The organism is Mycobacterium sp. NTMscope_Eco_3 (genome assembly GCF_976985685.1).
The window spans coordinates 57,672-114,463 of record NZ_CDRJYZ010000002.1 but is presented as its reverse complement, the minus strand read 5'-3'; the positions used below and the strand labels follow the sequence as shown (position 1 = coordinate 114,463).

57 protein-coding genes and 2 pseudogenes (2 of these 59 cut by a window edge) are annotated in these 56,792 nt (G+C 65.4%); 19 read left to right on the top strand and 40 right to left on the bottom strand.

The features are described from left to right. The 3 genes from AC0KTM_RS28970 to AC0KTM_RS28960 all read right to left on the bottom strand — a co-directional run. Positions 1–819, bottom strand: the 5' portion of a protein-coding gene (locus tag AC0KTM_RS28970; protein ID WP_139315451.1) for a C40 family peptidase. Its footprint begins 87 nt before the window's first position; only the first 819 of its 906 coding nucleotides appear in the window; the start codon lies at positions 817–819; its stop codon lies beyond the left edge, outside the window. Positions 820–1,027: 208 nt separating this feature from the next. Next, the gene (locus tag AC0KTM_RS28965; protein ID WP_232524644.1) at positions 1,028–2,023 is read right to left on the bottom strand and encodes a transglycosylase SLT domain-containing protein; all 996 of its coding nucleotides are present in this window, start codon (positions 2,021–2,023) and stop codon (positions 1,028–1,030) included. Positions 2,024–2,247: 224 nt separating this feature from the next. Then, positions 2,248–3,225 carry a hypothetical protein gene (locus AC0KTM_RS28960; RefSeq protein ID WP_232512938.1) on the bottom strand — a complete coding sequence of 326 codons (978 nt, stop codon included), beginning with the start codon at positions 3,223–3,225 and terminating at the stop codon, positions 2,248–2,250. A 103-nt stretch (positions 3,226–3,328) separates the two neighbouring features. Between AC0KTM_RS28960 and AC0KTM_RS28955 the strand changes: the two genes are divergently transcribed. Together AC0KTM_RS28955 and AC0KTM_RS28950 are read left to right on the top strand one after the other, a co-directional pair. Beyond that, positions 3,329–3,592: a type II toxin-antitoxin system VapB family antitoxin gene (locus AC0KTM_RS28955; protein ID WP_047324157.1), complete on the top strand. Its 264-nt coding sequence runs from the start codon at positions 3,329–3,331 to the stop codon at positions 3,590–3,592. Positions 3,593–3,597: 5 nt separating this feature from the next. After that, positions 3,598–4,014, top strand: a complete 417-nt coding sequence (locus AC0KTM_RS28950; RefSeq protein WP_047324166.1) for a type II toxin-antitoxin system VapC family toxin — start codon at positions 3,598–3,600, stop codon at positions 4,012–4,014. A 519-nt stretch (positions 4,015–4,533) separates the two neighbouring features. Here AC0KTM_RS28950 and AC0KTM_RS28945 read toward each other — a convergent pair. The 5 genes from AC0KTM_RS28945 to AC0KTM_RS28925 all read right to left on the bottom strand — a co-directional run bounded on the left by AC0KTM_RS28945 (position 4,534) and on the right by AC0KTM_RS28925 (position 9,446). After that, the gene (locus AC0KTM_RS28945) at positions 4,534–6,864 is read right to left on the bottom strand and encodes a WXG100 family type VII secretion target (protein WP_139315450.1); all 2,331 of its coding nucleotides are present in this window, start codon (positions 6,862–6,864) and stop codon (positions 4,534–4,536) included. A gap of 669 nt (positions 6,865–7,533) precedes the next feature. Beyond that, positions 7,534–7,806: a hypothetical protein gene (locus AC0KTM_RS28940; protein WP_142274731.1), complete on the bottom strand. Its 273-nt coding sequence runs from the start codon at positions 7,804–7,806 to the stop codon at positions 7,534–7,536. 85 nt (positions 7,807–7,891) lie between these two features. Beyond that, complete coding sequence (locus AC0KTM_RS28935) at positions 7,892–8,035, bottom strand: hypothetical protein (RefSeq protein ID WP_167384289.1); 144 nt, start codon at positions 8,033–8,035, stop codon at positions 7,892–7,894. Positions 8,036–8,040: 5 nt separating this feature from the next. After that, positions 8,041–8,730 carry a DUF6338 family protein gene (locus AC0KTM_RS28930; protein ID WP_047324298.1) on the bottom strand — a complete coding sequence of 230 codons (690 nt, stop codon included), beginning with the start codon at positions 8,728–8,730 and terminating at the stop codon, positions 8,041–8,043. A 14-nt stretch (positions 8,731–8,744) separates the two neighbouring features. Beyond that, on the bottom strand, positions 8,745–9,446 hold the full coding sequence (locus AC0KTM_RS28925; RefSeq protein WP_136246450.1) for a hypothetical protein: 702 nt from the start codon (positions 9,444–9,446) through the stop codon (positions 8,745–8,747). Positions 9,447–9,688: 242 nt separating this feature from the next. Between AC0KTM_RS28925 and AC0KTM_RS28920 the strand changes: the two genes are divergently transcribed. Then, the gene (locus tag AC0KTM_RS28920) at positions 9,689–10,888 is read left to right on the top strand and encodes an IS110 family RNA-guided transposase (protein WP_174900762.1); all 1,200 of its coding nucleotides are present in this window, start codon (positions 9,689–9,691) and stop codon (positions 10,886–10,888) included. Positions 10,889–10,912: 24 nt separating this feature from the next. Here AC0KTM_RS28920 and AC0KTM_RS28915 read toward each other — a convergent pair whose 3' ends face one another. From AC0KTM_RS28915 to AC0KTM_RS28905, 3 genes are all read right to left on the bottom strand, one after another. Then, on the bottom strand, positions 10,913–11,980 hold the full coding sequence (locus AC0KTM_RS28915; RefSeq protein ID WP_192579514.1) for an IS110 family RNA-guided transposase: 1,068 nt from the start codon (positions 11,978–11,980) through the stop codon (positions 10,913–10,915). A 248-nt stretch (positions 11,981–12,228) separates the two neighbouring features. Then, entirely contained in the window at positions 12,229–13,248 is a 1,020-nt protein-coding gene (locus AC0KTM_RS28910) for a hypothetical protein (RefSeq protein WP_074021336.1), read from the bottom strand. A 38-nt stretch (positions 13,249–13,286) separates the two neighbouring features. After that, a complete protein-coding gene (locus AC0KTM_RS28905; RefSeq protein WP_052955343.1) occupies positions 13,287–13,802 on the bottom strand; it encodes a helix-turn-helix domain-containing protein in 516 nt (171 codons plus the stop codon). 297 nt (positions 13,803–14,099) lie between these two features. On the opposite strand from AC0KTM_RS28905, the gene AC0KTM_RS28900 reads away from it, so the two are divergent. Together AC0KTM_RS28900 and AC0KTM_RS28895 are read left to right on the top strand one after the other, a co-directional pair. Further along, entirely contained in the window at positions 14,100–14,537 is a 438-nt protein-coding gene (locus AC0KTM_RS28900; protein WP_052955344.1) for a WhiB family transcriptional regulator, read from the top strand. Positions 14,538–14,547: 10 nt separating this feature from the next. After that, complete coding sequence (locus tag AC0KTM_RS28895) at positions 14,548–14,832, top strand: hypothetical protein (protein WP_047323878.1); 285 nt, start codon at positions 14,548–14,550, stop codon at positions 14,830–14,832. Positions 14,833–15,160: 328 nt separating this feature from the next. Here AC0KTM_RS28895 and AC0KTM_RS28890 read toward each other — a convergent pair whose 3' ends face one another. The 6 genes from AC0KTM_RS28890 to AC0KTM_RS28865 form a co-directional block, all read right to left on the bottom strand. Then, complete coding sequence (locus AC0KTM_RS28890; protein WP_047323879.1) at positions 15,161–15,502, bottom strand: hypothetical protein; 342 nt, start codon at positions 15,500–15,502, stop codon at positions 15,161–15,163. Further along, the gene (locus tag AC0KTM_RS28885; protein WP_047323880.1) at positions 15,499–17,205 is read right to left on the bottom strand and encodes a PE family protein; all 1,707 of its coding nucleotides are present in this window, start codon (positions 17,203–17,205) and stop codon (positions 15,499–15,501) included. Before AC0KTM_RS28885 ends, AC0KTM_RS28890 begins: the two co-directional genes overlap by 4 nt. 15 nt (positions 17,206–17,220) lie before the next feature. Continuing rightward, positions 17,221–17,526: a type VII secretion target gene (locus AC0KTM_RS28880; RefSeq protein ID WP_047323881.1), complete on the bottom strand. Its 306-nt coding sequence runs from the start codon at positions 17,524–17,526 to the stop codon at positions 17,221–17,223. A 73-nt stretch (positions 17,527–17,599) separates the two neighbouring features. Continuing rightward, positions 17,600–17,905 (bottom strand): hypothetical protein, encoded by a 306-nt coding sequence (locus AC0KTM_RS28875; RefSeq protein ID WP_133058051.1) that lies wholly within the window; start codon positions 17,903–17,905, stop codon positions 17,600–17,602. A gap of 27 nt (positions 17,906–17,932) precedes the next feature. Next, the gene (locus tag AC0KTM_RS28870) at positions 17,933–19,510 is read right to left on the bottom strand and encodes a DUF4226 domain-containing protein (RefSeq protein WP_052955345.1); all 1,578 of its coding nucleotides are present in this window, start codon (positions 19,508–19,510) and stop codon (positions 17,933–17,935) included. Positions 19,511–19,646: 136 nt separating this feature from the next. Next, complete coding sequence (locus tag AC0KTM_RS28865) at positions 19,647–20,549, bottom strand: DUF2637 domain-containing protein (RefSeq protein ID WP_052955346.1); 903 nt, start codon at positions 20,547–20,549, stop codon at positions 19,647–19,649. 540 nt (positions 20,550–21,089) lie between these two features. Here AC0KTM_RS28865 and AC0KTM_RS28860 point away from each other — a divergent pair. Further along, positions 21,090–21,803: a WhiB family transcriptional regulator gene (locus AC0KTM_RS28860; RefSeq protein ID WP_047323883.1), complete on the top strand. Its 714-nt coding sequence runs from the start codon at positions 21,090–21,092 to the stop codon at positions 21,801–21,803. A 4-nt stretch (positions 21,804–21,807) separates the two neighbouring features. Then, positions 21,808–23,706, top strand: coding sequence for a hypothetical protein (locus tag AC0KTM_RS28855; RefSeq protein ID WP_047323884.1), 1,899 nt, complete (start codon positions 21,808–21,810; stop codon positions 23,704–23,706). A 7-nt stretch (positions 23,707–23,713) separates the two neighbouring features. Here the strand turns inward: AC0KTM_RS28855 and AC0KTM_RS28850 are convergent, their stop codons facing one another. Together AC0KTM_RS28850 and AC0KTM_RS28845 are read right to left on the bottom strand one after the other, a co-directional pair. Then, the gene (locus AC0KTM_RS28850; protein WP_047323911.1) at positions 23,714–24,331 is read right to left on the bottom strand and encodes a hypothetical protein; all 618 of its coding nucleotides are present in this window, start codon (positions 24,329–24,331) and stop codon (positions 23,714–23,716) included. Next, positions 24,328–25,296: a ParA family protein gene (locus tag AC0KTM_RS28845; protein WP_047323885.1), complete on the bottom strand. Its 969-nt coding sequence runs from the start codon at positions 25,294–25,296 to the stop codon at positions 24,328–24,330. The genes AC0KTM_RS28850 and AC0KTM_RS28845 overlap by 4 nt, the downstream gene beginning before the upstream one ends. Before the next feature lie 1,301 nt (positions 25,297–26,597). Between AC0KTM_RS28845 and AC0KTM_RS28840 the strand changes: the two are divergent. After that, positions 26,598–26,759, top strand: a pseudogene (locus AC0KTM_RS28840) (YnfA family protein); the annotation flags it as partial. On the opposite strand, the gene AC0KTM_RS28835 reads toward AC0KTM_RS28840, so the two are convergent. The 5 genes from AC0KTM_RS28835 to AC0KTM_RS28815 all read right to left on the bottom strand — a co-directional run bounded on the left by AC0KTM_RS28835 (position 26,756) and on the right by AC0KTM_RS28815 (position 31,556). Then, a complete protein-coding gene (locus tag AC0KTM_RS28835; protein ID WP_007172605.1) occupies positions 26,756–27,019 on the bottom strand; it encodes a hypothetical protein in 264 nt (87 codons plus the stop codon). The pseudogene AC0KTM_RS28840 and the gene AC0KTM_RS28835 overlap by 4 nt on opposite strands. Positions 27,020–27,076: 57 nt before the next feature. Beyond that, positions 27,077–28,153 (bottom strand): IS110 family RNA-guided transposase, encoded by a 1,077-nt coding sequence (locus AC0KTM_RS28830; RefSeq protein WP_238955752.1) that lies wholly within the window; start codon positions 28,151–28,153, stop codon positions 27,077–27,079. A gap of 331 nt (positions 28,154–28,484) precedes the next feature. Then, positions 28,485–28,823 (bottom strand): transposase, encoded by a 339-nt coding sequence (locus tag AC0KTM_RS28825; RefSeq protein WP_033718757.1) that lies wholly within the window; start codon positions 28,821–28,823, stop codon positions 28,485–28,487. An 11-nt stretch (positions 28,824–28,834) separates the two neighbouring features. Continuing rightward, the gene (locus AC0KTM_RS28820) at positions 28,835–31,204 is read right to left on the bottom strand and encodes a copper-translocating P-type ATPase (RefSeq protein ID WP_089150873.1); all 2,370 of its coding nucleotides are present in this window, start codon (positions 31,202–31,204) and stop codon (positions 28,835–28,837) included. A 55-nt stretch (positions 31,205–31,259) separates the two neighbouring features. Further along, positions 31,260–31,556 (bottom strand): DUF1490 family protein, encoded by a 297-nt coding sequence (locus AC0KTM_RS28815; RefSeq protein ID WP_033718771.1) that lies wholly within the window; start codon positions 31,554–31,556, stop codon positions 31,260–31,262. A gap of 121 nt (positions 31,557–31,677) precedes the next feature. On the opposite strand from AC0KTM_RS28815, the gene AC0KTM_RS28810 reads away from it, so the two are divergent. The 3 genes from AC0KTM_RS28810 to AC0KTM_RS28800 all read left to right on the top strand — a co-directional run bounded on the left by AC0KTM_RS28810 (position 31,678) and on the right by AC0KTM_RS28800 (position 33,656). Continuing rightward, positions 31,678–32,109, top strand: a complete 432-nt coding sequence (locus AC0KTM_RS28810; protein ID WP_007170246.1) for a heavy metal-responsive transcriptional regulator — start codon at positions 31,678–31,680, stop codon at positions 32,107–32,109. 3 nt (positions 32,110–32,112) lie between these two features. Further along, a complete protein-coding gene (locus AC0KTM_RS28805) occupies positions 32,113–32,883 on the top strand; it encodes a DUF2182 domain-containing protein (RefSeq protein ID WP_007170247.1) in 771 nt (256 codons plus the stop codon). 440 nt (positions 32,884–33,323) lie between these two features. Continuing rightward, entirely contained in the window at positions 33,324–33,656 is a 333-nt protein-coding gene (locus AC0KTM_RS28800; protein WP_007170248.1) for a YnfA family protein, read from the top strand. A 242-nt stretch (positions 33,657–33,898) separates the two neighbouring features. Here the strand turns inward: AC0KTM_RS28800 and arsB are convergent. Together arsB and arsM are read right to left on the bottom strand one after the other, a co-directional pair. Continuing rightward, positions 33,899–35,406, bottom strand: a pseudogene (gene arsB, locus AC0KTM_RS28795) (ACR3 family arsenite efflux transporter). A gap of 101 nt (positions 35,407–35,507) precedes the next feature. Further along, positions 35,508–36,308: an arsenite methyltransferase gene (gene arsM / locus AC0KTM_RS28790; RefSeq protein ID WP_007170251.1), complete on the bottom strand. Its 801-nt coding sequence runs from the start codon at positions 36,306–36,308 to the stop codon at positions 35,508–35,510. Positions 36,309–36,396: 88 nt separating this feature from the next. On the opposite strand from arsM, the gene AC0KTM_RS28785 reads away from it, so the two are divergent. Further along, positions 36,397–36,783: an ArsR/SmtB family transcription factor gene (locus AC0KTM_RS28785; RefSeq protein ID WP_007170252.1), complete on the top strand. Its 387-nt coding sequence runs from the start codon at positions 36,397–36,399 to the stop codon at positions 36,781–36,783. A 53-nt stretch (positions 36,784–36,836) separates the two neighbouring features. On the opposite strand, the gene AC0KTM_RS28780 is transcribed toward AC0KTM_RS28785, so the two are convergent. The 8 genes from AC0KTM_RS28780 to AC0KTM_RS28745 all read right to left on the bottom strand — a co-directional run bounded on the left by AC0KTM_RS28780 (position 36,837) and on the right by AC0KTM_RS28745 (position 45,518). Further along, complete coding sequence (locus tag AC0KTM_RS28780) at positions 36,837–39,125, bottom strand: heavy metal translocating P-type ATPase (protein ID WP_033718775.1); 2,289 nt, start codon at positions 39,123–39,125, stop codon at positions 36,837–36,839. Between the two features lie 64 nt (positions 39,126–39,189). Continuing rightward, positions 39,190–39,486 (bottom strand): DUF1490 family protein, encoded by a 297-nt coding sequence (locus tag AC0KTM_RS28775; RefSeq protein WP_033718759.1) that lies wholly within the window; start codon positions 39,484–39,486, stop codon positions 39,190–39,192. Positions 39,487–39,567: 81 nt separating this feature from the next. Next, complete coding sequence (gene cmtR, locus AC0KTM_RS28770; protein WP_007170255.1) at positions 39,568–39,924, bottom strand: Cd(II)/Pb(II)-sensing metalloregulatory transcriptional regulator CmtR; 357 nt, start codon at positions 39,922–39,924, stop codon at positions 39,568–39,570. A gap of 71 nt (positions 39,925–39,995) precedes the next feature. Then, positions 39,996–40,817, bottom strand: a complete 822-nt coding sequence (locus AC0KTM_RS28765) for a hypothetical protein (protein WP_065018912.1) — start codon at positions 40,815–40,817, stop codon at positions 39,996–39,998. Between the two features lie 79 nt (positions 40,818–40,896). Further along, positions 40,897–41,922 (bottom strand): TniB family NTP-binding protein, encoded by a 1,026-nt coding sequence (locus AC0KTM_RS28760; protein WP_007172501.1) that lies wholly within the window; start codon positions 41,920–41,922, stop codon positions 40,897–40,899. Further along, positions 41,910–43,985 carry a Mu transposase C-terminal domain-containing protein gene (locus tag AC0KTM_RS28755; protein WP_224860251.1) on the bottom strand — a complete coding sequence of 692 codons (2,076 nt, stop codon included), beginning with the start codon at positions 43,983–43,985 and terminating at the stop codon, positions 41,910–41,912. Before AC0KTM_RS28755 ends, AC0KTM_RS28760 begins: the two co-directional genes overlap by 13 nt. Positions 43,986–43,990: 5 nt before the next feature. Beyond that, entirely contained in the window at positions 43,991–44,731 is a 741-nt protein-coding gene (locus tag AC0KTM_RS28750; protein WP_099459185.1) for a TnsA-like heteromeric transposase endonuclease subunit, read from the bottom strand. Positions 44,732–44,927: 196 nt separating this feature from the next. Then, the gene (locus AC0KTM_RS28745; protein ID WP_047323886.1) at positions 44,928–45,518 is read right to left on the bottom strand and encodes a helix-turn-helix domain-containing protein; all 591 of its coding nucleotides are present in this window, start codon (positions 45,516–45,518) and stop codon (positions 44,928–44,930) included. Positions 45,519–45,838: 320 nt separating this feature from the next. Between AC0KTM_RS28745 and AC0KTM_RS28740 the strand changes: the two genes are divergently transcribed. Continuing rightward, complete coding sequence (locus tag AC0KTM_RS28740) at positions 45,839–45,961, top strand: hypothetical protein (protein ID WP_257790680.1); 123 nt, start codon at positions 45,839–45,841, stop codon at positions 45,959–45,961. Between the two features lie 66 nt (positions 45,962–46,027). Here AC0KTM_RS28740 and AC0KTM_RS28735 read toward each other — a convergent pair whose 3' ends face one another. Further along, positions 46,028–47,224, bottom strand: coding sequence for a hypothetical protein (locus AC0KTM_RS28735; RefSeq protein ID WP_192579515.1), 1,197 nt, complete (start codon positions 47,222–47,224; stop codon positions 46,028–46,030). Between the two features lie 516 nt (positions 47,225–47,740). On the opposite strand from AC0KTM_RS28735, the gene AC0KTM_RS28730 reads away from it, so the two are divergent. The 4 genes from AC0KTM_RS28730 to AC0KTM_RS28715 all read left to right on the top strand — a co-directional run bounded on the left by AC0KTM_RS28730 (position 47,741) and on the right by AC0KTM_RS28715 (position 51,266). Continuing rightward, positions 47,741–49,351 (top strand): transposase, encoded by a 1,611-nt coding sequence (locus AC0KTM_RS28730; RefSeq protein ID WP_145958897.1) that lies wholly within the window; start codon positions 47,741–47,743, stop codon positions 49,349–49,351. A 467-nt stretch (positions 49,352–49,818) separates the two neighbouring features. Further along, the gene (locus AC0KTM_RS28725; RefSeq protein WP_052955347.1) at positions 49,819–50,061 is read left to right on the top strand and encodes a hypothetical protein; all 243 of its coding nucleotides are present in this window, start codon (positions 49,819–49,821) and stop codon (positions 50,059–50,061) included. A 190-nt stretch (positions 50,062–50,251) separates the two neighbouring features. Beyond that, positions 50,252–50,914 (top strand): hypothetical protein, encoded by a 663-nt coding sequence (locus tag AC0KTM_RS28720; RefSeq protein WP_136246053.1) that lies wholly within the window; start codon positions 50,252–50,254, stop codon positions 50,912–50,914. Between the two features lie 13 nt (positions 50,915–50,927). Continuing rightward, positions 50,928–51,266, top strand: a complete 339-nt coding sequence (locus AC0KTM_RS28715; RefSeq protein WP_047323890.1) for a hypothetical protein — start codon at positions 50,928–50,930, stop codon at positions 51,264–51,266. Between the two features lie 613 nt (positions 51,267–51,879). On the opposite strand, the gene AC0KTM_RS28710 is transcribed toward AC0KTM_RS28715, so the two are convergent. Continuing rightward, complete coding sequence (locus tag AC0KTM_RS28710) at positions 51,880–52,908, bottom strand: hypothetical protein (protein ID WP_047323891.1); 1,029 nt, start codon at positions 52,906–52,908, stop codon at positions 51,880–51,882. Between the two features lie 123 nt (positions 52,909–53,031). On the opposite strand from AC0KTM_RS28710, the gene AC0KTM_RS28705 reads away from it, so the two are divergent. Continuing rightward, the gene (locus AC0KTM_RS28705) at positions 53,032–53,661 is read left to right on the top strand and encodes a uracil-DNA glycosylase (RefSeq protein WP_047323892.1); all 630 of its coding nucleotides are present in this window, start codon (positions 53,032–53,034) and stop codon (positions 53,659–53,661) included. Positions 53,662–53,716: 55 nt separating this feature from the next. Here the strand turns inward: AC0KTM_RS28705 and AC0KTM_RS28700 are convergent, their stop codons facing one another. From AC0KTM_RS28700 to AC0KTM_RS28690, 3 genes are all read right to left on the bottom strand, one after another. Continuing rightward, positions 53,717–54,538 carry a hypothetical protein gene (locus AC0KTM_RS28700; RefSeq protein ID WP_047323893.1) on the bottom strand — a complete coding sequence of 274 codons (822 nt, stop codon included), beginning with the start codon at positions 54,536–54,538 and terminating at the stop codon, positions 53,717–53,719. A gap of 322 nt (positions 54,539–54,860) precedes the next feature. Continuing rightward, positions 54,861–55,307 carry a hypothetical protein gene (locus AC0KTM_RS28695; protein WP_047323894.1) on the bottom strand — a complete coding sequence of 149 codons (447 nt, stop codon included), beginning with the start codon at positions 55,305–55,307 and terminating at the stop codon, positions 54,861–54,863. 212 nt (positions 55,308–55,519) lie between these two features. Further along, positions 55,520–55,657, bottom strand: coding sequence for a hypothetical protein (locus AC0KTM_RS28690; protein ID WP_167380249.1), 138 nt, complete (start codon positions 55,655–55,657; stop codon positions 55,520–55,522). 198 nt (positions 55,658–55,855) lie between these two features. Between AC0KTM_RS28690 and AC0KTM_RS28685 the strand changes: the two genes are divergently transcribed. Then, positions 55,856–56,392, top strand: a complete 537-nt coding sequence (locus tag AC0KTM_RS28685; RefSeq protein WP_047323913.1) for a hypothetical protein — start codon at positions 55,856–55,858, stop codon at positions 56,390–56,392. Between the two features lie 197 nt (positions 56,393–56,589). Here the strand turns inward: AC0KTM_RS28685 and AC0KTM_RS28680 are convergent, their stop codons facing one another. Then, positions 56,590–56,792, bottom strand: the 3' portion of a protein-coding gene (locus AC0KTM_RS28680) for an SseB family protein (protein WP_047323895.1). The gene runs 577 nt beyond the window's last position; the window shows 203 of its 780 coding nt (coding positions 578–780); the start codon falls outside the window, past its right edge — the gene reads right to left on this strand; it ends in the stop codon at positions 56,590–56,592.

Here is a 56,792-nt window from a genome sequence, read left to right as displayed (position 1 = left end):
TTTCGTCGAGGACACGGCGAGCTGCACATGCTCAGGCCCCCTGCTCGAGAAGTTGGAAAACACCAAGTCACCGGCGCGCACATCAGCGCGATCTACCAGCGTGCCGTGGTGAATCATGTCGTAAGTCATGCGCGGCAAGTGCACCCCGGCGTGAGCGTAGGAGTCCATGACCAGGCCCGAGCAGTCATAGGTGCGGGGCCCGACCGCACCCCACACGTAGGGGTCCCCCAATTTCGTCTCGGCGTACTGCACCGCGCGCAGCGCCGTCCCGCTACCGCGACCGTCACCGGCCAGCACGGATTCGCGCTCACTGCCGCCCTGCTGACCCCCGGCGCCGCCGCGGGTCAGGCTGCTCATCAACGTCGCAGGTATCCCCGAGGCAACCCCACCGAGCCCGCTCAAGCCGCTCAGCCCGCCCCCGCCGCCGCCGGCGCCGCCCATCAAGCCACCCAGCCCCGAAAGCGGCATGCCGCCCACGCCCGGTGAACCCATCCCGCGATAGCCCGCGGCCAGCTGCCGCAGCCGCAGCGCCAACAACCGGTTTTGCGCCGTGGTCTGATCCAACTGGCGCTGCATCGCCTCCAAATGCTGATCCATCGTGGCCATGATCAGCCGCGCACCCGCCGGAGAACCACCCAACCCTGCCGTGGCCGCCCCCACCGCGCGGGCCTGATCGCGAATCACCCCCGAGGCGGCCCGCCCCTGCACACCGACCGCACCCCCTGCATCGACGGTCTCCCCCGAGTTCGTATCAAACCCGGCCGCGGTCACGTGCGCGCGCTGGTAGGTGCCCCCGGCCGCTGTCGCGCCACCAGTCAAGCTGCTATCTCCGCCAGCCGGAGCGGCCGGCACCGGACCCCGGTCACCACCGGCGGCGAACACCTGGCCCCCCGCAGCGCCATGCCCGGCAGGAAACAACCCGTGACCACGAGTCAGCAGCCGGTCCACCCCAGCCACAAACGCCGCAACACTCACCCACCAAAATTAACCCGGCCAAATCCCCCCGGCCACAGCCAAGCGCGCCCAGTTAGTAGCCGTGGTGGATATTCCAGTTGGCCTGCCCCACTTTGGCCTTCTGGTTATGCCCGTCATGGGCGACCCCATAGCGAGCCATCTGATAGTTCATCGACGCGCACGCATTGGCCACCGGATCCCAAATGTGGTTCGAGGTACCCCGCTGGTGGTACCGGGCGAACGTATCCGGCATCACCTGCCACGGACCCCGTGTCGCATGCAAAGGACCCCCGTCGACCTGGCGGGCCCCATGCGCGTTGGTATCAGACAAATTGATCGCGTTGGCCCGATAACTGGATTCATGGTCGGCGATGGTGGTCATACCTTCCATCCAGTTCGCCCGAGCCCGCGGGTCAGTGATCCCCATGCGATCCAGCGCTTCTTCCAAGTAGCGGCGCATCGCGCCGCGCCCACTAGCCCACACGCCTTTGCCTTCAAAAGAGACCTCCGACAACGGGATAGCGCCGCGATCCACGCCGGCAGCGCCCAGCGCTTCACGTCCGCTGGGTTCAGCCGCGCTCCATTGCGCCGACCGGCGCCCACCCATCCCGTGCCCCACCAGCGAGGCCGGAAGTGACGCCAGCCCGCTCAAGCCGCTCAGCCCGCCCCCGCCGCCGCCGGCGCCGCCCATCAAGCCACCCAGCCCCGAAAGCGGCATGCCGCCCACGCCCGGTGAACCCATCCCGCGATAGCCCGCGGCCAGCTGCCGCAGCCGCAGCGCCAACAACCGGTTTTGCGCCGTGGTCTGATCCAACTGGCGCTGCATCGCCTCCAAATGCTGATCCATCGTGGCCATGATCAGCCGCGCACCCGCCGGAGAACCACCCAACCCTGCCGTGGCCGCCCCCACCGCGCGGGCCTGATCGCGAATCACCCCCGAGGCGGCCCGCCCCTGCACACCGACCGCACCCCCTGCATCGACGGTCTCCCCCGAGTTCGTATCAAACCCGGCCGCGGTCACGTGCGCGCGCTGGTAGGTGCCCCCGGCCGCTGTCGCGCCACCAGTCAAGCTGCTATCTCCGCCAGCCGGAGCGGTCGGCACCGGACCCCGGTCACCACCGGCGGCGAACACCTGGCCCCCCGCAGCGCCATGCCCGGCAGGAAACAACCCGTGACCACGAGTCAGCAGCCGGTCCACCCCAGCCACAAACGCCGCAACACTCACCCACCAAAATTAACCCGGCCAAATCCCCCCGGCCACAGCCAAACACACCCAGTTCAGGGCATGCGCTGTCAGCGACCGCCCTGCGGATACGTCGGCGGCCCCAACGGCCCATAAGGCTTATACGGTTCAGGAATCAAATCGCCGTGCCACAGGAAAATCCCCGAGCCCGGCACATACTCATTCCACCCATACGGCGGCAGCTCACCACTGCCCGGCGGGTAAATCTTCGCGCCGGGGAACGCCGACTGCGGCACCCACACACCGGAATTGGGACTCAACTCGATATAACGATCTGGATTGCCGTGCGAGTCCGACAACGTTGGTGGCCCCAACGCCCCCGGCGGAAGCGTCTTATAACCCGGGATCTCATCGGACCTGACGAAATAATGCGGAACCTGAGCCGGATCTTTCGTCCTGTCATAAACATCCACCCACGGCGGCGAATCTGGATAGTTCGGCGGACCCAGCCCGCCCACCCCGGCACCATAGGGCATATGCCGCTGATCCCCAGGCTTCCACCTATCCGAGGAATCCAACGGCACCGCCGGCGGCGAATCCTTCGCCCCATCAGAAAGCGTCTGATACCCCGCGGCTGTTTGCCGCAACGTCGCCGACACGCCCTGGTACTGGGTCTTCGTCGCCTGCAACTGGCCCTGCATCGCCGAAAGCTGCTGATCCATCGCGGCCATAATCAGATGCGCCCCCGCCGGCGTCCGACCCAACGTCGCACTCGACGCCCCGATCGCACGGGCCTGATCACGAATCACCCCCGAGGCCAGCCGGCCCTGCTGACCAATCGCCGTGCCCTGTTCGGCCGACTCCTGCAACTCCTGATCAAGGCCCGCCGCACCGGCGCGCGACTGCTGATAAGAGCCAGCGGCCCGAAACACCCCGGCACGCAACCCACTCCCGCCATCAGGCGACGCCGGCACCGCACCGCCCTCACCAGCGGCCGGTAACTCCCCGCCCCCACCGCCAGCCGGATACAAGTCATGCGCACGCGTCAAAATGCGGTCGACACCCGCTACAAACGCCGCAATACTCACCCAACAAAATTAACCCGACGCCATCGGCCCAGGCCACATCCAGCGCAGGCGAAACCATCACAAAGCGAAGTACTACATACCTCGCGTTCGGTACCATATACCTATGGCTTTCAATGTGAAAGACGAAGAGGTGATCCAATTCGCCGACGAGCTCGCCGCCCGCCTGCACCTCCCCAGCCGCATCGACGCAATCCGCTACGCACTGCGCGCCCAGATCGAGATCACCCAATCCCGCACGGGAAACCGCGCCGACGAACTGCTCGACGTCCTCAGAACCGAGATCTGGCCACTGCTGCACGACCGATCCCCTATCAGCAAGACCGAACGCGAACAAGCGCTCGGATACAACGACGCCACGGGCGTGTGAGCGCCGTGATCATCGACTCGTCAGCCCTTATTGCCTTGATCCAAGGCGAAGCCCCCTACACCGAACAGATCGCGGCCGCCCTCGCCGGCGACCGTAGCCCGGTCATGTCCACGGCGAACGCCGCCGAATGCCTCATCGTGCTCACCAGCCGCCACGGCGCCACAGCCCGCACCGTCTTCGACCGCCTCCGGTCCGAAATCAACCTCGAATTCCAACCATTCACACTCGAGCACGCGTGGATCGCACATCGGGCCTACCTCCAGTACGGAAAGGGTCGCCACCCCGCCGCCCTCAACTACGGAGACACCATGGCATACGCCACCGCCAAACTCGCGCAGGAACCACTCATTGCGATCGGCAATGACTTCGCCCAAACAGACCTTGAATTCGACGGCGTCATCGGCTACTGGCCGACACACTAATTTCGTTGCACCACAAGGCAATATGCATCAGTTAGCGACATCGCAGCAGTGTGCTCGTGTAACCCCAAGACCCGCAGCGTCTCGGCGTTGATCTGTTCACTCTGGCCACAGCGCTAGCTTGACTTTCCGCAGCCCCGCGCTCTCCACAACCACGTACGATTGTTCCAACGGCCTTGGTCACGACACCAAGCGCAGAACACACGGCCGCCATGCGCTGCACGCGAGCAAAACCACTGAGGCGCAACGATTCCACTTCGTCGCGCAGTACTTCCCGGCCCGCAGCGTTTACCACACCCGAACTTAAGAGAACGTCTAACTCTCTCAAACGAGCTTGTCGCTGCTCCCAATCATTAACAGCCTCAACATAATTTATCTCTGCCACCAAGTCCCTTGCCGCCCGGAACACCGTTATCGCGAGGCCGATTGGCCCACGAGTGGCGGTTTCCTTTTGCACCCCCCGCACGGGTCGTGGCGGCGGCTCTGCGAGCAGCTGAGCCACCTTGGCGGTCAGATCGTCGATCAACGCAGAACTAGGTCCTTCAAGGGCGCCCGAATCCCGGCGACCCAAGCCGCATACACGACGTTGAGCAGATCCCCGCCGTGCTGCTCCCAGCACAGCAAGGCCTCCAGCTGCCGGCAACGGACGAACTCCCTTGTGTAGCTGACCGTTTGGTCAGGGCTTTCCACCCCGTTCAACCCCGGCCGCTGGCAAGCCATCTGCACCAGCGCGTCCTCATGTTCCTCGCCGAGTAACGCCCACTCCTGGGCCGTCGGCCACCGTTCGGCCACCAACGCGTTCGCCACCGACTGAGCAAGTGGCGACAAATCCTCGCCCGGAATACCAAACGCCAACTGGCGAATCAGAGTTCGGCAGTAGTGCCGGACCGTCGACTCATCAGCCGCAACCAGATCGGTGTACAGCGCCGCATCCACCGTCTGCAGACGGTGCGCCCGCGACGGAGACAACTCCGCCGACATATTGTCCGGCCCGAGATTCGGTTTCACGCCCGTCGCAACCTCCGGCGACGGGTGCTCGGCAAGATACTCAGACGGCATCGCCCACGACGTCGCCACCGCGCTCACGGTATCGCCAAGCTCCCGCGCCGCCCGCACCGCCTTATCGGCAGGGTTGACCCAGCCGAACCAGCGCGCGTCAAAATCTCCATCGTGCCCGCCAGCGATCGGCATTGTCTTGCGCAGAAACACCCCAGGCGGAATATAGGCGGCACCATCATTGGTGGCCACCCAGTACGTCGGCATGCCAGACGCGTTGCGGCCCACCGCCACAGCCCAATCCAAACCCGGGTCAGTCACGCTGGCGGCCCCAGCCAGCTCGGCGACCAACGCCTTGGCCTGATCCAGATCAGATTCAGCCATATCGCGGCGAACCGCTGCGCTCTCACGCCGACCGGCGACGGGCATCAGCCCGGTCCCCGCCCCCGCACCCGCCCCGGCACCACCAGCCTCAGCTGGAATCGACGGTGTAGCCGGCGCAGAACCCACCGGCGGAGCCGCCGACGTGGCCTGCGGAGGAAGCACCGAACCATACGACGTCATACCACCTGCCGGCATACCGGTCGCCGGCGCCGGAGCTGGAGCCGAAGCAGCAGCCGGCGGTGTAGCAGCCACAGGAGCCGCCGCCGGCGCCGCCGACGTCGGAGCAGACTCGATCGGCGCCGCCAACGGTGTCATCGGAGCCTGCGTCACCGGCGGCAGACCACCCGCTGCCGAAGCACCAGCGGCCAAACCACGGCCGAAATCCATTCCCAACGACGGCATCGGGGAACCCTGCAAACCGGGCGCGCTCAGGCCCGTAGGCGGTGACATACCTCCCGGCAACCCGCCGAAACCACCCATCAATCCTTGCAGAGGGCCCATTGGAAGGCCGCCGCCCGACCCGCCGCCAGGCAGACTGGGCATACTCGGCAGACCGCCATTTAGCAATGACGTCAATGGGTTATGCGTCGGGGGCGTTATCGTCTCGGGGGGAGTTCCGGGAGGCCCAGATGACAGCCCATGGTGCCCGCGCCCTAATCCCAGTCCGTTACCAGCGTCTTTCGGTACAGGTTGATCGGGGATCGGATTAGTCCCAGGCGGGGTTGCAACTGAAGGGTCAGTTGAAGATGGATCCGTTGAGCTATCCGTCCCGTGTCCGGCTTGTTTGAACTTGGGACCGGCTCCGGGGCCACCCTCCTTGAAGTGGTTGGTGAACTGGGTCGTGTATTGAGTGACGAAGCCTTGCAGTTCAGATGAATAACCTTGAATTGCCGTTCGATGAACTCCGAGGATCACCGCCACCTGCGCGAGTGAGTGACCCGAGCCGCTCCGCAGAAAAGCCTCGGCCTCTTGATGCGCCTGCTTGCTCTCGTTGAACATGTGCTTTTTGGCGCTCGCGACGTCGGCGGCGGCACGCTTGATGAAATCCGATGCAGCACCGCTGATGTCGGCCTGGTGGAATTTAATCGCGGCCGCTTGTTTGTAGGCCTCATAAGCTGCGTCTGCGCTCTTACCCACCCATGATCCTCCGTTCAGCACGCCGTTGGCAGCCTGTTGGACGTCCATTGCGGCGTTATCGAACGATTTCGACGCATCCTTCAGCATGTCCGCGTCGCCGGTCAGAAGGGTTTCCGAGTCTGCGGGCCACACGAAAGGTTGAAACAGGATATGCACGAACGGGCCCTGCGGCTTCGGGTGATCACCGCCCCCGCCAATATGCGGGACGCCTGACGGCAGGTTGGAGAGCGCCTTCGCCGGAGTGAACAGATTCAGCAGCCGCTCTGCCTGCTTGTTATTACGCTCGGCCCACCAAGTAGGGACCTCGGCCGCACTTGGGCCTGGTATCGCAGCCATTCATAACCTACCGAGGTAGCCCGCAAACATCCACGAGCGCGTCAACCGCGCCGTTCGATACGGCTGTCAAACGGTTGATTTCATTTATTGAGGTATTGCCCATAGCCGCGGTAGCGACGTCAAGTGTCGTGGTGATGTATCTCCGTGCCGCCGATGCGACGTCAGCAGGCACAGCGGGAACAAGCGCATTCTGTACCGCCACCGCGCTAGTTACGGCTTGAAGAGTCACGGGCATATTCAAGTTACCTTCGACCCGGTACCCGCCCTGCCCTTTTTGGCCCGCAGAAACATCGAACACGTGGCATAGATTTTGCTTTGCTGCGGCGGATTCGGCGGGGCTGAACTGCGGCGTTGGCGAAGCGGAGTTAGGTGCTGCCAGCGCGACGGAGGGCTGCCCGCCTGGCTGTACACGCGAATCGCTTCGCATCGCTACAACGGTGATTGTCGCTGTGACGACGGCTGAGAGGACGATCGCAAGCAATAACCCCAGGGCTATTCGCGCCGAAACGCGACGTCGAGGCCCGCTGCCTTGCAGAAAAGCGCTTGGGAACGGGGCTGCTGGCGGCGGTGTCGCTCCCGGCGTAGGAGAAGACGCGGGAGGAGGAGGCAAGGTTACCGACGGGGACCCGGTTCTCGACCATGGTGATGACATTCTGCCGCCCTCCGTCGTTACGTCGTCAGCACGCTGGAGTTACCGGCTTCAGCGCTTTGAACTGTTGCAATGCTGAACTCTCTGCTTCCTGTGTTCGTAGCCGCGCGCCCGGCTGCATGGGCCTCCGCCACCGCGAGCGCCCCGATAGCAGCTCCTACTAGTGACGTTGTATAGCCACCAATCGTGAGGCTCTGAACACTCGAACCCGCCTGCTGAGCGGTCGCGGCATCCGCGGCGGACAAGCCGGCCTCGGTCTCCGCCACATCCATGGTGAACCTGCCTGCACTCATGCTCCGCATCTTACCGCCGGTGTTGGGGCTGCACATCGGCTAACCAGCGCCGATTGCGGGCGCTGGGAAGTCCGTTTTCCGTCCGCTACGTCTGCTTGCGCGGTTTGCGCAGTCCTTGAGGGACGGGCGGCACGCCCTTCGCCGGCTTGGGCCCTGCTGGATAGCCGCCCTTCTTTTCGATCCCATCGTCTCGAGGGACCGCCCGTTCGATGCGTTCTTGCTTTGCCATCGCGCTCAACCTCCCATACCGCTCAGATCAACAAATTCTATGTATTCAATCTCTGACCAGCGGATTAACAGCCCAACTCCGAGATAGATCGGGTCGCCGTTGGCGTCGGATGAAACCGCGCCATCCGCGGATACTGCGACCTGCTCGGCGATGTAAAGCTCCTGGTCTTCACCGTAGGCGCTCGCATACGCCGGCCGGTACCAGATTCCAGCCTTCCACTCCTGGCTGTCCTTGAGCTTGAGCGTGACGTATCCCGTGCGGTTCTTGGAGAACAGTCGATCCCAGGCCCGCGGCTCAGGATCAGTCCCGGAAATGAAGGCCAGCAGGTGTTTAAGCGTGTTCTTCGGCCAACCAAGGACCCGTCGAGAACTGGGCTTCCATTCGCGGGAATCCTCCATCCACACGCCCACCAGGTAGGGGACGATGACGTAGGCAGCGATCGCGGCCCACCACGACCACGGCAGCACATTGGGCGCGGTCGCGCCGGTCACGACGACGTGGCGGTAGCCATAGTAGGTCGCTGGAGCCAGCAGCACGTGAAATGCCGCCGAGGTCGCCAAGAAACGGAAGATCAGCGTCGCCGCGTCTGTTTTTCGCCATGCCCAGCTGGCACCGTGGCTTTCCCGCGCGATCGTGTACACCGCGCCGGGAAGGACAGCGATGACCGCGACAAGCAGTGCCTGAAACGTCGTCACAATAAGGACTCGACTTAGCTCAGTAGGGCCAGGCGGGGGTCATCGGCCCACGCGTCACCCAGGATCCCGTAGGCGCTCCACAAGCTCAGTGCGGGCGCGGCCGGGCCGCTGAGCCGCACGGGATAGGTTGAGTCGAACCCGAGCGTCAATGTCCATTGCTGCAAATCCGGGTAGAACTCTGTGCAAGCCCCGAACCAGAAACTGACCAGGCCGTGCGCGGCGGTCGTACAGATCAGCCGGTCGGTCGTCACGATGACCGGGCATGTTTGGTGAAACCGCCATTGGGCGGCGGCGCGTTGGGCCGCGACCGTTTTGCGACGATGATTGACCACGCCTTGGACCGCCAGTGCGCCGAACATCACCGCTGGGCGGCCGGCAACAATCAACGGCAGCGGCGAATACGAGCCATCTCCCCCGCAGAAGCGGCTGTAGTCGATCTGTGCACTGAGCAGTGCGTGTTCGCCGGGTTCGAGGACCGGCCCATACACCGCGACCGGGGTCGGTACACGCCCTGCACGCAGCGCGGCCGCGCACCCACGGCTGTAGTGCCACCACTGCTCGGCGGGCGTGCGCGGCTGTGATGCCGCCTGCGGCCGGCACGTGCGTTGAGCGCCGCCCGGGTGTCCGTCGTCGACGACGCGGGCTGGTGTCGACGAAGCCCGGCGAACCGGAAGGTTATGCCGCTGTAGCGGTGGCATTCCTGGAATGTCGAACATGCGTTTCCTTACCTTTCTTGCAGGGTGGTTGTTGCCCTCGGCCGTAGGCTTCGAACTGCCCAGGGACGTCGGGTATGGCTTTCATGCGTTTGCGGTGTTTCATGGCCGAAGGAGATTGGCCGCCCGACGTCCCGCGACGACTCGACCGCTAATTGAGAGATGCGATTTGATCGCTGTGTAAGGACACGCCGGCGTGGTCGTCTGCTGGGTTGATAGGGATGCCAATGATCACGGAGGTGGCTGTGAGCCAACAGGTCTGGGCCGGTGTCGATGCCGGGAAGTCCGACCACCATTGCGTGGCTATCGATGCGGAGGGTCAGCGACTGCTGTCGCAACGGGTAGCCAACGACGAAACCGCACTGCTGGAGCTGATCGACGCAGTAGCGGCGCAATCCGACGGCGGTGAAGTTACCTGGGCGATCGACCTGAACGCCGGTGGTGCCGCGCTGCTGATCACCTTGCTCATCGCCGCCGAGCAGCGGCTGCTCTACATCCCCGGCCGCACCATCTACCACGCCTCGGCCGGCTACCGTGGCGACGGCAAAAGCGACGCCAAGGACGCCGCCGTCATCGCCGACCAAGCTCGGATGCGCCGCGACCTGCAGCCGCTGCGACCCGGTGATGACATCGCGGTCGAGCTGCGCATCCTGACCGCTCGGCGCACCGACCTGGTCGCCGATCGCACCCGGGTGATCAACCGGCTGCGTGCCCAGCTGCTTGAGTACTTCCCCGCCCTGGAACGCGGCTTCGATTACAGCGCCAGCAAGGCCGCGCTGATCCTGTTGACCGGCTACCAAACCCCCGACGGGCTGCGCCGCGCCGGCGCTGCCCGCCTGACAGCTTGGCTGCATAAACGCAAGGCCCGCAACGCCTCTGCTGTCGCGGCCACGGCTATCGAGGCCGCCAGCGCCCAACACACCACCGTGCCCGGCCAAAACCTCGCCGCCGCCATGGTCGCCCGCCTGGCTAAGGAGGTGATGACCCTCGACACCGAAATCGCAGAAACCGACACGATGATCGAGGACCGATTTCGCCGCCACCGCCACGCCGAGATCCTCCTGAGCATGCCCGGCTTCGGCGTCATACTCGGCGCCGAGTTCCTCGCCGCCACCGGCGGCGACATGAGCGCTTTCGACTCCGTCGATCGTCTTGCCGGCGTGTCCGGGCTGGCCCCGGTACCGCGGGATTCCGGGCGCATCAGCGGCAATCTCAAACGCCCCCGCCGCTACGACCGACGACTGCTGCGAGCCTGTTACCTGTCCGCCCAAATCGCCATCCGTACCGACCCCGCATCCCGGACCTACTACAACCGCAAAAGAGCCGAAGGCAAAACCCACACCCAATCCATCCTCGCCCTGGCCCGCCGGCGCCTCAACGTCCTGTGGGCCATGCTGCGCGACCACGCTGTCTACCAACCCGCAACCACTACTGCGGCGGCTTGACAACGTCATTGAGATTCTCCTATGTCAAGCCGCTGCCGATTGGCAAGGCTGGATTCGGTTTTGGTGGTCGGTGTGAAGGTGGTGAAAGACGATGCGGGCCAGGCGGCGTTTGAGGCAGCGTAGGGCTTCGGGACTGGAGTCGCCGGCAGTCAGCCGTTTGCGGTAGTAGGTCTGGCCCACACCGTTGAGGCGGATCTGGGTGATCGCGATGCGGTGTAGGGCGGCGTTGAGTTGGCGGTTACCCGAGCGAGTCATGCGGACCCTGCCCGCGGTGTGACCTGACCACACTGGGATCGGCGCCACCCCGGCATGGCGAGCGAAGGCGGCCTCGCTCTTGAAACGAGTCACTCCGGCGGTTTCCCCAACGAGTTTGGCCGCGGTCAAGTCCCCACAGCCTGGCATCGCCAGCAGGGCGGGCGCCACGGCGCGAACGCGTTCGCCGATGCGCTTGGCCAACGCATCGATCTGTTCGGTGAGCCGGGTGATGTCGGCCAACTCCTCACAAGCCAGTTCGGCAACTAGACCCGGGACTGTGATCAGCCACGCGCCCAGGATCTGGCGGTGTTTGGTTCGGTCCAGCGATGCGGCCTTGGGGGCCCGTTCGGGATCGAGTTCATGGACTCGCCAACGCAGCCGGTTAATCGTCGCGGTGCGTTGTGCCACAAGGACTTCGCGGCGGTCAACTAACAACTTCAGCTCGCGCGATATCTCATCATGAGAGGCAATCGGCAGGTCAGGTTCACGCAGAAACCCGCGCGCGACCGCCAGTGCATCGATGGGGTCAGACTTACCGCGCGTGCGTGCTGAGGCACGGGTCTGAGCCATCAGTTTCGGTGGGATGCGCACGACCTGCTGCCCGGCGGAGAGAAGGTCGCGTTCTAACCGGGCTGATAGGTGCCGGCAATCCTCGATCGCCCACACCAGCTGTGCGCCGAAGCGTTCCCTGGCCCACATCACCGCCTCAGCATGCCCCGGCGTGGTCGCCTTGACGATCTTCTCCCCGAGCTTGCGGCCCACCTCGTCGACCGCGACAAAGGTGTGCGTGCGCTTGTGTACATCGGCTCCAACAACAACCATGGTGGTTGCCTCCATTCACTGTGAGGTGACGGTTGGGCCGGTCGGCGGACACATCTCAGTGGGGGCGATGCCACGCTCCTATCAAGTCACGCCGGCCGGTCCTTCACACCTGGTGCCGACAAAACGCATGGACGCCAATCCAAAGACGGCACTCACCGTAAGAGCCAGACACCAGATGATCAGGATCCAACCACCGCAACAAGCGGCGACCTCACCCTGACACTGACCGCACCGTACCTTTTCGATGTGACATAGCCCGCCGACTAGCGGGCTCCTCGTTTTCCGCGAAGCACATGTACTCGGGTTTTCGGGGCGATCAGCGGGGCGTCGGCCGGGCCCTTCAGGTAGTCGCCTATATAGCGTGGTTTTCGTTGCGAGAGCCCCGGCCCGCAAGCCTGCTGGCGCCAGTGTCCAGACACCGGGAACCGATGGCTATAGGTTCGGCCCGAGTCCGCCGCCCGCGACTGTCTTTGGGCGCGCAGTATGTCGACGATGGTTACCAGGGAAGGCCGCGGCGGCACCGGGGCCGCCGTATCGGTGCCTGCAGTTGGGTCGGGCCGCGGGCGCGGCTCGGGAGTCGGGCCGATTGTTCGTGTCTCGGCGATGTTGGTTTGGCCCATGAGCAGCCAGGCCGCGCCCAGGGCGCTGATGAACGGGTACGCGCTTTCTCCACCGTTGGCTTCCCCGGTGCGCGGCACATCGGGCCGAATCATGATGGTGTGAGCGCCCCATAGCGGCGAGCTCGTGTTGGCCATGCGCAGCACGGCGGCGTTCTGCTCAGCGCGTGAGGCTGGCGTGAGCTGCAACAGCCCATCTGGCCTTCGCCACCACCAGACCGCGTCCCAGGGAATGTCGATGATCGTCGCGACCTCGCGGTCAAGGGGGCGCGCGGTGACTCCAGGCCTGTTGAGGTCCATTTCGACCGCCTCTTGGGTGGGCACACCACTAGAGACGGTGTCGGCGGATTTCGCCCAACATAAAAGGCCGGTCGCGGCTGGCATTGCCGCCTCAGGTGTCCACTCCGGCAACGACTTTGACGCTTCGAGCACCACGTCGACCATGTCGCGTGAGACCCAGTACAGCTCGGCGGTACGTAGCGCCGCCGCTTCGGTTCGTATCGTGTCGGCAGTGGCGGCGAACTTATCTATAAGCCGCTCGATCTTCCTCATTTGCGCGACGCGCTCAGGTGGAGCGCCGGGCGGCAATGCGTTGCGGTACTCCTCAAATGTCAGATCCGCGGCGGCCTCCATGGCATAGCACCACTGCCGCCGGATGATAGGCATGCTGGTGGCCGCCCATGGTGCCGCTCCGCGTCGACGACTCACGGGCGGATCTCTCTGAGTTCGGCTAAAAGTCGGATCGCTTCGGTGCGCTCGGCATCGGCGAGCCAGGGCAGCATCCAGATCAGCGCCTCCTCGGTTTCGCGTGAGGCCGTGCTGAATTCGTCATCCATCGCGGCGCGGGCGGCCTCGGACATGTGGTCGCGATGCTCGAGGAACGCATGGCGCATTTTGACCAGTCGATGAGCGACAGCGAATCGTTCGGCGGCGGCCCTCGCGGTGTCCGCGCTGACGGCCGGTGGCACGGCGATGGTGCCGGCGGTAGTGACCGCTCGAGGCGCGTTGCCGCCTAAGACGGCGTCGACGCTGCCGTCCTGCCATTCCAGCGCACGCTCTAGGGCTCGGCGTAGCCGGCGGGTGAGTCGGCCTGAGCGGTTGGTTTCCACCGCACGCACGGTGGCTACCGACATGCCGGCGCGTTCGGCGACGTCGGGCTGGGTCAGCTTCAGTTGTTTGCGGCGAAGTCGAACTTCGTCGGCGAGCTGCTCCCAGGACATGACCCGTATCTTGCCCGACAAACCGCCAGATTTCCCCATCCGCGCCGCTAAAACAGGTGATTCAGCGGTTTGGGTCGCCGATGCGTTGAGCAGCGCCGGCTCAACCATGAAACACGGTCTGACATGCGGTGACACCGTGTGCTGGTGCTCGCTGCGAGCGCACGTGCGGGTACCCATCCCAGAATTTTAGCGGTTAAACCGCTAAAACCGCTAAAAACTCTGTTAGATTATCGGTAATTCACGGGCGTACCGCCTCAGTGAAGAAGCCCAGCACCTACCAAGGGAAGGACGCCTCCAATGACGATCAACCTCGCCCCCGCCGCCGACACCCGCGCCAACGCCAGACCGTTTGCGTCCTTCCAGATGCGCGCTGATGTGCGCCTCTTCCAGACCAGCCAGCACGTGGCCTGCCAAGAAGACCCCGAGCTCTTCTTTGACCCGCGCGCCAAACACCGCGCCATCAAGCGCTGCGCCGAATGCCCCTTCCGCGGCCGTTGCGGCTACAACGCCGTGGCCACCGGAGCCACTCACGGAATCTGGGGCGGCATCATGCTGCCCGGCGCCCAACCCAAGGAACTCAAGCCGGTCTATGCGCGGCTGGCCGCCCAGTTCGAGCAGCGCCGCCAAGCCGAACTCGGTGACCTGCGAGTCGCCCCGCTGCCAGACCTCGACGACACCGACGACACCGACGATGTCGACGACGAACCGCTGATCTTTCACGCCGGCGCGGCATAGGAGGCATGTCATGAGCTCCGTCGTTGCAGAGCACCCCGTAGTCACCAGCGTCGATGACAACGGCACCGAACGCATCACAGTGTTGGACCACGACACGTCGGTGATTTGCGGAGCCTTCAAACCCGCCGGCCATCTCTATTGGCGGCTGTACCTGACCACGGCGGTGGCCAGCTCCGGGTGCACCGCCACCCAACTGCCGCCCGCGCATGTACTGGCAGCACGTCGCGAGGACGCCTGTCGATGGGTCGAACTGATCGCCCACCTCTACACCCACCCCGCCGCGGTCGACAGATAAACCCCGTAGCGACCGCGCCCGCGGCCCGCCGCTGCCCTTGCCCTAAGGACTACTAACTATGACTATTCGCGAAATTGCCTGCGAGACAGATGTGTTCGACGCCGACGGCACACCGCTATCCGGGCGCGTCGACAGACCACCTGAGAACACATTCGATTGCCTCGGCAGTGCCCCCATGATTCCAAGCTGTTTTCTCAGACGGCTGCCCGTCACCTAAGCCTGAAGACGTTGTGGCGTTGATACATCGGCTTTTTCGCATTGCCGGTATCGCCTGCTCGGCGCCCTCATTCACCAATTCTTCTGCGCGCCATGGTTTTTCCAACCGGAATCACCATTCGTCGCGCAGCACCTTGAGTTCATGCCAGGACGATTCCGGCCCCCAGTACCGGTCAATCGCGGCCTGAGCCACCTCACGCAGTCTTTGCGTGCCCTCGCTGAGCACTTCGGTGATCAAATCTTCCAGGCCCGTGTAGGTGTAATCGGCCAGCGCGGTCGGCGCGATGAACAGATCGCACAGATACCCGTCCCCGTCGAACGTCGGCATCACTACGTCGCTGATCGGGTCCTGTTCTCGCATGTTGTGCGCGGCGGCGTTGAGTTCGGCCACCAGCGCCCGCGTTACGCGCAGCCCCTGGTCGACGGCGGCGATTCGTTCCTGCGGTGTGCTCACGGGTTCTTCCGATCAGTGGGTTTAGCGCGGCCTTCTCGACGGTTCTTCACCGGCTCACTGTTGGCCGGCGCCACCACTTTCAACTTGCGTTCCTGGTAGAGCTGCTTGTTGTTCGGGCCGGCGCCCTCCCCGGTTCCCCGCATGGGCGGCATCATCGGACCCACTGCGCCCATCGCCGGTGCAGGCGCCTCCGCCGGTGTCGGCGCCGAGGGCGCAGAGGCGGGTGCGGCCGCCGGCGGTGCGGACGCCACCTCGGTAGGCGCGGCCAGTGGCATGTCTCCCCCACCCGCCGGCTCTGTGTCGCCTCCGCCGCCACCGGCGCCGAGATCCCCGGGAGAAGGTAGATCACCTGCCGGAGGCTCTGGGGATTGCGGCGACTGCTCCCCGCCGTGCTGCGGCTCACCGCCTTGCGGATGCTGACCCAAGCCACTCATCATCGGCCCGGCCGCCTGCTCCAAACCCTGCAGCGCCTTTTGCGGCGCTGCGGCCAGGCCACCGAGCAAGCCACCCAAGCCGCCGACCACGCCACCGATGATGCCGGGAACGACTTCCGAGGGCAGGCCCCCGGCCGTCTGCGGCAGCGCATCCGCCAGCGGATTAGCCGGGCCGCTGGGATCAACGGCCCCAGGCGGCCACGTCGGCCCGGCAGTCAGATTCTCACCGACACCTGGACCGCCCTGCACCGGCTGCAAGGGCGCGCCTTTGGGCGAGTGCTGCGGCTGCGGCGGCCCCACCGGGCCATCGCCGGGACCAGCAGGTGGAACAGCAGGGGGCACAGTCGAAGTGGGAGCATCCGGCGGCGGCACAGGCATCTTCGGGTTACTCGGTGCCGCTTCGGCAAAGGTATAGGTGCTAAACCCCGTCGTCGAAGCCTGATAGAGCTTGCTGACCTTGACCTGCGCCTTGACGACGGCCACCCGTTGGGCGCCACCGGTGCGCGCATTGGACTGCAGCGCCGCCTTGAGCTCGCGCTCCGCGTCAAGCACGTGGCGATACGGCGGGACATCGGTGAGCGCTTTGGAGAAGTTCTGCACATGAGCCTTGGCCTGATCAGCCAGGCCCTGCACATACTTGGCGTGACCCTGATACCAGGTTTGCAACGCGCGCATCCGGGTCGTGGCCGCATCGGCGGACTGGGCCTGCCAGCCGTTACCGGTGGTGCCGATCGCTTGGCCGAGTTTATCGGCGGCGTCGTCGAGCTGCTTAGCCTCCGAGCGCAGGCTGGTCTCCACGGCCTCCCACGTCTTTTTGCCCGTGCCGGCGCGACCGGTCTCGATCAAACGAGCGACGTCACGCGGGCTCGCCGGCACCTCACCGGCGGGCAGATCCGTGCCCAGCCCGCCCGTCACGAGATCCGCCGGCACCACATGACCCGGCGCGCCGGTGTACCCGGCCGGCACGGCCGCGGCCGCACCACCGCCGCGTCCCAGCGTCGCGGCCGAGCGCACTTCCTGCTCGTCGTAGGCCGAGGCGCTGGCATCCAGCTTCACCCCGAACTGGCGCGCCAACACATTGGCCATTGCCGTGTATTTGCGCGCCAAACTCACCTGGGCGGTGAAACGCGTGCTCGCGCCCACCGACACCATGTCGGCAGCGCTGGGCTGTACATGATTCGAGCCCGGCGTTGCGGCGCCACCAGCGGCCTCGGCCTGCCGGCCTGCCGCCCGCACGACCTCGGTATCGACGCGTACTGAATCCGCCACCAAGTAGCCTTCGAGTTACGTCTTCAAAATTTGCTGGCTGGCCTCTTCGGTCTGCTGGTAAGAAGAAATGCTCGACCGAATATGGCCAGCCACACCCTCGCAATACTGCCCCAGCGACCGGCCCGCCGCTGACCGCGCCTGCAGCGTCTCGTTCAACGCCTCACGAACTTCCCACCCAATGTCGCCGAAGCGTTGACCCATGCTTTCGGCGGTGCCGGGATCGACGGTCAGGCGCTCGCGCACCCGCGGCGCCTCTTGATCCCACCACTGCGCGTGCTGGTCCCACTCATCGAAATCCAGCTTCACGTCGTCGCCGGCCACCGCACACCTCCCATAGAACTTGGCTATTTGCTAAGCCTAACAACGGCTCAACGGCCTGCGCATCGGTCACGAATTAAAAATCGATGGTTCGCCGATATTCTTCGACGTCGGTCAAACTCGGCCAGCCCGGCGTGGTCGGCAGGGCAGCACCGCTGTCCTCAATGATGCGCATGCGCTGTTCGGCGCGTGCTCGCATCAACGCCAGCCGGTGCAGCCGCACAATCCGATCCGCCAGCATGTCAGCGGTCCACGATCGCATCACCTCGGGCTCGAGCTGGACCCGCAACCCCTGACCCTGCCAATCCAGCTCGACCATCAACGCGCCATCGGCGGACCATTCAGCGACAGTGGGAAGTACTTCCTGCTGCTCGTCGGTCACCGCGACTCCCGCATCGTTGGCCCACATCTAGCTACCGCTGGTGTTCGTGATCCCCGGCTGACCGGCCGGTGCTGGCGCACCCGGCACGGTCGGGACCGGTGTCGTCCCGGTGAGCTGAGGCGGATCGACCCAGCCCAGAAAATCTCCCGTAGGCAGTGCGCTTTGCGGTTGCAGCTGCCCATCAAGCCAGATTTTGCCATTACCCATGTACATCACCGGGTCGCGACTCGTGAATTGGGCGATTTGACCGGGTACCAAATGGCTCGGATCTGCCGGCGCGGTCACCGGGGTCCCCGGCGGAGGCAACTCCACATGGGCCTGCTTCCACCCATCGGCGACCGTCGCCCCGTTCAACACCGCCCGCACTGCGGCGGCGTGCTGGACAGTGGAAGCCGTCACCGGGGAACCGTCGGGCATCTGGACTACCCGGCTCGGCTCGCCACCGACGCTGGCGGGCACCGCCGCGGGCGGGGCGGGCTGGCCGCTGGGCTGCGGCGCAGTCGTGCCCGCTGGCTGGGTCGTGCCGTTCTTCTCGCCCTTGTCGCTGGTGTCGTCCTTGCCCGACGTCGCGTCAGAGTTCTTGCCGCCGTCGCCGTCCCCTTTGCCATGCGAGGCGTCTTGGAAGTCGTCTGACTTGCCGTGGTCGTGGGCGTCAGTGTCTTTGAACCCGTCACCGCCGCCCTGGCCGGCCAACTGACTTGCCAGCGGGCCCATCGCGCCCAGCGCATCCATCGGCAACGACCCCGCGGCCCCGCCCAGCGCGCCAGGAATACCCCCCAGCCCCGCCATCGCCGGGCCCAGCATCGACAGCGGATCACCCATCCCCGCGCCACCGAGTCCAGCCAGCGGATCAGTCAACCCCCCACCAGCACCGCCACCTGTAGTGGTTCCGCCAGCCCCGGCTCCCCCATCGCCGTCACCGCCACCGCCGCCGCCGCCGTCACCGTCGCCGCCGTCACTACCGCCGCTGGTATCGCCTCCACCATCACCGCCGCCGGCGCCGTTACTGTCGCCCTTGCCCTTCTTCTTCGGGTCGCCCCCAGCGGTACCGCGGTACTCCTCACCCAGGGCGGCAAGCAACTCGGCTTGCTTTTTGCTGTCCACCTTCGAACTGTCAAGAATCTGTTGAATCTGGGCGAGCTGGCCGTCCAAGAACTGGTTAAACAAGGCCATCGCATGTGGGTCACCGGCGGTTTGCGGGTTGGACGTCAGCGCCTTGCGCGCTGTCTCGATGCTGGCGATGATGCCGCTAATCCGTGAGCGATTGTCGTCGTTGGCCGCGAATATCTGCTTGAGCAAATCGGCTAGCTTCTCATCGGTCTGGTTGACCGCGCCGCTGGCCTGCTGGTAGGTCGTTCCCGCTTGCCCGGCACCCTGCTGCAGCCCGCTGGGCCCACCCGGGGGTTGAGGAGCAGGCCCCCACCCCGGCGCGCCCGGCGCCTGAGGAGCAGGCCCCCACCCTGGCGCGCCCGGCGGAAACGTCGCGGGTACCGGCTGCTGGGCGGGCCAGTCGCTCTCACCGTCGCCACCACCGTCGTCATCGCCGCCGAAGATCCCCGAAAGGTCATCAAACAGGTCATCCAAGACGTCATCAAGAAAGCCCATGGCTTGCCCAAATCCCCTCTAACCGCAGGTTGTTGGAAAAACGCTACCGCCGTGTGCTGGCACTATGCGACGGTCGCGCCTCACCGATTTCCCTGGCCCGACGAGCATCAGCATGTCGGCGGTGTTCGTTGCGGTCTTACTGGTCGCCGACCGTCATGCCCAGCGCGCTTGCAGCGGCATCGCGAATCTTGCTGACCGTGTCGTGATGTAAACCCACCTCCGGCTTGGCCCCGATCGCGCGCAGCGATAACGCAGGCCGAGATTCGTACAAGTACCGCAGCACCTGCGCCAACTTGTCGGTAGGCACGCTCGGGCAATAACCTTCTTCATGCAGCTTGCCCGCAGCAGCTTCCCAGCGGTCCATTCGCTCCACCGCCAGCGCCAGCGCGCGCTCGCGCAACTGCGAGCGCGCATCGGGCGGCGGTGCGGGATGAAATCGCCACAAGGTCCCCAAGATATGCGTCGTGACCATCAGCGCTACCGGTGGCACACACGCCAAACCCGCGGCACCCCAACGCATCCACGGCGCCAGCTGCCCGGTGAATAACCACGCGTGCAAAGCATTGCCGCCCACACTCACCAAAGCCGCTACCCCGAGCACCGCCCACAGAAAAACACGGTTCCAAAACTGCTCACGGTAGGGCGCAAACGACACAATCCCCAGCGTCGCAAGGATGATCAGGCCATCAAGGATCAACGGCCACAGCCACGACGGCCACCCGGGCCACGCCGACATCGCCGCTAAATTCCGCAACGAGGTGAACGACAAGACGAAGCTGATGGTCGCGATACCCACCGTCAGCCACACCGCTGCGGTGCGGCTACGGCGAACCAACCGCAACGTGCGCATCTCGTCTTCACCGGCCGCATCCCACTGCGCAGGTGGTGCGTTCAGTGTTTCGGACCCGAGTGAGTCTGACTCGACAGCGGGCATCGACAGCGCGCCCTGGCCGCCGAAGTGCTCGTCGACGGGATGAACCTTGACGTCGGATCGCTGCGCAAGCCCTGCGCCATTGCGGCGCGTGTTCAGTGTCGTCACTCGCGGAATCCCTTCGCAGGCAAAGAATAACGGCACACAACTGGGCTGTGCCGCACGCCAGAACAGCAGCGCTGCAGTCCCGTTGAGACCCCGACCAGGTGGGCTCAAGCCGAACTTACAACCCCGCTCGCCCTTACGCGTCGGTCGGCGGTCACCGATTTGCGAGCGCCAAAAGCCCCGGCGTGGAGATTGGCAAAAAAACTTCCCGCGGGTGCGGCGTAAGGGTGCTGAAGCTGCTTACTGTGGTGCCTGCGCGGAAAACCGCGCGGCGTGTCGGCCGAACATCGATGCCGACTCGTGTCACTCTGGTCCCACCAGAAGCCCCAACCACCCAGATGAACGAGGAGACCGCGCCCCACACCTTCACCCAAACGCGTTGACGGACACCACAGGTCAACACACAACTTGATACGGCCCTTAACGCAGAAGTCCCCGCCGAAGCGGGGACAACTGCGACCGGAGACACCAACTCCGGTCAATGGCCTCTGAAACCAGAAACCAAGCCTTCACCGGGCTGGTTTCACGATAGAGGACACCCTCGTGAACCACAAGCATGACGACACCGCCAGCACCGGACGAGTCGCGTCCTGCCTGCAACACCCTGGCGACTGGTTTGACGCCAAGCGGCGCACCTATACCCGCCAGCAATGCCTCAACTGCCCAACCCTGCAGCCCTGCACCGAATCTGCACTGCACCGTCAACCCTCCTACGGCATGTGGGCCGGAGTCTGGATTGACGGCGACTTTCCCGCCAAAAGGCACCTGCTGGGCCTGCCCGCCCAGCCCCCGCCCGACACGAAATCGCTTGACCTCCAACCGGTCACACCACCGGCCGCCGTGCCGGCCGCCACCCGCGCAGCGCGCCCGGGCCGACGTGTCCGAGTCAGAAAACTGCTCATCGCCGCACCGGCGCCGGCCATCGCCCAACAAATCACCGCCCGCGCCAGCGGCCACTGCGAAATTATGGCTCCCGCATGCACATACGAACAGGCCGCGATCTTCTCCCGGCGCCGCCGCGCACACCCACACACCCTAGGAAGTCCCGCCGACGCGATCGCAGCCTGCCGCAACTGCATCGACCTCATCGAACACACCGACATACCCACCGCGCTCGACCTGGGATACCTCGTCGACCCACGCAGCACCACCAGCACGACACCCATGTTGTGGCGCCAGCACCGGTGGGTCTTCCTCGACACCCACGGCCACCTGCACGACACCACTGACCTCACCGTGACCCACCACGCCTCCTAACGCCATGTCCCCCAACCCGGCCACGTCGCTTCCCGCCAGCCCCGCCGCCACCTGGAAAGCACTGGCCCCCCTCATCGCCGCCCGACCCACAATCCGCGTCTGGGACCCCACCACCAACAAATTCGACCGCACCAAAAACCTCACCAGCCGCCTGCCCACCGTGCCGGCCGCGGTCCTGCTCTACTCACACCACCGCACCCAGGTCCTCGCACTGGACTTCGACACCAAACACCACAGCCAACAGGTCGTCGACGCAGACTTCGCTCGCGCCCTGAGCTGGATCACCGATGCCGGCGGGGTCGCTATCACCGACCGCTCAACTAGCGGCGGCCGCCACATCATCGTGCCGCTGGCCATCGGCACCGCCGCCACCACCGCCGAAGTCAACCCCCTCATGCGGCTCCTGCAAGCCCGACTACCCAGCCTGGACAAAACCCCGATGGCCAACACCCGCACCGGGTGCATCACCGTCCCCGGCTCCCCCTGCCGCGAAGGCGGCCACCGCATCCTCGACGGCCCCTTAGCCACCGCGATCGACGCATTCACCACACGCTCTGACCCCGCCCTGCTCCCCCGTCTCAACGTTCTGCTCGGCGCCCTTAGCCCATCGCCCACCACCAAACCGATCTCGACACCCAGCGACGCCACCACCGGCAGCGGCGCCCGCGAACGACTACGCCCCGAATACACCCGCGACACCGCACTGCCCACCCGCATCACCACCTACGCCACCACCGGCCAACTACCCGCCGACCGGACGTGGCGAAGCCACTCCGAAGCGCGCCAATCCGTCCTGGCCCACGCCGCATTACACGGCCACACCCTGGCCGCTGTACAGGCCCTCATGGCCCCAGGACGCCCCTGGCACACCGGACTGGCCACCGCCTACACCCGCTATGGCGCCGGAGCCGAGAAAGCCCTGCAACGCGACTGGCGCAAAGCCCTGACCTGGGCCGCCACCAACAGCAGCTTTTTCCGACCAGTCCGCGCACAAGAACAAGTACACACAGGGGGGACCACAGCGGGACCACAGCTGCATCGCGAGTGGCTGGCCAACGCAGTGGCTTGGGTGGAAGCGCAATTCCCCGGCCACCGCTACCGGTGGATCGGTGCGGCCGTCTACCAAGCCCTGGCGATACATGCTGTGCGGGCCGGAGAGGTGATCAACGGAGTCCCCGTGGTAGGCGTGGGCGGACGAGCGCTATCGCTAGCCACAGGACTGCTCAGTGAGACGACGGTTTGGGAGTTCCTCCGAAAAACCCGTGACTTGCCGGGCTCACCGCTGGTGCGCACGCGCATCGCACAAGGACATGAACCCGACTACTACGCGCTGACCCAGCAGAACCAGATGGGCGTCGCCCGCGAGACGGTCGCGGCGATCCGAGTCGAAGGTGTCCACCTGGCCTGGAAGGTCATCGGGCACCGTCACCGGCGCATCTACGAGCTGATCGTGCACCAGCACATCCAACGCCCCCGCGACGTGTTCGCCGCGGCACACACGGCCATCACCACGGGCTATGAGACTCTCGCAGCCCTACGAATCGCCGGTCTGATTACCCAGCATCGTGGCCGCCTTAGCGCCGGCCCGACAACGTTGGACGACGTCGCCGCCGCCCACCACCTCGAGGACCAACAAAACCAGCGCGCCCGCCGACACCAGCAAGAACGCGCCAGCTGGCACACCTGGTTACTCAGCCGCGAGCAGCTACACGACCAGTCCAGCACCCAACATCGCCTGGCTGGCCCCGACCTCACGCTGGCCCAGGCGTTCGATAGGCACCACGAGGAATACCTCAGCGCCGTGCTGGCCACAGGACCGCCCCCGATCGACGAGGAAACTCGGGCAATCGAATTGCTCGTCGATTTGGTCGGCGCCCGGGTACTGACCGCCTGCGGTGGTTAGAGTCCCATCAGCCGCGGTCGGGCGCACCGTCTTTGCGACCCGGCAAAAACGCGTTGAGCACCGGAGCAATCCAGGTGCTTCGGGTCTCGAAACCCAACTCCGCGCCGATACGGTCAAGTACCTGTTCTTGCTCAGGTGTAGCGCTGAAACCAATCTGCACGCTGCCTCCCCCGACATAGCGCACCGCCGACGGATCGGCCGGAAACAAAGGATTCACCGGTGCAGTACTGAACGCCGACTGCTTGATGATGTCGGCCAGCTCATGGTGCTTGCTACTGATGGCTTCCAAAACCACCTGAAGATTCGTCGCCTTCTGCTTGTGCCGATAGGCCTCAAAGCGCTGTTTGACACCCGGACTGACATACACCGCAGTAACAGGCTTGGTGCGCGTACGCGGCCGCCCGGGCCGGCGGGGCCGGCGGGGGGCGGCCACCGCAGTCGCACCGGCATCCACCGCATCGTGTTCGGCATCGGGCTCCCACGCGCGTCGTGGCTGAGGGGCTGCGGCGGGCGCCTCGCCCGCGCTCTGCGAGAGCAGCCCAGACAACCCCGATCCCCGAGCCGCCGGCGCACCGAGGTCAGAAAGGTCCTCTGCCGGAAGATCCTGCTGTCTTAGGTTGCTCACGGCCACACTCCTTCTTCGATCATCTGTTCCCGCTTACGGGCAGCACGGCTGAGTATCTCGGCCGCAAGTTTGGCGAAATCTTCAGCCACCGGCCGAGCGGTACTACTAACGACGGTAGCCCCCCTGGCTGTCCCTCGACGTAACTCCCAATGCTTGGGATTGTTGGGTATCTCCTGCTCGAGCTCGTGGGCAAGGCGGCCGAACTTGATGATGTCGCGAGCGACGGCCTCGGCCTGGCGGACAAAGCTTTTCAACATCAAATCGCTATTGGCGCCCAGATCCTGGGCGACCTGCTCGGTGAGCTCACGCCGAATATTGGTCGCCTTGGTGCCCGAAGCGAACACGAACACGGCAAGCAGGACGAGGAAGGGATTGTGGTCACGTATCGCACGAATGTCGCTGGCCAATTCACGCAACCCCGCTCGCGAGGTGCCATCAGTCTTCATCGGCACGATGACCCAGCGAGCCGCACACAACGCAAGCTGAAGAAGAAGCGGGTTTTCCGGTGGCGAGTCAATGATGATGAGTTGGTACTGGGAAGCCACGCTCTGCAACGCATCGGCCAACGCCAACAGCACCCCGTTATCGCGCGAAGTACCCATCTCGGCAGCCAACGTCGTCGAGATACGCCGGACGAAACTCCCCCCGGGAACCACGTCCAGGTTCGGCCTGACATCCGGTATCGGCGCCAGCCGCACACCTGCGGTCACCGCCGAAAAAAGGTTCCGTCCCTTATCGTCGACGCTCGTGTTCGCAAACCCCAATACCTGAGCGATGTTGCCCTGCCCATTGAGGTCGACGAGCAACACACGAGCACCATCTGAGGCAACCAACGCAGCCAAATGCGCGGCCGTCGTCGTCTTACCCACCCCGCCTTTACCGTTCCCCACGACGTAAACATGCCCGAGACGCGCCCAGTTGATCGTCACCTTCGGCTCGTCCACGGTCAGTATGCTGTCGGTCATGACAGCGCAGCTTGCAGCTGAATTCGCGGCGCACCGGCGCCCGCGGCGACACCTGGCGCCGACCGCCGCAACGTGTGACTGGTCATGGTTCACGAAGTGTAGTGGCAACAACCCGGCGCGCCGATGCGCGACGCGCCCAGCCACAAAGAAGGCTCGCCGCAAGGCCTTGCACCTGCCGGTATGCCGACGTCGCCACAACACGCCCGACGCCGCATGCAGGCGCACATCACGTCACGGCCACCCTGGGGCACTTCGCGTCGAGCGACAGGGCGAGCACCAGTCGCATGGCAGTAGTCCTGCATACAGAAAGAGTGTCGGTTCAGCTCACCCCCGCCTCCGCACCCAGTGCACCACCGCCCCCATTGGCGCTAGGCCTGCCCTTTCAAACGTCCGTAAAGACCCATCACACAGGGCGTATCGGACCTGCGCCGCATACCTAGAAGAAGGTTGTCACCAATACCTAGACGCATACCTAGGGCAATACCATGCCCACCGCCCACGGGCAGATGGCGCAATGACTGTGCACCTACGCGTCTCGCCATACACGCGCGACCGCTGTGGCCGCTGTCGGGCCCAGGATTCCTACCCGCGCCTTGCAGCTTGGTTGCATCCGCTGAGGCCTATGCATAAGGCCACCGCTCGTACGTACATTGCGCTACACATGGGTGCCGAAGCGGTGCCGAAGGTATCCCACAACGCCAGGAAGGCGGCGCCTATGCTTACCTGAGCACGAACTGCCTAGACGATCCAGACCGCAATTGCGGCCACCAGCGTCAGCTCAACCCTGGACGCCGAATACGGGCAATTGTTTAGCACACCCGCGCCGAAGTGGTCGCGCAGGCACTCATTCCCACGGAGGGCGAGGCAGAACACTCAGTGAAGAAACGAACGGTGCTCGTCACCTGAACGCGGGTGCCTCGCCATACTGGGACTGAGATGCGAACGCAGACAGTCGACGCGACGTGGCGCCGCGGCCTGATCCCAGCGGCTGAGCAGACCAGCTCCGGTACTGCGCAGCGGGTGGCGTGCTCTGGCGCGAACGCTGCGCCGGGCCACGAGTGTCGCCACCTGCGGAAGGATACCGAGAAGACAGCCCGACACGATATTGAAAGCAGTACGGAGATGGGCGTCGCAGGACGCCCACCCGAACGCGTCACAGTGACGAAATGACGAGCGCCCGTTTTGCCGTTGGATGTCCGTTGTCGTTCTATCTGAGGCAGGTGCGGGCGTCTGACCTGCGGTGCCTCAGATCAAATGGCGATCCTGTTGCGGGTGGTTTGTCATCTGATCTGAGGTAAATAGGCCGGATCCTGGCCGCCTACGGGGAGGCGTGTTCGTCGGCGGCTCGCTGGCGTGGGGTATGGCCCTCGAGGGGTTCCGACCCGGCCGCTGGGACGTGCTTGGCGCCCCTGGTTTTCCTGGCCGGCGTTGCCGTGAACATGTACGCTCCTCGCGGCCACTAGCTTTCGGCCGCAATCGCCCGTCGCAGCGCGGTCAGTATGACGTCACGGCTGGGCAGATCCAACCGACAGACGTCACCCGTCGGCGGCCGATCGGGACGCATCACATCGGTGCCGTCAATCAGTATCGACGGTGACGGAAAGGGTCCGACCCGCTCAACGATCGCCGTGTTGATCCCGACCACGGCCAAACAGTCGACCAGCATTTCATGGGCCGTTGCCGCGTTCGGACAGCCCGGGCTGCTCAGAATCTCAATCCGCATCCCACGGTCTCCCAACACCCGTCATTAGCATCTCAGGTGGGATGCTCCTATAGATTGTCAAGGGCTGACCGCTGGGTCTTCGGGTGTGGGTGTGAATCGTGTTGGGCGCGTGAGTTCCTGGTAGATCTCGCGGGCGATGGCCCGTTTGAGGCAGCGCATGATGTCCTTCTTTGACAGTCCTTCGGCGGTTCGCCGGCGAGCATAGGCGCGGGTGCGTTCGTCATATTTCAGCCGCACGACAGCGACGGTGTGAAGTGCTTTGTTCGCTGCCCGGTCGCCACCCCGGTTGAGCCGGTGGCGGTTCGTGCGTCCCGAGGATGCCGGGATAGGAGCAACACCGGCGAGATGGGCGAAGGAGGCCTCGGAACGAAGCCGTTCGGGGTTGTCGCCGGCACTGACCAACAGTTGTCCGGCGACCTCGGTGCCGACGCCAGTCTTGGCCAGCAGACCTGGAGCAGCAGTGGTGGTCAGCTCATCCAAGACGATGTCGAGCTCTTTGATCTCGTCATTGAGCGCCAGGTGGCGGCGAGCCAGGGATCGAAGCGTAAGTCTGATCGCTGCCGCTGGCGCCGAGAGGTCTGTTCCGGGGCGCAGACGCGACAGCGCCTGGATCAATGCAACGGTTCCCAACGGTTTCATGTGCTCACGCAAGTCCATCGGGCCGGTGATCAGCAGTCCGCGAATCTGGTTGATGCACTGAGTCTTTGCCTTGACTGCCGATCGCCGAGCCACGCGAAGACAACGGATGGACTCCACGATGCCGTCTCGTGATTTCGGAACGCTGTCGGCTCGCCCGGAGGCTACCGCTTGGGCTGCTGCGTAGGCATCAACGGGATCAGACTTGCCATTGGCGCGCCGGGTCGCACGGTCGGGCCGGTTGACCTCGAGCACCGCCAGGCCCGCTGCCGTCAACACCCGGCCCAGTTGGGCTCCGTAGGTTCCGGTGCCTTCCACTCCCACACCGGCGACCGATCCGATCGAGGAGATCCAGTCCAGGAGGCTGCGGTAGCCGTCCGGATCGGCGGGGAATTCTCGGTCGCCGAGGTGGCGTCCGAGTTGGTCGATGACAGCAACGTGGTGCGTATCGGCGTGGGTGTCGACCCCGACAAAGACAGCGGTCGATGCGGCAGGCATTGGCCTCCTTCAGTGGTACTGATACGGACAGCACCCTGAGCGCGGGCCGATGGGACAAGACAGTGATGGGCCCCGTTGCTACGACAAGCTCCTATAAGGTCACCAAGCACGCCCTCAACGGGTGCATGGGCTCAGTGACGGACCGGCAGATCCCACTCAAAGGCAGCCATCCGGCGCCGGTCAATTTTCGGGCCAGGCCCGCCACCAAGCTCCGAAACAATGATCACTGTCAATTTTCGCGACCCGGTGACAGTTGCAGCCGGAGTTCGACGCGCCCGGTAGCTCGGCGATTTCGGGTACGCCGTGGCAGGCGCACTCCCTTGCGGCGAGTTCAAGCCGCGGCTCGCCGCTGCTGCGGTCGCAAAGTGTGCCGAGACGCGTCTATGCCGGCCATTTCTTGCGCCTGCTCGGCTGCGGTCTGCCCTAGCCGGACCAAATCCGCTCGCTCCTGGACCGAAAGCGGCTGTTCGCCAGCGACATCTGGCCGCTGGCCGTCACCGCTGCGGGCCTGGGACATCAGCCACCGCTCATCGCGCACCCATGTATGCAGCAGGCTCGTGTCCACGTTTAGCTGGCGGGCTACCTCAGCGACTCGCCGCTGCCCGTCGATCACCATGTGCGCGGCCGTGACTCGATACTGCGGGGTGAATGAGCGCCGATGTTGTGGCATACCTACTGGCTTCACGAATCCCACGTCGCGCTATCTGGGATGTCCACCATGTGGGCGGTCTGGGGCGATCCTTGTCGGGTGTGGCGGCCGAAGCGGCGTAGCCGCAGCGAGTTGGTGACCACGCTGACCGAGGAGAGCCCCATCGCCGCTCCCGCGATGATCGGGTTGAGCAGACCGAGTGCGGCTAGGGGGATCGCGGCGGTGTTGTAGCCGAAGGCCCAGCCAAGGTTCTGGTGGATCGTGCGCAGCGTCTGCCGCGAGAGCGCGATCGCCTCCACAACACCGTCGAGCCGGCCGGACATCAGCGTGATGTCGGAGGCCTCGATGGCCACGTCGGTGCCGGTGCCGATCGCAATGCCCAGATCGGCCTGCACCAGCGCGGGGGCGTCGTTGACGCCGTCGCCCACCATCGCGACCACCCGCCCCTGGTCTTGTAGCCGCTCGATCTCGGTGACCTTGTCCTGCGGCAGCACCTCAGCCAGGACGTGATCGATGCCGACCTGTGTGGCGATCGCGGCGGCGGTGCGCGCGTTGTCGCCGGTGATCATGGCGACCTGCAAGCCCATGGCGTGCAGTTGAGCGACCACGTCGGCGGCGTCGTCCTTGACCGTGTCAGCGACGGCGAGCACGCCCACAACGTGGTCGTCGCGGCCGACGAACACCGCGGTGCGGCCCTGCTCTTCGAGTTCGGCGGCCGCCGCCGCAAGGTGCTCAGGCAGCAGCAGCTCGTGGTCGTCGACAAGTGTGCGACGTCCGACCAGCACGGTGCGGCCGTCGATCTGGGCCTGCACCCCGTGGCCGGCGAGGCTGGCGAACGCCGTGGCGGCCGGAATCTGCAACCCCAGCTCGCGCGCGGCCGCGACGATCGCCGCGCCGATGGGGTGCTCGGAGCCCGACTCGACCGCGGCGGCGATCTGCAGCACCAGATTGGGCTGGCGCCGCTTGCCGGCAATCACATCGGTGACCCGCATCTGGGCGCGGGTCAGCGTGCCGGTTTTGTCGAACACCACGGTGTCGATCTTCTTCGACGCTTCCATCACCTCGCCGCCTTTGACCAGGATCCCCAGCTCCGCGCCGCGGCCGGTGCCGACCGTGATCGCCGTGGGAGTGGCCAGGCCCAGCGCACACGGGCACGCGATGATCAGCACCGCCACCGCGGCGGTCATACCGGCGACCGGGTTGGCGGCGATCAGCGTCCACCCGGCAAACGTCACCGCGGCAACCCCGACGACGGCCGGGACGAACACCGCCGAGACCCGGTCAGCCAGTCGCTGTACCGGCGCCTTGCCGCCCTGTGCCTGCTCGACCAGGCGCACAATCTGCGCCAGCGCGGTATCGGCGCCGACGGCGGTGGCGCGCACGGTCAGCAGCCCGTCGATGTTGACCGTCGCACCGGCAACACGGTCGCCCACCGATTTTTCGACCGGGACGGACTCGCCGGTCAGCATTGACTCATCGACGACGGCGCGCCCGTCGGTGATCTCGCCGTCGACCGGGATCTTCTCCCCAGGCCGTACCCGTACCAGGTCTCCGACTTGTACCTGATCAACCGGCACGAGAATTTCTTGCCCGCCGACGAGCAGGCAGGCTTCCTTGGCGCCCATCTCCAAAAGCTTGCCGATCGCCTCCGACGCCTTGCTCGTGGATCTGGCCTCGAAATAGCGACCCAGCACCACGAACGCAATGATCAGCGCCGCCGTCTCGAAGAACAGTGCGCCACCGGCGAACAACTCATACGTGGAGTAGCCGAATGCGGTCAATGTGCCCAGTGTGATCAGCGTGTCCATGTTGGCGCTTCCCGCCCGCGCCTGCTGCACCGCGCCGCGCAGGAACGGCCACCCGGCGACGAATTGCACCGGTACCGTCGCCGCGAACGCCAACCACCCCGCCCACGGATAGGCGCCGAACACCATCGTCGACACCGACGCCAGCAGCGCCAACGGCATGGCCAGCCACAACCGCCGCAACCAGTTCCGCTGCTCACGCCTGTTCAGTTCACCCGAGGACGCCGTGCCGCACGCACCGCCCTGTCCCTGCCCGCAGCCGCCACTACCCTCGGTGTCGCGCGGCGCGTCGCTATCGGGCCGGGCGCCCAGTAATCGGCGGAGTCCACCGATGGCCTTGCGCACCACCCCGGGGGTGCGCGCATCGCCGGAATGCGGGGCACGGGTGGGCACCAACTCTGCAGGGATGTGCTCGGCTACGCCGATCGCCGACAGCACCGCCGCGGTGTCGCAGCGCTGCGGCGAATACTGGATCACCACCGATGCCGTGCGCGGATAGGCCGTCACCGCCTGCACACCGGGCACCGTGGCCAGAGTCTCCTCGATCGCGACGGCCCGGACCGCATCGACATGAAATCCGGTGATGCGCAGCCGCATCCGCCCGGACGCGTCCGATACGACCGTCGCCGTGGCGTCGGCGGCCGGCAGGACCTCAGTCGTCATGGCCGTCGCCCGGGCTCGTCACGATCGCCGGTTCGGTGTCCTCTCCGGCGCGCTCTCGTGCCTCGGCAACCACGTCGGCGACCGTCAATCGGATCTGTTCCGTGTTCGTTTCGGCCGTGCGCTGCGCTTCGCGGGCGGCCCGGATGCCCCACGCGGTCACAGCAACGGTTGCCGTGCGCAACGGAACCTTCGCCACGGCCGTGCGCACTGCCTCATACGCCGCAACCCCCACCACCCCGGTTACCACCGTGGGCGCCGCCTTCATCAAGAACCCATGCCACGCCATACCAAGCACTCCCTTCCCGTCGTTGCACCGCCAAACGGTGACCAGTCGGCCACGGTCGCTGCGGAGCGACACGAACCCATCCTTGACCTTCCAGTACAGTGGAAGGTCAAGGATGGGTTCCATGCAGATCGGCGAACTAGCGAAACTCAGCAATACCAGCGCGAAAACCATTCGCTTCTACGAGAACGCGGGGCTGCTCCCGCCACCGGCACGCACGGCGTCGGGGTACCGCGACTACGGGCCCGAGGTCGTGGATCGGCTGCGGTTCATCCATCGGGGCCAAGCCGCCGGGCTGACCTTGCAGAAGGTGCGCCAAATCCTGGCGATCCACGACCGCGGTGAGGTGCCGTGCGGGCACGTGCAACAGGTCCTGCACACCCGTCTGGACCAAGTCCGCGCGCAGATCGCCGAACTGGTCGCCCTCGAAGGCCACCTGCAGACCCTTCTCGACCACGCGGCGCACGCCGCGCCCACCGAACATGACCAGTCCACGGTGTGCTGGATTCTGGAAAGCGACCTGGATGCCGACGCCACCGTCGGTCCCGGCCACTAGACCATGAACAGCACCGAAATGCGTGAGTGGTCATGGACTGATGCGTGGTTGCCGGCCGCCCTGCTGGGTGTGGCGGGGGTGGGCTGGTGGTGGTCAGTGGTCAGCATGACCGGCGACGCCATGTCTATGGACACCGAGCCAGGAATGCCCATGGAGACCGCGCCAATGATGTCGTTCGCCGGTTTCCTCATCGCGTGGGTGGCCATGATGGCCGCGATGATGCTTCCTGCGGTCCTGCCCGTCGTTCGCGCCTACGCCCGCGCCGCCACCGGCAGCGCCGCTCCAGCGATCGTCTTCGTCGCCGGATACCTGGCCCTGTGGAGCGCCACCGGGATCCCCGCCTTCTGGGCGTGGAGCCACCTCAACGGGCCACTGGCACACGGATCACCGTGGGTCGGCCGCCTGGCCGGCGCCATAGCGCTGGCCGCCGGGATCTATCAGCTCACGCCGCTGAAAGCAGCGTGCCTGCGGCACTGCTACTGGCCATTGTCGGTTTCCCCGCCGTGCGGCAAGTACCACGACAGCCCGGCCCGGGCGCTTCGTGCCGGTGGGCGCTACGGCGTCTTTTGTCTGGGCAGCTGCTGGATGCTGTTCGTAGTCATGATCGCCTTCGGCACCATGCAATTGGCGTGGATGCTGGCGCTCTCGGTGGTGATCTGGCTGGAGCGAGTCGCCTCCTTCGGCGATTGGCTCACGCGCGTCACGGGGGCGGTGCTCGTAATCCTTGGCGTTGTGCTGCTGGTGCACCCCGCGTTGGTCATCAACCTTGTCTAGCGAGGAGTTAAGTCATGACGACGACGACACAACCACGCACCCGCCCCTGCGCTTTAGCGGCGACATTTTGATCTGGCTGTCCGCTGTCGTTTGATCTGAGGCGCTGCTGGCCGTTTGACCTGCGGCGCCTCAGATCCGTGCGCTTGAGCACAGTATTGCGGGGTTGATCGAGGATGCCGGTGCTGCCTGCGTGAGCGGGTCCAGTGCCGAGTGCCCAGTTCTCGAAGAACTGACTGAACCGGCAGTGCGGCATTCGATTTGAACGCCAACGCATTGCCGTGTTCACGTCGGTTCCCGTGGGTTGGCTCTCTGAGTATGGTGTGCGGGGCAGGTGTCTGTCACGGGTACGCGCACGGGTCGACGATCGGGTTGTGGGGCTGCCGCGTCCGGAAGCCGGGGACGCCCCGATGCCCCGGCACGGTCTCCTAAGATCAGCAATCATGGTGGCGCGTTCAATCCTGTTATTCGTCCTGGCTGCGGTCGCCGAAATCGGCGGTGCCTGGCTTGTCTGGCAAGGCGTCCGCGAGCAACGTGGTTGGCTCTGGGCGGGACTCGGCGTCATCGCGCTAGGAATGTACGGGTTCGTCGCCACCCTGCAGCCCGATGCCCATTTCGGCCGGATCTTGGCCGCCTACGGCGGCGTATTCGTCGCCGGCTCGCTGGCGTGGGGCATGGCCCTCGACGGGTTCCGACCCGACCGTTGGGATGTGATCGGCGCCCTGGCCTGCCTGGTAGGCGTTGCCGTGATCATGTACGCCCCTCGCGGCCACTAGCTCAGCATCACGTGGCGGCCGGGCAGGCCCAAACCGACCCATCGGGGGCGGATCGGGACGCATCACCTCGGCCCCGCCGATCAGTATCGACGGTGACGGAGACGGGCCGGCACGCTCAGCGATCGCCGTATCGATCCCGGGTACGGCCAGACAGTCGACCAGCATTTCATGGGCCGTTGCCGCGTTGGATAACCCGGGGGGATCTCAGTGGCGCAACAGGTTTCGGTGACTGTGGGTTTGGGTTATGTAGTGGTGCCAGGTAGCAGTTCGGCGATCAGGGTCTGGACGCGGTTGGCGATGTCGTCGCGGATGGAGCGGACGACCTCAAGGGCTTGGCCGGCGGGGTCGGGCAGTTTCCAGTCCCGGTAGGTGACTCCCGGGAAGTATGGGCAGGTGTCTCCGCAGCCCATGGTGATCACGACGTCGCTGGCTTGCACCGTGTCGGCGGTGAGCACCGCGGGGCTGTTGGCTGTGATGTCGATGCCCAGTTCGGCCATCGCGGCAACGGCCGCCGGGTTGACTTGGTCGGCGGGTTCGGTGCCCGCGGAACGGACCTCGATGCGGCCACCGGACTGGTGGATCAGCAGTGCGGCCGCCATCTGGGAGCGACCGGCGTTGTGCACGCAGACGAACAGGACGCTGGGTTTGTCGGCCATCAGCGGGCACTGCGTGATTGGGACTCGGGTCCGAAGAGGCGGGTACGCAGCGCCAGGGACACGTAGACGAGTCCGACCAGCACCGGTACTTCGATGAGCGGGCCCACGACCCCGGCCAGGGCCTGCCCGGAGGTGGCGCCGTAGGTGGCGATCGCGACGGCAATCGCGAGTTCGAAGTTATTGCCGGCAGCGGTGAACGCCAACGTGGTGGTGCGCTCGTACCCGACGTTGAGGAGGGCGCCGAGCAGGTAGCCGCCGGCCCACATGATCGCGAAGTAGGCCAGCAGCGGCACCGCGATGCGGGCGACATCGAAAGGCCGGGAGGTGATCTGATCACCTTGAAGGGCAAACAGGATGACGATGGTGAACAGCAGTCCATAGAGTGCCCAGGGGCCGATGCGGGGCAGGAATTGCGACTCGTACCAGGTGCGGCCTTTGGCGCGTTCGCCTAGGCGGCGGGACAGGTACCCGGCCAACAGTGGGACGCCGAGGAAGATCAACACCGATTTGGCGATCTGCCACGGGGAGACCTCGATCCCGGTCTGGGACAGGCCCAGCCAGCCCGGCAGCACCGACAGGTAAAACCAGCCCAGCGCGGCGAACATGAGAACCTGAAAGATCGAGTTCAACGCGACCAGCACTGCGGCGGCCTCGCGGTCCCCGCAGGCCAGGTCGTTCCAGATGATGACCATGGCGATGCAGCGGGCCAGCCCGACGATGATCAACCCGGTGCGGTATTCGGGCAGATCGGGAAGTAGCAGCCACGCCAGGGCAAACATCACCGCCGGCCCGATCAGCCAGTTCAACACCAGCGAGGACGCCAGCAGTTTGCGGTCGGCGGTGACCTCGCCGAGCTGGTCGTAGCGGACTTTGGCCAGCACCGGATACATCATCACCAACAGCCCAAGGGCGATGGGCAGCGAGACTCCGTCGACCTCAATGGCACTTAGGCCCGCGCCCAGGCCGGGCACCAGCCGCCCCAGCAGCAGGCCGGCGGCCATCGCTACCCCGATCCATACCGGCAAGAGCCGGTCCAGGGTGGACAGCTTGGCGGCCACTGCGGGTGCAGCAGTCGATATGGCGGTGTCACTCATGAGGTTTCTCTCCCGTGGCGCGAGCGGCGTACCGCTTCACTGGCAGCTGTCAACGTGAGGTGGGTCGGGGCGCGGTGGCGCGGTCGTTCGCTGCGGCTGTCTCAATCAGACGATGCGGCGGGTTTGGTGGCGTGGATGATCGCGCCGTGCATCCCTTCGGCCACCTGGTGGGTGAACGTGACCGTGGCATCGGTGAACCCGGCCGCGGCCAGTCCGTCGAGGTACTCCTGGCGGGACAGCGCTCCGGCGATGCAGCCGACGTAGGAGCCGCGTTCGGCGCGCTCGGCCGAACTGAGGTGGTCTTCGGCGACGACGTCGGAGATCCCGATCCGCCCGCCGGGGACCAGCACCCGGAACATCTCGGCGATCACGGCCGGTTTGTCGGCGGACAGGTTGATCACGCAGTTGGAGATCACCACATCGACGGCGGCATCGGGCAGCGGGATGTCTTCGATGGTGCCCTTGCGGAACTCGACGTTGGTGACACCGGCCTTGGCTCGGAATTCTTCGGCGTTCCGCCTCGCCAAGGCCAGCATCTCGTCGGTCATGTCGACGCCGTAAGCAAACCCGTCCGGGCCGACCCGGCGCGCCGACAACAAAACGTCGATCCCGCCGCCAGAACCCAGGTCAAGCACCCGCTCTCCGGGGTGCAAGTCAGCGACCGCGGTCGGGTTACCGCAACCCAGGCTGGCCGCAACCGCTTCAGCGGGAATCTCGGAGTGCTCGTCGTCGCCGTAGAGACCGGCGCCGAAGATGGTCCCGATATCGGCTGAGTCGCTGGACCCGCAGCAGCTCGCGGCGGTCAGCACATCGCTGTTGGTAGCGCCCCCGCTGATCGCGGTGGCGGCGGCGCCGTAGCTGGCCCGGACCTGATCACGCAGCTCATTGTGTTCGGCGGTCATCGCACCTACTCTTTCCATCGACAGACATCTATGTGAGCAGTGTGCGGGAAACATCGATGACTGTCAATGCGTGTGTCATACTGGGGCCATGCCCGCCGCGATCGCCTCCCCGACCGAACGCGATGACTCGTTGCTGGTCGCTGACGTTGCGGCGTGCTGCAGCCCGATCACCGACGGCGTACTCGACGCGGCCGCCGCCGAGCGGCTGGCCGGCGTGCTCAAGGCGCTGGCCGAACCGACCCGGCTACGGCTTGTGTCAATGATCGCGGGCCATGAGGGCGCCGAGGCGTGTGTATGCGACCTGACCGCTACTGTGGGGCTATCCCAGCCGACGGTGTCGCATCACCTCAAGATCCTGGTCGAGGCCGGCCTGCTCGACCGAACCCAGCGCGGCAAGTGGGCGTACTACCGGCTGGTGCCCGCGGCCCTGGATGCGCTCGGCGGGGTGTTTGTTGTCCGTTGTCGTTGTGGCTGAGGCAGCGCTTGAGGGCCTGACCTGCGATGCCTCGGATTCAGTGACGGCCGCCGCTACCTTGAGTTGTCCTGCCGCCGGGTGTCTCGTGCTGGCCCCGCAAGAGGCGTTATGCGTCCGGCGCGTACGCCGTTGGCGATGACGACGACTTCGGCAAGCTCGTGCACCAGTACGACCGTGGCCAGGCCGAGGGTTCCGAACATCGCCAGCGGCATGAGCACGGTGATGATGCCCAGGGAGAGTCCGACGTTTTGCACCATGATCTGCCGGGAGCGTCGAGCATGTGCTAGTGCGTGGGGCAGGTGCCGCAGGTCTTGGCCCATCAGGGCGACGTCGGCGGTTTCGATCGCGACATCGGTTCCCATGGCGCCCATCGCGATTCCCAGGTCGGCGGCGGCCAGGGCCGGAGCATCGTTGACGCCGTCGCCGACCATCGCGGTGGGCCGGTGAGCGCCCAGTTCTGCGATCAGGTGAGCCTTGTCCTCGGGGCGCAGTTCGGCATAGACGTGCTCGATGCCGGCTTGGGCGGCGAGCGCCGCCGCGGTGGCGTGATTGTCGCCGGTGAGCATCGTCACCTGGTAGCCGCCGGCACGTAGCGCGGTGATGACCTCGGGAGCTTCTGGGCGTAGTTCGTCGCGCACGGCGATGGCACCGAGCAGCCGGTCATCGCGTTCTACGAGCACCGCTGTGGCCCCGGCTTGTTGCATGTGCGCTACGTGATCGGCGAGGTCGGCGGGGTCGATCCAGCCGGGCCGGCCCAGCCGGATGGCTTGCCCGTCGAGGTGGCCGGTCAGCCCAGCTCCGGCAACGGCGTGCACGTCACTCGCGGCGGCCACCGGCGCTTGGGTAGCGGCCAGGACGGCCGCGGCCAGCGGGTGTTCACTGCGGGTTTCCAGCGCGGCCGCGACCGCCAGCACCTCTTCGCGGGTGGCGTCGTTGGTGGTGGCGATGTCGATGACGGTGGGCCGGTTGGCGGTCAAAGTTCCGGTTTTGTCCAGCGCGATCCCACTGATGGTGCCCAGGGCTTCCAGCGCGGCACCGCCCTTGATCAGTACCCCGATCTTCGAGGCGGCACCGACTGCCGCCACGACGGTCACCGGCACGGCGATGGCGAGCGCGCACGGGGACGCGGCGACGAGCACCACCAGAGCGCGTTCGATCCACACCAGCGGGTTACCGAAGATGCTGCCCGTCCCGGCGATCAGCGCCCCGGCGATCATGATGCCCGGCACCAACGGCTGCGCGATCCGATCGGCCAGGCGCTGGCTGGCGCCCTTGCGGGCCTGTTCGGCTTCCACGATCTGCACGATTCGCGCCAACGAGTTGTCCTCAACGGTCGCGGTGACCTCCACCTGCAGCACTCCGGACCCGTTGATCGACCCGGCGAACACCTCATCACCGGGTCCGGCCTCTACCGGCACCGATTCGCCGGTAATCGCCGAGACGTCCAGGGCGGTGCGCCCGGCAACAATGATGCCGTCGGTGGCCAGGCGTTCCCCGGGTTTGACAATCATCTGATCACCGACGCGCAGTTCGGCTGCGGCCACCACGGTTTCGACACCTGCGCGCAAGACCGTGGCCTGATCCGGCACCAGCGCCAGCAGAGCACGCAGGCCGCGGCGGGTACGGGCCACCGCGTATTCCTCCAAACCCTCGCTGATGGAGAACAAAAACGCCAGCATCGCGGCCTCGCCGACCTGACCGAGTCCAACAGCGCCGAGCGCGGCGATCGTCATCAACGTGCCGACACCGACACGGCCCTCGGTCAGTCGCCTAACGGTTGAGGGCACGAACGTCGAAGCGCCCACCGCGAGCGCCACGACTTTCAATCCCAACGCCACCGGCCCGAATGGAGTCAGCCACGCCGTCACCAGTGAGGCTGTCAGCACCACCCCGGAGAACGCGGCCCGCCGCAGCTTGACAACGCCCCACAGCCGCTCCGACTCAGGGTGGCTGTCGTCGTGGTCGCAGCAGCCATCGCTTCGTTGCACTGGTCGTTGTGAAACCCTGTCAGCTTGCTCGCCGGATAGCGTCCGCTCGCTCCAGTCGAGGATTCTCTGCACCACACCGGGGTTGCCTCCCTCGACCGAGTGCGGCGCCCGGGCGGGCACCGACTCGGCAGGGATGTGCTCGGCGGCGGCGATCGCCGACAAAATGGCAGCGGTGTCGCAGCGCTCGGGTGAATACCAGACCACCACGGAAGCCGTGCGCGGATACGCGCGGACCGCATCCACACCAGCCACCGTGGCGACCGAGTCCTCGATCGCGACAGCCCGCACCGCGTCGAACCGAAACCAGTTAGCACGCACCCGTATTCGTCGCGCACCCGCAGACACGACAACCAGCGCGGCCCCGTGATCGGAGGAAACCTCAGCAGTAGGCACAATCGACCTTTCCCCGTGAAAACGGCTAACCCATCACTTGGCAGCAGTCGTCATCGTCAGCCTTGGCGGCGGGCGGCCGAGGGGCATCGTCGCCGATGCGTCCGCGGGCTTCGGCGACCACGTCGGCGACTTTCAGCCGGGCCGACTCCGCTGCTACCTCTGCGCTCCGAGTTCCGCGCAGTCCCCACTCCGTCACGGTCACCGCTGCCCGGTGAACCGGCGCCGTGCCCACCGCCTTGCGCAGCACCTCGTAGGCGCTCACCCCGACCAGCCCGGTGAACACTGTCCCGGCTGCTTTGGCCACGAACCCATGTATAGCCACTGCTTATCCCTTCTGTTCTGCCAACTCACTACGATTGAGCGACCGCGATCTTCAAGGTCACCGGATCGCTGCCACTGATGGTCATCGACCAACGGTGGCCTCGGCTGCGCCCGATGCGGCGTCCTCGCCGACACAGGGCTGGTCGGTATCCACCGCCAAAACAACCTGGACCAGCTCGCCCAGAGCACGGGCGAGGTGAGGGTCGGCCAGCGCGTAGCGAACCTGCCGGCCCTCATAGGTCGCGATGACCAGCCCGCAGCCCCGCAAACACGACAAATGATTGGACACATTCGACCGTGTCAACCCCAGCTGCGCAGCCAACTGGCCCGGGTAGCACACCCCATCGAGCAGTGCCACCAGAATCCGACACCGCGTCGGATCCGCCAGCGCTCGGCCCAGCCGAGCCAGCGCCGATTCCCGCGTCTCACACGTCAGCATGCACCAAACAGTACAGCCGATACTGATATGTCAGCAAGGGCTGAATTGTGCCATGGCTCCACACGCCGCCGTCAGCCCTGACGCCGCCCAGCTGGCCCAGCCGGGCACGGTGATCGCGGGGATTGACCTGGTCGTGGTTTCCACGCGTCGAAGTGGTGTGCGCGGCGGGTGGCGCTGAGTTGTTGATCGTGGATCCACTGTTCGATGGGGCGGGTTTGGTCGCGGTGCTGGGGAAACCGGGCGCTGACGTTGACGTAGACCGCATCGACGGCGCGGGCACGGGCGGGTGTGGCTGGCGCGGTGCCCCAGATCCGGCGATGAGCGCCGGCCAGGATGGCGGCCAAGGCGATCAGGTCCGGGTAGGCGCCGATGTGCGTGTCGGCGTCGGCGCGGGCAGGCGGCAGCGTAAACGGGCTGGTGCTGCGTGCCCAGCAGCGGTGAATCCGCGCGGCATCCCTGACCGCGAAGCGCGCAGCGTCGCCGTGACACCGATCCAGTCGGGCATGGCGCTGCGCTGCGGCGATCACCGCGGGGGCGCAGCGCAGATCGCGTTGATCGTCGAGGGTGGAGGTGCCTGCACCGATCCATCGGCGGTGGCGGCAGCAGACGGTCGCGTAGTCGGGCAACCAGCAGTAGACCGGCTCATAGACACCGCGGCGTGCCATGCACAGGCGGCATGCGGGCCGGGCGTGGCGGCGTTGGCGGGTGGTGTCGCGGTCGGGGGCGGCCAGCCCGATGAGCCGGGCGTGAAGGATGCCCACGGGCTGGCCGCTGGCGGTTGCCAACCAGTCCGGCCGGGGACGGCAGATCGCTGGACCGTCGGCCAGGTAGCGCCGCAGACCTCGGGGTTCTAGGTGGTTGGCGTGCGCGAGCCGATCAAGATAGGACTGCACCGTTTCGCCACGAAACGGTGTGACGGTGCGCGGTAGTGGCGCGGCAGGCCCCTGCGGCCACGCCGGTGGGGTTGATACGTCAGCTGGCATGGCGTTGCGCCGATGTTTGGGCTGCGTAGTCGATGAGCACCGTGTCCATCAGATCCCTGGTGAGGTTCTCGGTTTCGTCGAGCATGCTGCGGATCGCAGCCGAGCGGATCAGGTGCGCCAGGCTGCCGATCATTCCGCCGGTGCGTCGATGCAGGTATTTGGCTTCGGCGACCAGCGTTCCCGCGGTGTGATGGTGCAACCGCAGGGTGCCTTCCATCGCGGCCACCAGCGACTTCCATTCCCCGGCGTACGGGAACGGGCTGGTGTTGATCACACCGCAGCGCCCGGCGAGCTGGCGTCCGCGGGTGCCGGTGAACACACCGGAGCGCTCGACGTCGATGCCGGCGTAGACGAACGTGGCGGGCAGGTGTTCGGTGAAGTACTTCAGGTGATCGGACAGTTCCTCGCCGGCCCGGGTATCGAGGTTGAGGTTGTGGATCTCGTCGACGATCACGATGTCGGTTCGGGCGTCGATGAGGACCTGGCAGACAGCGTCGGCGATATCGGTGACATTCATCCGCGGTTGCATCGGCGGAAGGCCCAGGAATCGCGCGAACTCCATCGCGAGTTTGCGCGCCGAGCCTTTCGGGGGCGCGGTCACGTATACGATCGGGATCCGGGACTTGTCGGCGAATCGTGTCCTGATACGCAGTTCGTGGAATCGGCCGAGTTGTTTGACCGCGGTGGTCTTGCCGGTCGCGGCCGCCCCGGAAATGATCAGCCCGCGCCGGGCGCCGATCTCGCGTTGGTTGAGCAGGGTCAGCAGCCGGCCTTCGTTGGTGATGCGCTGGATCGCCGACGTGGTGACCACGACCAGTTCACTGTGATGCGCTACCCGGGCTTCGTTGTAGTTGGTCCGTTCGGTCTCCGACAGGGTGCTCCACTGCTCATCGGGTAACAGGGTGAACTCGGGTGGATCGGCATCGACGAAACGGCGCCAACCCTCGAGCGTGGTGGTGGGTTGGCGCCGGTCCTCGAGTTGGCTCACCGGGGCAAAAGTGTTCACAGCCGCCACGATTCAGCCTCCTTGCGTGCATCGAACACCGGTAGTGGAATGACTTGGGCGATCTCGATGTCGTCGGCGTCCTCGTCACCGCCTGGCGGCGGCTCCTCATCGCAGGGTTCTGCGGTATCCGGCGGGCGGGGCCAGGCCGGTGTCGCGGTGGCTCGCGTTCGACCCGCCACCCTGCGATCCTTGGATTCCTGTCGGGTGGGGGCGGGGCCTTGCGCGGCCCGGTCGAGCAGGTCATCGGCCGCGCGGGCGATCTCGGCTTCGGTGGCCTGATCGCATCCGCGCTGGGCCAGCACGGACCGCGCATGCTGCCATACCAATTCGCCGAACGGTACCGGGTGGCTGCGCAAATGCGTCCAGGTCGCGGCCAGCCAGCCCTCGTCGTGATGGTTGCGCACCCAGATCCGCGACACGTCGTAGGGGTCGTAGTGCACCTCCCACTGGCCCTTCTTGGATTCCACCCCCGAGTGCTGGCGGCGGTAGGGGTTGAGTGCCTTAGCGTCGTAGCTGCGGTTGTTGACCCGGATCCCGTAGGAATTGATGCGCCGCCAGCACGACGGCAGTAACTCGATGTAGTCCTCGGCCGACAGCGGCACCGGAACATACCCGGCGACCTCGACCAAGGCGGCGTACTTTTCGTTGGGCGTCAACGCCTTGCCCGGGGTGACGGGGTCACGCAGGCCGTCGTGGGGCCGGTTTTGCCATACCGCGACGATCCACTCATCCAGCAGGGCTTGCAGCTCCACGATCGACCACACTGCGTCCTGTTCGGCGTTCTTGCCGCGCCGCTCGACGCTGGAGCCGACATACCCGGCGACATGCTGGGCGAACAAGGTGGCCACCGACTGCAGGGTCCGCTCGATCTTGGGTTTGTCGGTCGGCGTATCCGGGTGGGCGGGCTGCAGATTGATCCCCAACGTGCAACACGCCTGCCGGAAGGTTTGCGACAGATACGCCTTCCCGTGGTCGCACACTACGGTCTCCGGGGCGATCACCGGCCGGGCGGCCGCATCGGCCAACCGTTGATCCACGCCGGTCAAACAGCGATACGGCAGCACCGACCGCGACATCCGCAGCGCATCGGACCACTCCGGCCGCATCGGTTCTGGCGTCAACGCTCGGGCCAGCAGCAGCGCCGCGTCGACCGCTTTGGTCGTGGGCCGCAACACCGCGGCCGGAATCGAGCAGGTCGCGTCGTCAACCATGCCGGTCAGCTCGACCCGGTCCACCGTGCCGTCATCGAGGACCACCCGCACATCCAGGGGGGTCGAATCGATCTCGACCACCTCGCCGGGGCGCGCCACCGTCAGCGCACCGAACGGGCCGTCGGGCTGTTTGGACAACGAACGCCGGGTGCGCGCGGACCCGAACGTGTGCCGGCCCTCCGACAGCCTCTTCACCAGACGATAGAACGTCCGCTGAGACGGCATCGCCGGTGCGTCCTGGGCACCGTATTGAGCCACCAGCGATTTGGTCACCCGTCGCTGCAGGCGGCTCACCGTCCCGGTCGACACGTCGGTCTCGTCATCGATGGCCTGCCGCACTGCGGCCACCAGCCGCTCGTCGACGCGGCCGAACATCGCCCGCCGGGGAATGTGCCGGCGATCCACAACCCCCAGCAGGCCGTCTCGTTCGTAGGCATAGCGTTGCCGCTGCAACGTGTACAAGCTGATCTCGTGGCCAGCCGAGCGCAGCTCGGCGAGCTTGGCCAATTCGCGCTGCCGCAACGAACGCGACGCCGGATCGAACTCCGGCCGCGGCCGGCTACCCGCCTCGGAATCAACCCGTCGACCCGTCAACACCTCGATCAAGTGCCGTTCCCACCAGCGGGCCCGCTCGGCGGCAGCCTCGGGCACCCCGGCCAACGCTTCTTCGGAACACAAAGCCGGTCGCGATCCTGACACCAACTCCAACGCCGGGTCGCCCAGCAGCCGAGACAGCGGTACCACCGACTGCCCGCCGACCGCATCGGTCAGCCTGGCTGAACTGCCCGAAAGTGTGACAACCGTGAATACGCCGTCGGATAACCGGATTTCATCGCCCTCGCGGATGACACCCGACCGCATACCCGTCATCGTGACAACGCGGGCCCGACGATCGACTCCTCGGTCAAGACAGCCGCGGAAAGATCCACGCCCAGTCGCCGGTGCCACAACAGGTGAAACAGCACCGGCAACACCATGATCGCTTCACCGACCGGTCTCACCCCGGTCATCAGCGGCCGCGCCGAGTCGAACACCGCCTCCAACGCTGCGGCGACCGCCGGGCGGTACACCCGTGGATGCCGATACCCAGACAACCAGCGCAAATTCGCCGTCACGACCGGATCCGCAACGCCCGCTCGCCGATAGGCCCATCCCAGGGAACGGCACGCCTGCTCGGACCGGTCGAACAACTCAGCATCAGCATCCGATATTCGGTCATCGGCCCGCACGTCAAGAACCGTCGCCGTTCCGTCGGACAACCGCACGAAGTAATCAGGCACGTGGTGCCTGCCGTCACCCCAATGGAGCCGGAACGGCTGCGACGCAACACCAACCACCGCGGGATCGGCGTCCAGCGCGATCAAATGGTCACGCTCCGACCACGACTCGTACCCAACGTGCTCACGAGTCGTCGAAAACCACCACAGGCCTGGATAATTGCCCTGCCCGCGAAACGCTGGGAAACCACGCACGGGTGAGCAGTCCAACTCAAAGGCCACTGCGGCACACTCCGCCAGCGGCAAGCGCGAAGAACCCCCGGAGGAGTTGAATTCCACCTCAACGCCACCGTTGACCTGCGGCCATAGCGCCGCCGGCGCCACACTCACCTAAACAACGCTACCGGCGGTACCTCGGATAGATTGGCAAAGACACGCCGATACCGCAGATACGGTGGCAATACATCACATCGGATGTCAACGGACATTGGACGCAGGAACGAGGCGCTAATCGGCCACGGGACGCCAACAACGATCGCCAATGGGGGAGGGGCCCTGCATTCTTGTCAGCGCGGCACAACGTGGCTTAGGTGTTCAAAGCGCCTGCATGGCCGGGGGTGATGTGCTGAGAGATTGTGTCGCTATAGCTCTCAAGAACGTTTTCCAACATCCCGATTGTGGCCTGTGCCTGCTTGACCACCTCGACGTACCCGGCAGCGCCCTGGCGGAATTCATCGGCCGCACCGCGGTAACCATCCGCTGCCATCCGATAACCGTCGGCCCCGCGAAGCATGTTCTCATTAGCGGCCATCACAGCAGCCAGCGTGGACTGACTTTGCCTCAACGCATCCCGCAAAGTCGCTTGCCCAGCAAGCAGAAGTCGCTCGCCCTCTTCGGCTGCCATCGCCCGGGCACGTAGGTCGGCGTTTTCGGCTCGCAGGGCCGCAATTTCGCCGTGCTCTGGTCTTGCGGCCGGCGCTCGCCCCTGCGTCTGGAGTAGAGGTTGGTCTGTGTAGACGAACCACTGGCGGCGCTTATGAGCGAGCGAGGCGCCGCCCTCAAGCTCGCCCGACTCAATCATCCGCCGCACGGTGCGAACATCGCGGCCCAGCATCCGGGCCGCTTGCGGGACGCCGGTGATGGGCCTGCCGCGCTGCGGATGACCTCCCATCACCATGAAGCGAGTCCTTCCAGCGACGCACCTGCAACGGCCTTAGTGTACTCCCGTGCACGTCGCCACACATTGCCGTTAATCTGCTGGAATGCCCTTATCAAGTACATGCCGATAGCCCGACACTCGTTGCGCGGAATACCGCGCAACGGCGCATGAGGGCATACAATGGCACTAATGCACTTAATAGATGCAAAAGAGCACGTCACAGCCTCAGGAGGGCGGGTCAGGTGGCAGAGCAGGCAAGCGCAAGCGATTTGACGCCACGGCGCAAGAGCCGCAGGGGCTCAGAAAACCGCAGGATGTCTGCCCAATTCACAATGCGAATGACTGCACAGGCGCGAGCCAAGCTGGACGAGGCGGCCCGCAGCCAGGGCTTCAAGGACGCCAAAGCGTTGGTGATGTTCCGGTTGCGCGAAGACCTCGGCACTCGAGAACTCGTTTCCTGACATCCGGTGTGACAGGCTAGGGCAGAGCCTCGAGATCCCGGGCCGCCGGCCGAGTCAGCTCGGGCATCAGCCGGGCGGACCAGCGATGATGCTCGGGGTGATCGGACCCGGCGCGTTTCCCCCGGTAGCTGTCCCGTTGACGAATGTGAATTGTTGCCCGCACGGATCGGGCATGTAGTACTTAACCGTCGGGTTAGCCGCCGACAGGGTCGCGATCTGCGCCGGGGTAATGGGCTGCCACGGCCCAATCTTGGGCGGGATGGAGATCCCTCCGATGCCGCCGGTGCTGACGCCGCCCAACCCTCCCGTGCTCGCGTCTGGCGGCGTCTTGACCCAGATGTCCCCGTTGAGCTTCACGTTCTGGAACTCCTGCGCCTCATAGGTGTAGGCCACCCAGCGCTGCATCTGACCACCCGGACCCACCTGGGTGTAGGACGTCAGGTCCTCACCAGCGATGCGGAACTTGTACTGCTGCTCATAGGCGGCGAACGGCGCATCATTGTCGCCGATCCAGGTCCTACCAGGTGTGTAAAAGCCGGTCGGGCCGCCCTCGGGACCGTCCACCCAGGGCACGTGCTGCTTGGCCGGCGGAGGCGGCGTCGAACCCGTGTACGGCGGTGGCACATAGTCGGTCCAGTATCCGAAACGAGGATCGCCCACGAACGGGTTACGCGGGTCCGTTGCCACCGGCGGCAACCCCGGCGGGGCCGGCTCGGCCGGCAACGGGTCCCCCGGCTTCCAGCCCGCGGCGCGAATCGTCGGGTCAGCGGGGGAGTCCTTGGCGCCATCGGACAGCGTTTGGTATCCCGCCGCGGTCTGCCGCAAGGTCGCCGATACTGCCTGGTTTTGGGTCTTCGTCGTTTGCAGCTGGCCCTGCATCGCGGTGAGGTGCTGGTCCATCGCGGCCATCACCAGGCGGGCACCGGCCGGTGACTGGGCCATCGGACCGGCGGCCGCGGCCACAGCGCGGGCCTGGTCGCGAATCACCCCGGACCCGAGTCGGCCCTGCGCGCCGATCGTGCCGCCCTGCTCGGCCGCCTGCTGCACCTCCTGGTCGAGGCCCGCAGCGCTGGTCCGCGCCTGCTGATAGGAGCCGGCGGCCCGCGTCACACCGGTTCGCAACCCGCCAACACCGGCCGGTGACGCAGGAGCCGAGCCACCACCCGAGGCCGGAAACGGGCCGCCCTGCCCACCAGCGGGATACAGGTTATGCGCGCGCGTCAGGATACGGTCGACCCCCGCCAGAAATGCCGCGATACTCACCCACCAAAGTTAGCCTGACTTAATGGGCCAATGCCACAGCTACGCCTTCCCAACTTCGAAATATCCCGTGACAGCATCAAATCGGCGATTCTCAGCAACCTCTAGTCGCGGCCGCCCGAATTCGCCACGCGTCTAAGAAAGCCAAGCAGCGCGAGACGACCATCAGATGCGGTCGTGCGTGGCGGTCGGGCCGCGGCGCCTTCGTGTGCGACTACGTGGCGGCATCAGCCGTGCCTCAGCGCGCGACGCTCATTGTGCAACGATATGTGGGTGGCCTCCGACGGAGAGTTAGAGGCGGCAGAGCGGGCCGCCAATGTCGAGGTTGGAGACTCGACGCGGATCACAGTTCACACCATGGGTGTGCATTACCGGTGGCAGCTGCCCGACATCCTGCGCCAACAACTGCGGCTAGCACACGATCTGCGTGAGGACCTCGTCAGCCTGCAGCTCGCCTACGACGAAGACATAAAGGAGATTTGGTCGTCGTATCCCTCAGTAGCCGCCGCTGAAGTGCAGGTGGCCGCCGCCGAGGAACGCGTTGAATCTGCCGCGGCGGCACTGAAAGCAGCTCGGATCGCCGCGCGAGACAAGCTTGTTGATTCGCCCCTCGCGCAGCAGTTGTGTGATGCTAGAGCCGCGCTCAGGTCTGCGCGCCAGCTCCGACGCGACGCCATCGCTGAAGTCAAAGACGCTGCCGCACAACGGCGTCGGGACCGAGGGGCGCAGCTTGCCGCCGACCAGAAAAGTCTCTATCGCCGCTACTGTCAGTCACCGACGGGCGACCAGTTGTTTTGGGCGACATTCAATTACATCGTGGACCAACATAAAGTCGCGGTGCGACGCATCCAACAGCAGCGCGCACAACACAAGCCCGCGACGCTACGCCACCACCGCTTCGACGGCACCGGCACCATCGCGGTGCAATTACAGCGGACCGCCGGCCGACCGCCTCGCACTCCGCTGGTGGTTGCCGATCCCGCCGGCCGCTACCACAACGTCCTGCACATGCCATGGATCAGACCGCAACAGTGGGCAGAAATGACGCGCGCCGAGAAGCGGCGCGCCGGACGAGTCACCGTCCGACTGCGCTGCGGATCCATTGGCCGCCAACCACAATGGATCGATGTGCCCGTTCAGGCTCATCGATGGCTTCCTGCCGAAGCCGACATCGTCGGCGCGCAACTGACAGTCACTCGAGTCGGGGCCGACCTACGGGCACGGTTATCTATCACCGCGCGCATACCCCATGCGGTTGCCACCGAACGGAGCGAGCGTCCCGTCGTGGCAATACATTTGGGTTGGCAAGCCAGCGAGGGCGGCACCGTGGTCGCCCATTGGCGTGCCACCGAACCGATAACGATTCCGCGCCGACTTGCACACGTCATTGTGCCCGTCACCGAGGGCGTCTCGGGTCGCATCATCGCGCCGGCGGTGATCGCAGCCAGACTGCAGCGCCACAGCCATACGGCATCGACGCGAGACCTGGCCCTAGACAGCATCCGCAGCAAGCTCACCGACTGGCTTGATGAGCATGGGCCCATACCCCATCCCGGCCGCCCGGATGAACAGCTCACCGCCGCCGCGGTGGCACAGTGGCGCTCACCGGCGCGATTCGCCGCGCTCGCCCTGCACTGGCGTGACAGCGGAACCGAGATGGCCACCCAGTTAGAAGCCTGGCGGCGCAGCGATCGACTGCGGTGGCAACAGCAGGGCCACGGGCGCTCGCGAGCCCGCGGCTACCGCGATGATCTATGGCGCCAAGTCGCCCACACCCTCGTCAGCCAGTGTGGACGAGTCGTCGTCGACGACACGAACGTCGCCGACGTGACCAGAGGGGCATTGGAGCGCAGCGCATTACCTACCGACCGGCAGCGTGAGATCGACCGTCGTCGCGAGCACGCCGCCCCCGGCCTGTTGCGCCAGGCCATCATCGCCGCTGCGACGCGCGACGCGGTCCCCATCACGGTGGTGCCCGCCGCCGGGCTAAGCCGTATTCACGCCGGCTGCGGACACGAGAACCCCGCCGAGACGCAAAAACGCAACGGTGTTCTCACCTGCCGCGCCTGCGGGCGCACCTATGACCCGGATTTGTCTGCGACGGTATTAATGCTCGAGCGGGCACGCTAACATCAGTCATGCCCAGCGATCCGGGCCAAAAGGATCGATTCCTTCTCCGGTTGGCAGACACTCACCAACGAATTCGATTCGACTGGATCGCCCGTTGGCGAAGTCGCTTGACACCCACACGCTATCCGCGCATGAAACACGTTGTAACCGTGCACTGTATCGCATTGCAGATGCGCGCACTCATCGTGGCCGCGCGGACAGCGCCTACCGGCACGACCACACCGACACGCTCTCTTCAGATCAGCTCGGGAACCGCCCGACTGAAACCAACGACAACAGCGCGCGGAGCCTTCGGGCCGGATTGTCTGGGAACGCGCGTCTGTCCCGGGACAGGTCATTAGTCCACCCCTTGGAATGACCCGTCGACCCTTTCGGCCCGGATCGCTGGGCATGACTGATGTTAGCGTGCCCGATCGAGGTGAGGGGCGAAGCGGTCGAAGAGTGCGCACAGGGCCGATAATGACGCAATGAGCGATGATGGCGCCGATCTGCACGTTCGACAGAACCCAAGCAAGCGGACTGGCGACGTGCAGATCGCTGACTTCACTCTGCTGGTACGGGTACCCAGCCAGCCCGCCGCCGTGCGCGCTTACACCGACGCCGAGTCCGATGAAGCCGCTCACTATGCGGCCGACGTCGGGGGAGTGGTTGTACCGCTTCCACTTCCACCGCCCGACGGCGGCTTTGTTGACTCGCCGCTAAGGCAGTAACTGAAGGGAATCTCAGTGCTTAGCCCGGCTCGCACCCTTCCTCCCGCCTGGATGGTTATGTCAGGTCGGTGCGCCGGGAGGAGGGCCGCGTCTGCCCAGCACATGATGCACGACATCTGCGTCGAGCTGGCACGGAGCTTGGTGGGTTTGGGCGTGGCATTGTCGACAGAGCTCCGGCTAATTTTGAGGGGTGAGTGTTGCGGCGTTTGTGGCTGGTGTGGACCGGCTGCTGACCCGTGCGCATGACTTGTATCCGGCCGGCGGTGAGGGCGGCAAGTTGCCTGCTTCTGCTGATGGCGGGTCGGTGCCTGCATCGCCGAAGGGTGTGAGCGGGCTGCGCGGTGGTGTGACCCGGGTGGCTGGCGCATATCAGCGAGCCCGAACCGCTGCTGCAGGCTTGGATGAGGAGTTGACGCAGACCGCTGCGCAGGGTGGTGTGATCGGCGAGCAGGGCCGAGTGGCCTCGGGGTTGATTCGTGATCAGGCCCGCGCGGTAGGGGCTCAGGCCGCTACGTTAGGTCGGTCGCCGGCGGGGGCCCAGCTGATCATGGCGGCGATGAACCAGCATCTGTCGGCGATGCAGGGCCAACTGCAGGCGACGAAAACCCAATATCAGGGGGTGTCGGCGACGCTGCGTCAGCTCGCCGCTGGGTATCAGACCCTATCGAGCGATGCACCGAAGTCACATGATGACGCGAGTGGCGACGACGGTACCGGCCCAACACCACCAACCGGCATCGTGTGGTGCCTACCTCGGCCGAGCGGCGGCTTCACCTGCCGCGAACTGCTCCCCGATGGAACCATTGCCATCTTCTCGTCCCCGACCGATATCAGCGGCCACTGGCCAGACTGATTGGAGAAACCCCATGGATAGCGGCACGCCAGAGTATGTAGTGGTCGTTCGGCCGCGAGTTGAGCGGCAAAACGATCAGTCGTGGAAGGCCTGGTATCCGAAGTCGGATTGGCACGTGATAGCCGACACTGAAGATGGCGCCAGGCTGAAACTTCGCGATGAATTCGAGCGTCGGCTCAATGCCGGTGAGCTGGACACCGAGCCCAACGAGTCGCTGCTGGCACACCACCTGGCGGATCCGATTCCTGGGGTCTATGCCATCGACCGCGACGTCTACATGCGTATGCGCACCGGGCCCAACTTTCGCCGCGACCTTGATGCACTTATCGGCCAGATCGAGACGGAGCGCTAGCTGAATGCGACGGCCCACGACCGGGACGTCCATGCCGAGGCAACCACTTCGACACTGAACGCTCACTCATGTCGGCGTTGTGGGCCGTTTGCCAGTTCGCTCCGGAAAGCGGGGAAGTTTTCTCTCACCTTTCGCTGTGGGCAAGGGCTGGTGGTGGGCCCACCGAAAAGTTGGGCGTCTAGGGCCGCGACCAGCCCGGGCCCCGTGGTCTGGCGTCCTCGTTTGCTGTGTCTCGGCGCGCGAGGTTGAAGGCCCCACAACAGTCGGTATAAGCGCGGTGGACTGAGCCGGGAGGCCGCCAGAATCCGGTCAAACAGGATCCACCAGGGGCCTAACGGCGGAAGTTCCGATCCGATCGGTCCGAGGCGGCGCTCTTTCTGACCCTCCACATTTCTGATTGTAGGTGGCTTAGGGCCATGAAACCCGTGGCAAAATTGCTCCCAGTACGCCCCGGGCGCCGAGCCCGGAGGAACTCGTCGCCAAACGCTGCCATCGCTTGAACTTTCATCAACCGAATGCACACGGACGCAAGGATTTCGACGTCCTCGTACGGACGTCGCTCGAATGCCACGCGCATACTCGGTGCGTTCGCCTTGCCCGCGGCGTCAAGAGCTCAGCGCGGCCGGCATGCAGCGGTCAAGGAACGTTCTTGGTCGATGATGGCGAGCATGTCCTGCCCGTAGGCGCTCTGTAAGTCGATAACCGGGCGCGGCGGCGGGGAGGTACGGGCTTGGGCGACAAGGGAAACCGCATCGCTGGCGCGATCGGCCATCGCACGCAGGTGAGGCTCGATGTCGGGAGCTGAGACCTGGGCGGCGAAGTGGGAGAGCTGCTCGGCCCAATGTTGGTAGGCGCGTAAATCGGGGCCGCCGGTCACTATGAGCTGCAGATTGGTCAGATCGGAATTGTCGGCTAAGAAGCTGACCGCGGCGTCGGCGGCGCGGCAGTCTCGGCGTGGATGATTCGCCAATCGGGTGAAGCCGATGCCCGCCACGCCCACTACGACGACGAACAAAACGATTTGCCAGCTGGTGCGCCGCGGTAGGGGTGGGGGCGCGATGTCGTCGGCGTTGATTTCGGGGGAGCGGTCGGCGGCCGCGAGTAGCTGCGCCAGGTGGGTGTTGAGCTTTGTGCGCACACGCTCGCGGCGCACCGTCTGCGCGGCGAACAGCGCGGCCATCAACAGCCACAGGGTGCCGCGGCGCGGGTCACTGAGGAAGACGGAAACGATCCCGACAACAGCAAGGAGGGCCGCCGAGATCAGTTGCGTGGTTCGGCCGCGGCTGGCCCGCTGGTAATAGGCTTCAACGACAGCGCCGCAGCGGATCGCGCCGGCCAACACCCGATGACGGGCCGGCAGAGCACCTTCACGTAATGCCCGAACCGCCTCGGCACGCTCGGCCTGATTCAGTCCCCGCAGCGCTTCGGTGTACGCCGCACGGGCGGGACGCTGGCCCAGGGCTGACGCCGCTCCGGCCGCCGCGCTGAAGCCCACCAGGGCCAGGGCAAGCACGATTGGTGCGGCTCGCTCGAAAGGGTGTGTGACATACACACACCAGAACACAAGCAGCATGGCCCCGATGAAAACCGAGTCGGCCAGCCAGCGGATCCACCAGGGCTGCTGGAAAAAACGTACCCGCACGGCGGACCAGTCTGCCGCACCCGGTCAGCGTCGGTCGGTGAACATTCCGATTTCCTGCCTGGGAGGGTGCGCGGTGGGTAGCGTCGCGCCAGTGGTGGTTGCGATTGAGGTTGATGGGGACCGGTGGGTGAGGTGACAGCGGATGCCCGGCAGCGGCAGAAGGCCGCACTCGATCGAAGGATCAAGGCGTGCCGCAAATGCGTTGACCCGGACCGTTTGAATGAGCCAGGCGTGACCGAATCGGCACCGGGTTTTGGCTCGGTCGATTCGCCGGTGGCGATCGTGGGGGAGGCACTGTGCCGGGGCTGCATGAAGGCGCAAGAGCCGTTCCTCGGAGGTAGTGGTCGCATCCTGGATCGCTGTTATCAGCGCGCAGGCATCGCCAAGGCCGATTTGTTCATTACGAACTCACTGCATTGTCATCCGCCCGGGAATCGCGATCCGCGTCCGCACGAGAGCGCGAACTGCTTGCCGTTCTTGCAGAGCGAGCTGCGAGATATTGTGCGTCCGCGGCTGGTGATCGGCGTCGGCAAGTTCGCGAAAGCGGCGCTGGTGCAGGTATATCCGGAGGCGCGGGAGCTGAATTGGCCTTTCCGGGTGCCGCGGGCCCGCCGTGACGATCACCCTGGGGAGCCGTGTCTGTTGTTTCCTCCGCACCCGTATCACATCATGACCCGCGACCGTCTCGTTCGCGAGCAGTATGTGCATTCGCTGGCGCGTGCGATCGCGTGGGGATTCGACTCGGCGCCATAACTCCGGCGAGGCTCAGCCGAAACAGCCACAGGCGCGGGGGCGGGGCAGGGCAGTATCAACAGGCGGTGAAGGCGCTTTGCAGTTGCCGCTGCAGTGCGGCTGCCTCCGCGGTCTGATTGCCCTGAGGGGCTTGGGATTTGGGGGCCCCTTTGTCTTGGGGGCAGCTCGGCACCGTCAGCGAGCCGGTGAACTGGTGAAAATTGTCAGGCTCGACCATGAGGTGCCACTCCAGTTGCAACGGTTGCTGTTTGGTTGGCGCCACCGTGGAGATTACTGATTTGAGGTCACCGTAGGCCCGGGCAGTGTCGGTGATGTATGCCGATAGTTCGGTGATCTTCGCGCTGTCGATGCGAACGTAATAGACCGGCAGCACCAGCCGCGACAGCAACGCATCGATCGCTGCGCGCTGCTCGCCGCTGATCGGAACGCCGACTTCCCAAGTCGGGTACTTCGTCGGTTCGGCGGAACGGATATAGACGGTCATCGGTTCGGGCTTGACGGCCGCCAACGCTGCGGTCAAGACGTCGCTGGTGTGTTCGACATCCCATACCTCGAGCCGCGAACTAGTACCGTCACGCGACCATTGGATTGCCGAGCGCGGGACGCGGGTCCTCAGTTCGCGCAAGCGGTGTGTGTCGTCGACGATCTGGGCGGGGTCGAGCTGCGCGCCGCGTATCACCTCAAGTTCATCGCCGACGACGAAATCACAGGACTGACGGTAGCCGTCGAAATCGCTGCCTTTGATGCTGGTGATGCGCGAGGCGACCGCGGCGATCTGGTCCTCGCTTGCCTTAGGCATCGTGACCACCAATTTCAGTTCCGCGCCGTTCTCAAAATCGTTGATATAGCCGGGGTTAACGCTGTCGACCCCAGGCATCTTCGCTATCTCAGCCTGAAGGTGGCGGGCCTCGGAGCTACGATCCAGGGCAGCGCACGCACCAGTCGCCGCCACCACACACGCCACAGCCGGCAGGCACAACCGCCACAGCCGGCGCCGGCTCATCAGCCGTAGCGCGGCGCTACTCGAACAGCCCGTCACCCTCACCATTATCGGCGACGAGCGGAGCTCCTTGCGTCGTCGCGCGCTCGCGCCCAGCAGGGGTAGGGGAGCGGGGTGTCGGCCTCCCGCCGGCCGCTTCACACATCGCATCGCCTCGTCACTCGGCGCAGTAGAGAGGCGCGAGTGGCTGGCGGCGCGCTCAGGTCGGGCAGGCGCGTGCCAGCGTGGCCAATTCGTCGCCGAACTCGCGGTTAACCTGGCCTGCCGCCTTCGCCGATGGTGGCAGTTGCGGTTTCAAGGGATCTTGTTTGTCCAGTTCGGCGTTCATCTGGTTGGCATCTTTCATGAATTCGCGCGCCAGCGCCGCGGCTCGTTGCGCGTGCGCCGACAGCTCGGGTGCGGTCACCTGGCCGGCGTGCTGCTGCAGACCGTCGAGCCAGGCCTGGTAGTCGCCGGCAGCCGGTACCACGTCTGGTTCGTACGAGCCGGGCGGCGCGAACCGCGTCTTGGCTTTCAGCGAGGCCTGCGTATCGCGGTTGAACTCGATGAATTGCCGCACACTCCAACACGGTTGTGCCCGCTCATCGATGCGCCACGCGACGACCCCGCCTGCGGCCGCCGCAGCCACGCACACCAGCGCCAGCAACCCTCGAGCGATCCTGCGGCTACGGACACTGTTGGCGACCACGCGACCAACGTACTTGCTGATCACGCACAAGTCGGTGCGGTTAGCGCGTGTAGCTCGCGTGAACGACACCACGCAGTGCGTTTTGGCAGGGGAAATGTCCTAAGGTCGCCCGCGAGTCCGGGTCAGCACCACGTGCTTGCCTGCTTTAGCAGCGGTGTTGCGTTGTAGGTCTATTGCTGGTTGGTGCGGCGCCTGCCGGACCACGCCCGGTAACCCATCAACACCGCGAGGCCTCCGGTACTGATCAAGCCCAGCCACGTGCCGTGGATGACGTTTACCACGAACAGGATCAGGCATAGCGCAGCCATCACGGCGAAGAACACTGGGCTATATAGGCGGGTCCTTTTCACGCGCGTTCTCCCCTTCAGTGGCCTGCCTGGCGGTTGAGCATGCCAGTTCATTCATCCAGTCTGTGCTGTAGGCGTATATCACGGTAGGCATTTGTTGGCGTCCTCACCCATCAAAAAGCGTCCGTTCACCACCGGGGCGCAGGGATAATGGATGTCATGAATCGGATCGGCCAGGCGGTCGCGGGCTTGCTGGCCATGCTGGCCACGGTCCCGGCGGTCGCCGCGCAGGCTGCGCCGGCCGCCCCAGACTTCTCCTCCTACCCAAAGGCATCTGAGAGCGACTACACGGTGCGCCCCGGCCTGGCCTACTCAGTGCGCGGCTTCCGCACACCCAGCGGCCTGTACTGCACGTCATCCAATCACCGCATGATGTATGCGATGAACTGCACCGGGCCGTTCGCTAGCGCCCCTGGAGGAGCGAACACAGTGAGCCTGTTCGAATCAGGCACCGTCGTCAGCCCAATCAAGTTCACCAGCGTTGAAAACCCAAGCCCTGGCAGTAAGCCCGAGTTCGAAGGCCACCCGCTCAACCTGCTACCCAAGAACACCGCATACGCATTCGACGACGCAATCTGCGTATGGACCGACACGATTGCACTGGCCTGCCGAATCGGCTCAGGACAGACCTACACCGGGTTCATCGCCACATCTGATACCACGACCACCATCGGCAATCTGACAGACGGTGGATGACTGGCTGCGGTCGGTGCGCTACTTGTCGTCGATGACGTCGGCCAGGCACGGTAGCTGACCACAAGCATGGGCACCTTTGCAAACAACGTCGGGTCGCTCTTCCGGCCAGCTTTGGCGCCTACGCCCAGGTGTTTAACAGCCGTATCTCCGTAGCCCTGATTGCATTGGAGCACAGCTGATTTCACTCCCAACCGCGTTTATTCGCCGAGGAGCTCGGCCAACGAAACCCACAGGAACGGGCCGGCGGGGTTGATGACGATCCCGGTGTGCCCCTGTTCGCGGGCCATGTGCACCACCTGCTCGATCGTCAGCGATATGGCCGCGTCGGCAGGGTTGAAGGCCAGGACTTCCGGGGCGCTGGTGAAGGCGAAGATGCTCGTCGTGCCGTTCGGATGTGTGG

Bases quoted from the DNA above. Each gene is read 5' to 3' on its own strand.
- cmtR (WP_007170255.1), bottom strand. From the start codon at position 39,924: ATGCTGACGTGTGAGACGCGGGAATCGGCGCTGGCTCGGCTGGGCCGA.
- AC0KTM_RS28910 (WP_074021336.1), bottom strand. From the start codon at position 13,248: ATGCCTATCATCCGGCGGCAGTGGTGCTATGCCATGGAGGCCGCCGCG.
- AC0KTM_RS28895 (WP_047323878.1), top strand. From the start codon at position 14,548: ATGAGCTCCGTCGTTGCAGAGCACCCCGTAGTCACCAGCGTCGATGAC.
- AC0KTM_RS28725 (WP_052955347.1), top strand. From the start codon at position 49,819: ATGAGCGATGATGGCGCCGATCTGCACGTTCGACAGAACCCAAGCAAG.
- AC0KTM_RS28870 (WP_052955345.1), bottom strand. From the start codon at position 19,510: ATGGGCTTTCTTGATGACGTCTTGGATGACCTGTTTGATGACCTTTCG.
- AC0KTM_RS28955 (WP_047324157.1), top strand. From the start codon at position 3,329: ATGGCTTTCAATGTGAAAGACGAAGAGGTGATCCAATTCGCCGACGAG.
- AC0KTM_RS28935 (WP_167384289.1), bottom strand. From the start codon at position 8,035: ATGGCAAAGCAAGAACGCATCGAACGGGCGGTCCCTCGAGACGATGGG.
- AC0KTM_RS28945 (WP_139315450.1), bottom strand. From the start codon at position 6,864: ATGGCTGCGATACCAGGCCCAAGTGCGGCCGAGGTCCCTACTTGGTGG.
- AC0KTM_RS28745 (WP_047323886.1), bottom strand. From the start codon at position 45,518: ATGGTGATGGGAGGTCATCCGCAGCGCGGCAGGCCCATCACCGGCGTC.
- AC0KTM_RS28815 (WP_033718771.1), bottom strand. From the start codon at position 31,556: ATGGCGTGGCATGGGTTCTTGATGAAGGCGGCGCCCACGGTGGTAACC.
- AC0KTM_RS28830 (WP_238955752.1), bottom strand. From the start codon at position 28,153: ATGCCTGCCGCATCGACCGCTGTCTTTGTCGGGGTCGACACCCACGCC.
- AC0KTM_RS28925 (WP_136246450.1), bottom strand. From the start codon at position 9,446: ATGTTCGACATTCCAGGAATGCCACCGCTACAGCGGCATAACCTTCCG.
- AC0KTM_RS28845 (WP_047323885.1), bottom strand. From the start codon at position 25,296: ATGACCGACAGCATACTGACCGTGGACGAGCCGAAGGTGACGATCAAC.
- AC0KTM_RS28900 (WP_052955344.1), top strand. From the start codon at position 14,100: ATGACGATCAACCTCGCCCCCGCCGCCGACACCCGCGCCAACGCCAGA.
- AC0KTM_RS28810 (WP_007170246.1), top strand. From the start codon at position 31,678: ATGCAGATCGGCGAACTAGCGAAACTCAGCAATACCAGCGCGAAAACC.
- AC0KTM_RS28825 (WP_033718757.1), bottom strand. From the start codon at position 28,823: ATGCCACAACATCGGCGCTCATTCACCCCGCAGTATCGAGTCACGGCC.
- AC0KTM_RS28835 (WP_007172605.1), bottom strand. From the start codon at position 27,019: ATGCGGATTGAGATTCTGAGCAGCCCGGGCTGTCCGAACGCGGCAACG.
- AC0KTM_RS28785 (WP_007170252.1), top strand. From the start codon at position 36,397: ATGCCCGCCGCGATCGCCTCCCCGACCGAACGCGATGACTCGTTGCTG.
- AC0KTM_RS28915 (WP_192579514.1), bottom strand. From the start codon at position 11,980: ATGGAGGCAACCACCATGGTTGTTGTTGGAGCCGATGTACACAAGCGC.
- AC0KTM_RS28700 (WP_047323893.1), bottom strand. From the start codon at position 54,538: ATGCCTGGGGTCGACAGCGTTAACCCCGGCTATATCAACGATTTTGAG.
- AC0KTM_RS28940 (WP_142274731.1), bottom strand. From the start codon at position 7,806: ATGAGTGCAGGCAGGTTCACCATGGATGTGGCGGAGACCGAGGCCGGC.
- AC0KTM_RS28690 (WP_167380249.1), bottom strand. From the start codon at position 55,657: ATGGCTGCGCTATGCCTGATCCTGTTCGTGGTAAACGTCATCCACGGC.
- AC0KTM_RS28805 (WP_007170247.1), top strand. From the start codon at position 32,113: ATGAACAGCACCGAAATGCGTGAGTGGTCATGGACTGATGCGTGGTTG.
- AC0KTM_RS28715 (WP_047323890.1), top strand. From the start codon at position 50,928: ATGGATAGCGGCACGCCAGAGTATGTAGTGGTCGTTCGGCCGCGAGTT.
- AC0KTM_RS28855 (WP_047323884.1), top strand. From the start codon at position 21,808: ATGTCCCCCAACCCGGCCACGTCGCTTCCCGCCAGCCCCGCCGCCACC.
- AC0KTM_RS28755 (WP_224860251.1), bottom strand. From the start codon at position 43,985: ATGCGGTCGGGTGTCATCCGCGAGGGCGATGAAATCCGGTTATCCGAC.
- AC0KTM_RS28905 (WP_052955343.1), bottom strand. From the start codon at position 13,802: ATGTCCTGGGAGCAGCTCGCCGACGAAGTTCGACTTCGCCGCAAACAA.
- AC0KTM_RS28685 (WP_047323913.1), top strand. From the start codon at position 55,856: ATGAATCGGATCGGCCAGGCGGTCGCGGGCTTGCTGGCCATGCTGGCC.
- AC0KTM_RS28800 (WP_007170248.1), top strand. From the start codon at position 33,324: ATGGTGGCGCGTTCAATCCTGTTATTCGTCCTGGCTGCGGTCGCCGAA.
- AC0KTM_RS28820 (WP_089150873.1), bottom strand. From the start codon at position 31,204: ATGCGGCTGCGCATCACCGGATTTCATGTCGATGCGGTCCGGGCCGTC.
- arsM (WP_007170251.1), bottom strand. From the start codon at position 36,308: ATGACCGCCGAACACAATGAGCTGCGTGATCAGGTCCGGGCCAGCTAC.
- AC0KTM_RS28740 (WP_257790680.1), top strand. From the start codon at position 45,839: ATGACTGCACAGGCGCGAGCCAAGCTGGACGAGGCGGCCCGCAGCCAG.